Here is a 57,671-nt window from a genome sequence, read left to right on the forward strand (position 1 = left end):
GCCGGCATTTCGCCGAGCAGATCGCCCAGGCTTTCCCCTTTGCGGTGCTGGATGCGCCGACAGAGCTCGGGCAGATGACGTTCTACATGCTCTGGCACGATTGCAAGCACCATTCGCCGGACCACGCCTGGCTCCGCCAGATGATCAAGTCGGTGGCAGCCGACGTTCGCGCGCTGGATCGCGCGGCAACGACGGAGACATGCCTCGTCCCCCTCTGATGCCCTCTTCGCAAAGCCGCAATAGTGTCTATTGCGATCTGGTTATAGGCGTTCGTGCTCAAAAAACGCACACTTGCTGCAGTGCAAAAGAAACCGGCAAGAGGTGAGACGATGCAGCAGGGACTGACACGACGGGAAATACTGGCGGGCTTTGCTGCGGGAACGGCCGCCGGCATTCTGGGTTCGACGAGTGCTGCGCACGCCGCCGTTTCCGAACTCGTCTGGGCGACGTGGGAATCCAACGGTCATCCGGAATATGTCGCCGCTTTCGAGAAGGAGACCGGCGCCCGGATCAAGCTCTCCTTCCTCTCCAGCGAGGATGCGCAGTTCGCAGCCCTGAAGACGGGCTCGGCGGCGGACTGGGACATGATCAACCCGTCGCTCAACGGCAGCTGGCGCTATATCAAGGCCGGCCTCCTCAAGGAGATCGATCTTTCCAAGCTTCCCAATGCCGCCCGCATGTACGATGTCTTCAAGACGACGCCGAAGGTGCTGGACGACAGCGGCAAGCTCTTCGCCGTCCCCTATCTCTGGGGCCTCAATCCCCTCGTCTATCGCACCGACAAATTCGACAAGGAGCCGGACTACACGACGCTGTTCGACCCGAAATATTCCGGCCAGCTCGCCATGCGCGACTATGCGCTGGAATCCATCGCGATCGCCGGGCTCGTGGCCGGCGTGCCGCGCGACAAGGTGTTCGTGATGGATGCAAAGGAACTGGCGGAAGCCAAGAAGCTTCTCATCGCGCAAAAGCCGCTGCTGCGGACCTACTGGCAGACGATCGGTGACCTCACCAACCTCTTTGCGACCGGCGAGGTGTCCTGCGCCTTCTCCTGGCGCGTGCCTTATGACGAGCTGAAGGGAAAGCTTCCCATGGGGATGGCCAAGCCAAAAGCCGGCATCATGGGGTGGTGCGACTGCTTCGGGATGCCCGCCTCGCTTTCGCCCGAAAAGACCGAGCTGGCTCTGAAGTTCGCCGACTACCTGCTCGGCGCGCAATACGCGACCGAGATCGCCCGGATCGGCAACTACGCGACGACCTCCTCGATCATCCGCGACGATCTGACGAAGGAGCAGCAGGCCGCGATCTTCGTGGATGACATGGAGGTGATGAAGTCCTTCATGTGGCCGGTCGCGCCCGATAACTACTCGGACTGGCTGAAGATCTGGAACGAGGTCAAGGCAAGCTGACCATGCCGGAGCATACGTCCGTCACGCCCGAAGCGGGCCTGATCCTGTCGGCCCGCGGCCTCGTCAAATCCTACGGCAAGGGCCGTGCCGTCGATGGGGTCGATCTCGACATTCCGGAGCGGGCCTTCACCACGCTGCTCGGGCCGTCGGGATGCGGCAAGACGACGATCCTGCGGATGATCGCCGGCTTCGAGACACCGGACGCGGGATCGCTCGTCCTCGACGGACGCCCGCTCAAGGGCGTGCCGCCGGAGCGCCGACCCGTCAACACCGTCTTCCAGAGCTATGCCCTGTTCCCGCACCTGACGGTGTTTCAGAACGTCGCATTCTCGCTCACCTTGCGGCGCGGGTCGGGCGATCCGTCCTCGCGCGTGAAGCGCGCGCTCGATGCCGTTCACATGGGAGATTTCGGCGCACGATATCCTCACCAGCTGTCCGGCGGGCAACAGCAACGCGTGGCCGTGGCCCGCGCCATCATCGGGGAGCCGCACATGCTCCTCCTCGACGAACCGTTGTCCGCCCTCGACCGGAAGATGCGCGGCCATCTTCAGATCGAGCTGAAGGATCTGCAACGCAGGCTCGGCATCGCCTTCGTCTATGTCACGCACGACCAGGACGAGGCCTTCGCCCTGTCCGATATCGTCGTGGTCATGAACAAGGGCCGCATCGTCCAGAAGGCCGATCCGCTGACGCTGTACGCACGGCCGGCGAGCGCCTTCGTCGCCGACTTCATCGGCTCGGCAAGCCTCGTCTCCGGAAAGATCCTCACAACGAGCCGGGATGAAATGCAGGCGAATGCGACGCTCGAAACGCCGCTCGGCATCGTGCAGGCGCCGGCAGTCGAGGGGCTGGAAAGCGGGGCAGACGCGATGCTCGTCATTCGCCCGGAACACCTGCAGGTGTCCACCGCCCCCTCGGCCCTGCGGGCCCGGGTGCAGCACGTGGTGTTCCGGGGCGACCGGTTCCTGATCGAAGCGGAATGCCATGGCTGCCTGCTGCGCGTCATGAGCGACACGGCCCTTGATCCCGGCACCGACATCGGGCTCGAACACGATAGAGCCCGCGCCTTCATCACGCACGCGGAGGGATGAGCATGCCGTTCTCCCGCGTCCATCTCGCTTTCCCCGTGGCGCTTGCCCTCGTGCTCGGCTGCGTCCTGCCGCTCGGTCTGCTTCTCGTCTTCAGCGTTTTCACGGTGGACATGGACGCCTTCGAGATGGTGCCCGACCTCTCCGGCCACAGCTGGGGGCAGATCCTGTCCAATCCGGTCTTCGCCTTCCTGATCGGCAAGGCGGTCGTGTCCGGCCTCGTCACGGCTGGGCTCGCAGCCCTTGTCGGCTATCCCCTGGCGCTGGCCATGGCCCGCCTGCCGGTCGTCTGGAAAGGCGTCGCCAACATCGTCCTTCTCACGCCCCTCTACACCGGCGAGATCGTGCGCATCTACGCCTGGCGGATCGTGCTCGGCTCCGAAGGTCTCGTGAATGCCGTTCTCAAGGGTTTCGGCCTGATCGACGCGCCGCTGAAGGTCCTGCTGTTCTCGCCGTTCACCACGCATCTGGTGCTGCTCTACAACAACCTGCCCTTCATGGTTCTGGCGATCTGGATCTCGGTGGAGCTGGTGGATCACAGGCTGATCGAGGCGGCACGCGATCTTGGCGCCCGACCGGTCGAGGCCTTTACCAAGGTGATCCTTCCCCTGACGACGCCGGGACTTGCCGTCGGGCTCTTCGCCGTCTTCGCTCTTGCCGCCGGCGACATGCTGACACCGAGCCTGCTTGGCGGCACCTCCGGCGCAACCCCCATGGCGATGATCGACAATCTGTTCGGCACGGCCTTCGACTGGCCGCTCGCCTCGGCTCTCGCGCTCAGCCTTCTCATCGTGCTCTTCGGCTGCGCCACCATGATGACGGGCTTGCTCCTGCGCATGCGGGGTGCGCGGGCCGTCTTTGCGGGGCGCCTGCCATGAGCCGAACCGTCTCCCTCGTGCTCGCGCTCGGCGTCGGCTTCTTCTACCTGCCGATCGTCGTGCTCGCGATCTTCTCGTTCAACGCCTCCAGCCTCATGGCCTTTCCCTTGAGCGGCTTCACGCTCTCCTGGTACGCAGACCTCTTCGGCAACCGGGCCTTTCTCGAAGGGTTCCTGACCAGCTTCCTCATCGCGCAGCCCGTCGGCATCCTTGGCGCGTTCATCGGACTGCTGGCAGCGCTTGCCCTGACGGCACCGGGCCTGCGGTTTCGCGCGGTCTTCGTCGTCCTCGTCATCCTTCCCTTTCTGGTGCCGAAGACCGTGCTCTCCATCGCGCAGGCGATGCTGATGAACTGGGTGGGGCTCGGGCGGGGCGCGACCGCGCTGATTGCGGCGCAGACACTGGTTGCCGTCCCTTTCGCCACCACGATCATCGCCGCGGTCCTCATCCGGCTCGATCCGCGGCTGGAGGAGGCGGCGCGCGATCTCGGCGCCACGCCATGGCAGAGCTTCCGCCGCGTGCTCCTGCCGCAGTTGAGCGGCGCGCTCGGGGCCGCCTATTCCATCAGCGTCATCCTCTCGCTCGCCGACCTCACGATCTCGATGTTTCTGGCGGGCCGAACGCAGCCGCTGTCTCTGGTGGTCGCGTCGGAATTTCGGCGGGAACTGAAGCCCGACCTCAACGCCATGCAGGTCTCCGTCCTCGTATTGACAGCCGTCATCGTCGCCCTGACCGAACTGAACCGCCGCCGCCTGCGCCGCCGTGCCTCTCCCATGCGAGACCCCGAATGATCATCTCCCCCATCACCTCCACACCTGCAACCCTCGACGACCTGGAACAGGCCGCGCGCGCCGATCTCGCTGCCCTCGGATATCCGGCGCCCGGCTGGCTCGCGCCCCTCGACGGTCACGCGGCAGGCTCCGTTGCCGACGTCATCATCGTCGGTGGCGGCCAGTCGGGGGTAACCCTGGCCGCCGGACTGAAGTGGGAGGGCCTTGCCGACGTGCGTGTCCTCGACAGCGCGCCCGCCGGCTCGGAGGGGCCGTGGCTGACCTTCGCCCGCATGGAGGAGCTGCGCACGCCGAAAACGCAGGTGGGCAACGAATTCAACGTGCCCAACCTCTCGGTGCGCCGCTGGTTCGAAACGCGGTACGGCGTCGTCGCCTGGGCGGACCTGCCGCGCATTCCGCGAACCGACTGGAAGGCCTATCTCGACTGGTATGCCGGCGTCTTCGACATCACGATCACCAGCGAAACGCAGGTCCTCGACGTCGCGGCGGACGGCGACCTGATAGCGGTGACCAGCCTCTGCCGGGGAACCGTCACCCGGACGCTGGCGCGTGCCGTCGTGCTGGCGACCGGTTTCGACGGCGCCGGCGCCTGGCGGGTTCCGGCCTTCGTCTCCGACAGTCTGGACAAGAGCCGCTACGATCACACCAACGGGCCGGTGGATTTCGTCCGCCTGAAAGGCAAGCGCATCGGCGTGCTAGGCCACGGCGCCTCCGCCTTCGACAATGCCATCAAGGCGCTTTCGGCCGGTGCTGCTTCCGTCGATCTGTGCTTTCGCCGTCCGCGGCTGCCGCGCACCAATCCGCACCGCGCCATCGAGACGCCGGGGATGATGACGCATTATCCCGACCTCTCCGACACGACCCGCTGGCAGATCGCCCGGTTCTTCCGCAAGAACGACCAGCCGCCACCGGTGCGCAGCTTCGAGACCGCGATGGCCCTGCCCGGCTTCCGCCTTCGTCCGGCAACGCCCTGGCTCGACGTTCGGGAAACGCAAGGTTTCATCCGCGTGACGACGCCCGGTGGCGTGCTCGAATTCGATCACCTGCTGCTGGCGACCGGCATGGCGGTCGATCTGCCGGCGCGCGCCGAACTGAAGAGCCTGTCCGCCCGCATCGCACTCTGGGGCGAACGCTACACGCCGCCGGACGACGAGGCGGACGAGCGCCTGGCACGCCTGCCCTATCTCGATGCCTTCTACGGCTTCCTGCCGAAGCACGAAGAGGACGCCTGGGTCGGCCGCGTCTTTGCCTTCAACAGCGCGAGCTTCGTCAGCCAGGGTCCGCATTCCACCTCGATCAGCGGGCATCGCCACGCCGTTCCCCGGCTGGTGCGCGGCGTGCTGCGTCGCCTGCTTCTCGATCAGGAACAGGCGATCCTGCCGGCGCTCGAGTGCTATGCCTCCGTCGATCTCCCGGTGGCAGACGACTTCGAGGCGCGCCTGGCGGCCCTTGAGACGGAGGCGGCGCAATGACCCGTTCGTTTCTCTGGCAGGACCTGACGACGGCGGAGTTCGCCACGCGCGATTTTGCAAATACCGTGGCGATCCTGCCGATCGCGGCGATCGAGCAGCATGGGCCGCATCTTCCCGTCCATGTCGATGCCGCCATCAATGCGGCGATCCTCGACCGCTTCGCAGCCCTTCTAAATGACGACACCGACGTGCTGATCCTCCCGGCCATGACCGTCGGCAAATCGGACGAGCACATCGCCTTTCCCGGAACGCTCGCCATTTCCGGCGAAACGCTGCGACGGGTCTGGCTGGATCTGGCGACGAGCGTGCACCGCGCTGGCGTTCGCCGGATCCTTTTCTTCAATTCGCACGGTGGCCAGATCGCGCTGATGGATATCGCCTGCAGGGACATCCGCCGCGACCTTGGCATGCTGGCGGTCGGATGCTCCTGGTTCCGGATCACCGCCATCGACGACCTGTTCTTGTCCGCCGAAATCGCCCACGGCATCCACGGCGGCGATATCGAGACCAGCATGATGCTGGCGATTGCGCCCGAGCGGGTCGCGATGGACCTGAGCGAAGACTTCGTGCCACTGACGGTGGAGATCGAGCGCTCCGGCAGCCCGCTGACGGCCGAGGGCGCGGTCGGCTTCGGCTGGCAGGCGCAGGACCTGCATACGGCCGGCGTCTGCGGCAATGCGGCCAATGCCACGGCGGCAAAGGGCGAGACCGTGCTACGCCGCGCGGCAGAGGCCCTCGTCGGGCTTGTATCCGCCACCGCGGCGTTCGACCTCGCGCGCCTGACGCTCGACACACGTTTTTCGCAAAAGACCTGAGCGATGCCGCCGATCTTCACCGATAGGCCCACCGAGGCACCGATACCGGAGACAGAACGATGACCCTGCAGGAAACCGCCGGGAACGAGATCGCCGCCCTGATGGCGGAGATGCCGCATTGGGGCTCGGAGTTCGACCGTACCTTCGCCAACCACGCACCCATGGTGCTGGTTGCGCTTGCCCGCATCGGCGGAAAACCGCATCAGTTGCGCCGGTTCTTCTCCTACTATCGCGACACGAAGAAGCTCCTGCCCTTTGCGCAGGCGCGATCGCATCTCACCGTGGGAACATGGACATCCCGTCTCGGCGAGCGGCAGAGAGAGCCGGAACTGCGTCTGTTCTTCTTAGGCGAAGTCTCGCGTCTCGGGATCGATGGCGCTTTGCGGCGCTATCTCCCGCGGCTTGCCCCCGGCATCGCGGCAAGCGCTTTCCACGCGCTGATGCGCACGGCCTATGGCGTTTTGGAACAGGACCCCGATGCCGTCGCCATCGCGCTCGGCTACTGGGCCGCCACATACCTGCCGCTTCCCGCGGCGACCGGGGAGAGACCCCGAACCGACGACCCGGCGGAGGTTCTGGCACTTACGGCGGAGATTGCGCCGCTACACGGTCTGCCGCTGCACGATCTCCTCTGGCAGAACATGCGCGACGCTGCCGCCGTGCCCGCCTTCAGGCCGGTGGTCGACTGGCTGGAGATCGGGCCGGACACGATGCGGCGCATGGCCGCCACAGCGCTGGCACTCTTTGCCGGAACCCAGCATTTCGCAGCGCTGCACGCCCTCACCGGGCTGCACTGGATCCGCCTCGTTTCCCCACATTGCGATGCGGCAACGACGGACACGATGCTGCGCGTCTTCTGGCAGGGCATCGCCGCGCTGATGGGTGAGCTGGGCTTTCCCGTTCTGCCGGAGGCCTCGGCTCTCGACCGCTGGCGCCATCTGCCGGCCCCCGGTTGGGCCGACATCCACGCCGCTGCCGCCGAGAGCTATGACGAACACGATATCAGCCTTGCCTTTTCCGCTTTCGAAGAGATGGCTGCCTATGGCGATCCGCTCTACAGGGTGGTGGCCGCCCGGCGCCTCGGGATGATCGGAGACTATCGATGACCATGCCCGCGAGATCGCCTGTTTCCGACTGCATCATCGAGGCCGGCACCGTGCTGACCGGGCTCGATGCGGACGGCGGAATGCAGATGCGCCACGATGTCGGCATTCGCGTCGATCGCGGCGTGATTGCCCAGATTGGGCCGCTGGAGGCCGTCGGCTACGGCCAGGACCACCTGCCGCGCTACGGCTCCCGCGACATGATCGCCATGCCGGGCCTCGTCAACGCCCATCACCATTTCGGCGTGACGCCGCTGATGCAGGGCATTCCGTTCGCGCCGCTCGAACTCTGGCTGCCGCAATTTCGCGCCATGCGGCCTGTCGATACCCGGCTCGATACGCTTTATTCGGCCATCGAGATGCTGGAAAGCGGCACGACGACCGTGCAGCACATCAACAGCGGCCTTTCCGGCACGCCGGACGGCTGGATGGCAACGGCCGACGCCACGCTGTCCGCCTATGGCGAAATCGGCATGCGGGCCGGTTTCTGCTTCATGATCCGCGACCGCAATATTCTTGGCTATGACGACGATGCCGAGGTGCTGGCCGGGCTTCCCACAGATGTCCGCGACTGGATCGCCCCGAAGCTCGCTGCTGCCGCCATCCCCATTTCCGAGCTCATGGCATTCTACCAAGACCTGCGCGACCGCTGGCTGCCCGCCAACGGCGACCATGTCCGCCTCAACCTGGCACCCGCCAACCTGCACTGGTGCAGCGATCCCTGCCTGCAGGCCATCATGGACACCGCACGCGCGACCGGCGGCAGCGTGCACATGCACCTCTTGGAAACCGAACGTCAGCGGGACTTTGCGTATAAGCGATACGGCCACAGCGCGGTCGAGCACCTCAAGGCGATCGAATGCCTCGGGCCGGAACTGACGCTTGGCCATGGCAACTGGATGAGCCGTGGAGATCTCGACCTGATCGCGGACTGCGGCTGCACCCTGTGCCATAACGCCTCGTCGGGATTGCGGCTCGGCAGCGGCATCGCCCCTGTCAACGAGATGCGCCGCCGCGGCATTCCCGTTTCGCTCGGCATCGACCAGTCGAACATCGCGGATGATCGCGACATGACGCTGGAAATGAAACTGGTCTGGGCGCTGCATCGCGAAACCGGTCTCTTCAACGAACGACCCGATGCCGCCGCCGTGCTCCAGATGGCGACCGAGCACGGCGCCCGGTCCGTCGGCTTTGGCGGCTTCACCGGCCGGCTCGTGCCCGGCCAGCAGGCCGATATCGTGCTGATGGATCGCCGCAAGATCGCCCGGCCTGCGATCCATCCCCGCACGCCGATCGTCGAAGCGCTCCTCCACCGCGGTGGCCGCCATGCCATCCACCAGGTCTTCGTCGGCGGCCGCCTCGTCGTCGATGGCGGCAAGGTCGTCACGATCGATCGCGACGCCGTCCTTACCGAGATCGCCGCCATCCTCGAACGCCAGGACACCCCGGCGGAAGCAACCGCCCGCACCGCCGTGGAGACGATGATGCCCCATCTGGAAGCCCGGCTGCGGGCATCCAGCCTGGGCGAGGGGCAAAAATCCTATCGCTATAATGCGATGGCGGATGGGACATGATGTGCTTTGGGAATCCGGCGCGGTTCGACAATCCGTTCCGAGATGCCGCGTTCTACGACATGCCCTGTTCCGACGGGTACACCAGGACAATCTGACGCCTGACCTCATCCAGCGTCTCCATGATGGCAATGGTTTCCTCAGGTTTCATCACCTTGGAGGCTGAACCGGACCGGACAAGCCGTTCCATCTCGAATGCCTGGAACTGCATTCCACGCCCGGTGACCGTTTCTATGAACTCTTCCAGAATGGCGCCTTCCTGGTCGATGACGCGGAATGAGGTCGGCGAATACCAGACGGATGCAATCTCGATGCGGGCCTTCGAGCCGTAGATGACGGCGGTGTTGGGCCCGGCGCAGTCCAGAGCGGACGTTGTCAAGGAGATCGCGGCGTTAGCATGTTGCATGACCGTCGCCACCTCCGCGTCGACGCCTGTGTCTTTGAACCGCGCCGTCGCTTTGACCTCCGTCGGAAGACCCAGAATGTCGAATGCAAAAGAGATCGGGTAGATTCCGAGGTCGAGCAGAGCACCACCTCCGAGGTCCAGCGCGTTCAGGCGATGGTGCGGATCGGTCGGCAGCGACTGCTTGTGCTCGGCGGTCAAGGAGCGAAGCGTTCCCAGCGTCCCCGCATCGATGACCTCGTGAATCCGTCGCATGTGCGGCAGAAACCGCGTCCACATCGCCTCCAGGACGACGCGGTTTTTCGATGCGGCGCGCTCGACGATCTGCCGGGCTTCCGGAGCATTCAACGTGAACGGCTTCTCGATCAGGATGTGCTTGCCGGCATCGAGTGCCAGCAGGGCTGCAGCGACGTGCTGAGGATGGGGCGTAGCGACATAGATGATATCGACGTCAGGGTCGGCAACCAGATCTTCGTAGCTCCCGTGAGCATTGGATATACCGAAGCGTTGAGCGAAGGCGGCCGCCTTTTCCGGGCTTCGCGAGCCCACTGCGGCAACCGTGAGCCCTGCATCGATCAAGTCCTGCGTGAACAGTTCAGCAATCCATCCCGTCGCCAGAATGCCCCACCCCAGTGCCTTTTCCATATCATCCTCCATGACAGCGTCCATTTCGACCTTTGGAGCACAAGTGGGCGCTCCTCGCCATGGTCGGGAAGCGTTATTTTATATTGCTCGCTTTTGAGCGCATGATGTCCTTTCCGTCTGGTTCGAAACGGCCGTCAGCCCTTCACGGCGCCCGCCATCATCGAGCCTGAGATTTGGCGGTACATGACGAGACCGAGGAGAACCGGTGGCAAGGCGCCGAGGACCATGACGGCGGAGGCTGTTCCCCACTGGACGCCGCCACCGCTGGCAGCGAAGAAGAACGAGGCGCCGACGGTTGCGGGGACGGCGCGGCTGGTGGTCAGCATCAACCCGAAGAGAAACTCGTTCCAGGCTGTGATGAAACCGAAAATGAAGGTCGTCACCAGCGCCGGACGAACGACGGGACGAATGATCCGCGTCATGATCTGCCAGGAACTGGCACCGTCCATCCTTGCCGCCTCGTCAAGCTCGAGCGGAACGTCGGAAATCGCATCGACGAGGATCACGAGCGCCAGCGGTATGTTGACGATGGTGAGGATCAGCCCGAGGCCGAGCTGGGTGTCGAGCAGTCCGAGCCACTGATACATCATGTAGAGCGGGATCGCGAAGATGATCAGCGGCACGGCGCGCAGGTTGATGACGATCGGCAGCAGCGTCCGCCGTCCGACATCGCTCTTGGCAATGGCATAGGCGGCAGGAAACGCGAGCAGGATCGCAAGGCCCGTCCCGATCAGCGCGGCGACGGTGCTGTTCCACAGATAGGCGTAGATGTTGAAACGGTCCGTCTGCGTGAGGATCCGCAGATAGTTCTCGATCGTCGGCTGGCCGATCCAGAGACCCGGATTGACGGACAGCTCGCGCGCACTTTTGAACGACGTGACGAGTGTGACGATGATGGGGAAGTTCATCGCGAGAACGGCGATGACAAAGACGATCCAGCGCAAGGTTTTCATCATGGTCTAGCTCCTGCGCCGCCGGCTGGCCAGCCAGTTCAGCATATAGAGCACGGCAAGCGATGCCAGAAACAGCACCACGGATGCAGCCACGGCCTTGCCGATCGCCCCTTGCTTGAAGAAGGCCTGGTAGATGTAGATCGAAAGCGACATCGTGGAGCCACCGGCGCCGCTGCCGGTCAGGGCGTAGACATTGTCGAACACGCGAAAGCCATCGATGAACCGGATGAAGAAGGCGATGACGAGCGTCGGCAGCATCAGCGGCAGTTCGATAAGCCAGAGCACGTTCCAGCCCGAAGCGCCGTCGAGGGCGGCGGCCTCGCGGATATCGTTGGGTACGGCGACATAGGCCATGTAGAACAGCAGGAAGGCGAACGGCGTCCATTGCAGGATTTCCACGACACTCAGCGTCCAGAAGGCGTTGTTAATGTCGAGAAAGGCCGGACTGTCGCCGAACCATTCGAAGAGATAGTAGGGCACCGGCCCTGCGAACTCGTGCAGCACCAGCCGGTACATCAGGCCGACCATCGCCGGCGCCACCATCAATGGCAACATCAACGGCGCCATCAGCACGGGACGCTTCGTCAGAAGCGGGGCGAGGAACACCGCCAGGAACAGGCCAAGCAGGCATTCTGCAATGGCCGTCAGCAGGCCGAAGCGGAGAGAGAAGGACGTTGCCCGCCAGAAATCCCTGTCTGCAAGCACGGTAAGATAGTTGCCAAAGCCGCTGATCGTCGGCGCGCGCAGCGTCTCGAACGTCACGGTCGAGACGGAATAGACCAGGTTGATGATGGCGGGAAAGCCGAGGAACAGCAGGAGAAAGCCGACCAGCGGCGTCAGAAAGCCAAGTCCCTCGGAGCGTCGTACAATGGTCATGTCGATCCACGGACGGTCCGGGCGTCGCGATGAATGCGCCGCCCGGGGAATGCCGTCACTTCTTGAGGAGGGTCTGCATTCCGGACTTGGTGTTTGCCAAGGCCTCGTCGAGGCTTTGCTGACCGGCCCAGTAGCCGGTGAATTCCTTTGCCTGAAGCTCGTAGATCGAAAGCGCGTTCGCCGACGTCGCGCCGTTCATGACGTAGCCGTATTTGCTGGCGAATTCGCCCAGCTTGACGAGATCGGGGCGTGCCTCGGCAACCTTGGCGACCACCTCCGGCACGAGGGCGGGAGAACCGCCACTGCGGGCATAAGCGAGCGCCGCCTCCTCCGTCGCCAGCCATTTCAGGAACCGGGTGGCGCCCTCCTTGTTCTTGGCATTCTTGTTCAGGCCGAGACCGAGGCCGTGAATATGGTCGGCGCGGCCGTTCGGGCCTGCGGGCGGCGCGACGATGCCGGTAACCCCGGCCACGGCCGGAGAGGTTTCCGGGTTCGTCAGATCGGCCGCGGCAGCGTTCCATTGCAGGGCGGTTGCCGCCTGGCCCGAACTGAAGGCCGCATTGGTTTCGGGATATTCGTAGCTGAGCGAGTCCTTCGGCGATGCGCCAGCGTCGTAGAGCGTCTTGTAAAGTTCGAGCCCGGTCCGGTAGGCATCGCTGTCCACCGTCACGTTCCCGTCCTTGTCCGTCCAGTCGCCCCCATAGGCGCGCGGGAGGGATTGGAACACCATCATGTTGAACAGCAGGTTCTTCATCTGAAGCACCGTGCCGTAGCGCACCGGACTTTCGGAATTGACCTGCTTGGAGAAATAGAGAGAGGTCGCCGCCCAGTCGTCCCAGGTCCAGCTATCGGGGTCTTTCGGTTGCAGCGCCTTGCCGAGAAATTGCTGCGAGATTTCGGCATATTTCTTCTTGCCGGCCTCGTCCTGCATCAGGGCGTCCATCAGGTCCTTGCGGTAGTACATGAAGTGCAGCGACAGATCGGTCGGCACGCCATATTGCTTGCCCTCGAACTGCATCGTCTTCAGCACGGCATCGCCGAAGGTCTTTTCGGCCTCGCTGCCGAGATCGATCGGCTCCATGTAGGGCGCATAGCGCCCAATCGAGTAGGTGGCGACGAGGTTGATGTCGAAAGCGGTCGAGCCCGCCGCCATGTCGGCCTGCAGCTTGTCGTAGAAACCCTCGCGGTTGAAGAACAGCAGATCCACCTTGTCGGCATCCGCAACGCCGGACGTGCCGTTATAGGTTTCGACCGCAGCGCGCAGGGCTGTTTCCTCCGATCCGCCCGGCCAACCGAGCACCGTCACCGTTGCGTTCGAGGTGGCGGGCAGCGAGACGCTCGCGAGAAGCATGGCAAGCGCCGATAGGCATGTCCTGTTCGATGTCATCTACGTTCCCTTTGTTATCGTTGATGGAAGTTACGGTCAGGTCTGTCTCTGGGTCATCTCCGCGGCAAGGCTTGCGACGCCGACGACGCCCGCCCGGCTGCCAAGCAGCGCTGGCACCAGCCGGGGCGTCACGCGGGCATCCATCCCGTCGAAGGTACGGCGCATGCGCTTGATGTAGCCATCGGCAAGCCCGATGCCGCCGCCGATCACGATCACGCCGGGGTCCAGCATCATCTGGATATCGCGGCAGAGCGTCGCGGCGCGGAATGCGGATTGCGCGACGATCTCCTTCGCCCAGGGTGCCCCCTCGCCTGCCCATGTGAAAATCTCTGCCGCCGTTGCCGCATGCCCGAGCCTGGCGGCCTCTGCGGCCATCCATCGGCCTGAGGTCAGGTCTTCCAGCGGCGATCTACCGGCGGACGGGCCGCGGATGAGCCCGAAGTGGCCGGCGAGCCCGTCAAGCGGCCGGCCGTTGATCACGATGCCGCCGCCAATGCCGGTCGAGATCGTGAGAAACACCAGGTTGCCGTGCCTATCGCCCCTGCCGCGCGACGCCGAAGCCCCGGCGCCGAACCTGAACTCCCCCCAGGCCGCCGCATGCGCATCGTTAACGGCAAGAACCGGCACGGCGAACAGGGCCGCCGCTCGGCTCAGCAGCGGATATCGATGAGGAATATTCAGCGTTGCCGCATTCAATGCCGACCAGTGTCCATCCTCGATGAAGCCAGTGACCGCGATACCGACGCGCGTGTAACGTCCCGTCCAGGATCGTGTGGCCTCCGCGATGCCCGCAAGCCAAGCGTCCGGGCCGTCTTCTCTTCGGGTAGGAACCGTGATGTCCTCGACCACCTCGCCTCCGACGACCAGGGTCGCCATGGTTTTCGTGCCGCCGATGTCGATGGCAAGCACCGCATTCTCCTGATCGGTCCTGCTCCCATAGGCCGAAGTGACAGCATCTCGGAACCAGGCCGTGACATGCTCCGTCCGAGTGATGGCGGAACCAACGACGACGGCATAAGCCCCTGCCCGTGCCGCCGCTGCCGCCTGTTCGGTCGTGCGGATGCGCCCCTCGGCGATCACGAAGGGGGTCAGCCTGCGCATGGCCACAATCAAGTCGAGATCGGGATCGACCGGCTCAGGACCGCCGACATAGCCCGACAGTGTGGTGCCGACGAAATCGGCGCCGGCGGCCAGCGCCCGTCTTGCATCCTCGAGGCTCGAGCAGTCCGCCATCGTCAGCTTGCCCCGCGCCTTGACGGCCTGCACGAGTGCCTCCACGGAGGCCGGACGGGGACGGTCGGTGGCGTCGAAAGCGACGATGTCGGCACCTGCCGCCATCAGCGCCTCCGCATCTGCGACAAAGGGCGTGATGCGAACGGCGCTGTCGTCGAGGTCGCGCTTGACGATCCCGATGATCGGAACGGTGACCGCAGCCCGGACGGCCGCGACATAGGCCACGGACTCGATCCGCAAGGCCCGGGCGCCGGCATCGATGGCAGCTTTCGCAAAGCCGACCACAAAGTCGGCCGTGTCCGTCGGGCCATCGGGCACCGGCTGGCAGGAGACGATGAGGCTGTTCTTCAGGTCTTCGGCGAACACACGCGACACTCCGGTTCGGCATCACGATAATCGGAAAATACCAGATGGCAACCAGCCACAAACTGGTATTATCTCTGCAGTTCGAACACGAAGTCGTAGACCTCGCCCTTGTAGCGGGTCTCGCAAAACTCGACGATCTGACCGTCGGCCAGGAAGCACCGGCGCTCCGTCATCAGCAGCGGCGCGCCCACCTCGCAGTGAAGGTGTACGGCATCCTGCGCGGATGCGCCGCGCGAGCGCATGCGTTGAACCGCGCGTTGCGGCAGGAAGCCACGGGCTTCCAGCGTCTCGTACAGCGACGCGCCGACCATGTCGCCCGAGGGAATGAAGCGAACGGGAACCGTCGAGGTCTCCACCGCGATCGCGACGTCGTCAGCCGTCCTGATGCGCTTCATGCGCAGGATCTGGCTGTTGCCCGCAACGCCCAGCGCCATCATCTCGGCGGGAGACGGGCGGCCTATCTCCTTGGAAAGCCATATGCAACCGGGCACCAGTCCCCGCGCAACGATATCCTCCGAGAAGCTGGTCAAGGTGGAGAGAGATTTCTCGACGCGTGACCCGATCTCCGTCCGGAAGCCGTGCCGGCGATTGAGCAACCGTTCCTCCTCCAGAAGCGCGAGCGCCTTGCGGACCGTGACGCGGGAAAGCGACAGGGCGTCCGCGAGCGTTCGCTCGCCCGGCAGGACAGCGCCGGCCCTGACCGTATTCGAGCGGATGACGGTCTCGATCGCCGTCTTCAGCCGCTTGTAGAGCGGCTGTCCCTGAGGCGCAGCCTTCAGCTCCCTCCCGATCGATGCGAGCAGATCCTCCCCCATCCTGTTCCCTCACCTGTGAACGTGGCCGATACCTAGCCTCAAGAAAATTTCTCGGATCTATACTGGTATTAGATTTGCGCGACAATATACCCTTGAGGATTCCCTCTGCGCGCAAGCCAAGCCCTCCGCAAAATTTTTCGAGTGGCTCCCATAGCGCCTCACACACCCCTGCCATCGCTCGCACATCCAAGAAAAAGCGCCTCGTTAATTTGAAATTGCAAATAATGAAAAATCAAATTAATATTCTTGCTATGCCCCTGTCGGAGATATCCCATTCCATGACTCTGATACGACCAACTATCGAGCAGCTCGGCGAAGCCGCCAAGTCCTTCGGTTTGCACTTCTCGACCGCTGAGATCGCCAACTATCGCCAGGAGATGCAGTCGAGTCTCGATGCTTATGATCTGGTCGACAGGCTTGCGGAAGAAGCAGAACCCGTACGCTATCACCGGACACCGGGCTACCGGCCGGCCGGAGATGAAAACCGGCTCGGGGCCTGGGCCTGCAAGAGCCATGTCAAAGGCGCTGAAACAGGCATATTGTCTGGCAAGACCGTCGTCTTGAAAGACAATGTCTTCCTTGCGGGCGTGCCGATGGTCAATGGCTCTTCAACCCTTGGAAACTTCGTGCCCTCGACCGACGCGACGGTGGTGACACGCATTCTCGATGCTGGCGGCACCATTCTCGGAAAGGCGACCTGCGAAAGCTTCTGCATGTCCGGCGGCAGCCACACATCCGAACCCGGGCCCGTACACAATCCGTGGCGCCACGGCTTCTCGGCAGGCGGCTCATCGTCCGGTAGCGCAGTCCTCGTTGCTGCGGGCGAAGCCGATATGGCGATCGGCGGAGACCAGGGCGGTTCGATCCGCATTCCGGCCTCCTATTGCGGTGTCTATGGCATGAAGCCGACATGGGGCCTCGTGCCTTACACTGGCATTATGCCGATCGAGGCAACGATCGATCACACCGGGCCGATGACGGCGACCGTTGCCGACAATGCCCTGCTCCTGAACGTCATCGCGGGGGAAGACGGTCTCGATCCGCGCCAGCGCCCTCATGCCCGTGAAGACTATGGCCGCCTGCTGGGGCAGGGCCTTGATGGATTGCGGATCGGCCTTCTTGCGGAGGGGTTTTCTGCCGACGGAATGCAGTCCGCCGTCGCGGAGAAAGTACGCAGCGCCGCCGGGCGGCTGGCGTCCATGGGCGCATCGACGCAGGAGATGTGCATTCCCGAGCATGTCACCGCGGCATCCCTCTGGCTGGTGGTCGGCGTCGAGGGCCTGACGGCGCAAATGATGACAGGCAACGGCATGGGCTTCAACTGGAAGGGACGCTACGATGTCGGCCTCATCGACGAACATGCATCCTGGCGCAAGAATGCCGATGCCCTTTCAGCGCCTTTGAAGCTCGCGATGCTGACAGGGCACTGGGGAATGACGCAGCATCGCGGACGCTACTATGCCAAGGCGCAGAATCTCGCCCGTACGATCAAGGCAGCCTATGATCGCGCCTTCGAAACGGTCGATCTGATCCTGCTGCCAACGCTTCCGCGTGTCGCCTCCCCACTGCCGGCCGTCGATGCGCCGCTATCGGAAATCATGACGCGGGCGGCAGAGCTGAACGTCAACACCTGCCCCTTCGATCTGACCGGCCACCCGGCGATGTCGATCCCTTGTGGCTTGGTAGATGGTCTACCGGTGGGAATGATGCTGGTCGGCAGGGATTATGCCGAAGCGACAATCTACCGAGCTGCCGCTGCCTTCGAAGCCGCCGGCGACTGGCGCCAATTCTGAAGCCGAAGCACCCTCCTCCCTCCATGAAGATCTCGCCATGACATTGAAACGGCACTCCGTGTTGCCACGCACCCGGCCTGCGTGGAAACAGGCCGCGCGTCCATGACGCTGCGCGACGGGATGATCATGGCTGGGATCTGCTTCATTTGGGCGGTCAATGCCGTTCTCAGCCGCTATGTCATCGCCATGGCAGGCATTCCGCCCCTTTTTCTGTCTGCAAGCCGGTTCATGCTCGCAGCCCTGGTCCTTTTGCCCTTTCTGCGCCCAATGCCGGCGCAGATCGGATCGGTCCTTCTGGTGGGCCTGTTGATGGGAGCCGGCCATTTCGGTCTGCTTTTGAGCGGCTACGGCCTGGTGGACGCGTCTCTGGCAGCGATTCTCCTGCAAGTCGGCATACCGCTGACGGCGCTCCTTTCCGCACTTCTGATCGGCGAGAGAGTGGGACGTCTGCGAAGTACAGGGATTGCCATCGCGCTTTGCGGCGTTGGCATCGTGTTATGGCGTCCCGGACAGGCAACCCTGGGAACCGGAGCGATTCTCGTGCTTCTGTCGGCCATGTCCTTGGCGCTCGGTTCGGTTCTGCTGAAGCGGCTGAAGGACATCACGCCATTGCGCATGCAGGCCTGGACAGGGCTGATATCCATCCTGCCCTTGAGCCTCTCGTCTTTCCTGCTGGAAACGCATCAGGTGGAGAGTGCCGCACGCAGCGCGACCGCCTTCGCAAGTCTGCTGGTCTTTTCCGCGCTCGTCGTCACGGTCGTTAGCCATACCGCCTACTACCGGCTCCTCAGGCGCTACGACGCGAGTGTTGTCGCACCTTTAACGCTGATGTTTCCTCTCATGACCGTGGGGCTCGGAATGGCGACGCTCGGCGAACGACCGGGACCGGCATTCTTCGTCGGAACGGCCATTGCGCTCATCGGTATTGCAGTGGTGATGATACCGCCGAAAGCAGGCGGTCAGCCTCCTGCGTGAGATAGGATCTACGCTTCACCCAGCATGTTCCGCAGCAGGGAACGCAATTGGCTTGCTTCATGGCGGTCGAGCCGGTTGACGATTCCGCTCTGCGAGCCCTTGACGATAGCCCGCAGGCTCAAGAGGGTTTGTGCACCCTTGTCCGACCGGAAGACCAGAACCTTGCGGCGATCATTCGGATCCGGCGCCCGATACACGTCCGCGTTTGCAATCATGCGATCGATGATCTTGGTCAGCGTGGGTGAATCGACGAAAACCTCGACAGCCAGTTCGCCCATGGATTGGCCATCATGGCGATCGAGGGCTTCCAGCACCCGGTATTGCTCGATCGGCAGACCACTCGGCTTCAGTCGCGCCTCAATGGTCTGTTCGAACTGGCGGTTAACGCCCGAGATCAGCTTCAGCAATTCCCCGGATTCGCCATCGGAAAGCGTGCTCACGCGATATCCTCGTTTTCAACTATTCATATTTCTACATTCTCCGTCATCATCCTTCAAGGCATTCTGGTCGCCCTTCGCCTCTTTTAGCCCGAGCCCAAGAAAGAGGCGATAAAACACATTTGCATGAAAAATCGGCACGGCAATGCCGCAGTGACGCTGGAAAGCGCTTAAAATCTGGCACGAAATATGCGTCCGTCATCGTTGGCATCACGCTGCGATTTGGTCACGTGGGATGCGCAGGAGTGCAGACAATGGCAGCCATAAAAATCGGCCTGTTGGTTTCCGAAACCGGTCCTGCAGGGCTTTGGGCACCCTCGGCCTGGGCATGCGCCAATCTGGCGGCAAGCGAGATCAATGCCGGTGCAGGCATGCTCGGCCGTAGCGTCGAATTGCTGACCATCGATGCCGGCCCGACGGGCAGCACAGCCGCCCTTGCCGCGCGCCAGGCCATCGACATCGACGGCGTCGATGCCATCATCGGCATGTTCCCGAGTTACGCACGCCACCCCGTGCTGAATGCCATCGCCGACGCGGTGCCTTTGATCTACACGCCGCAATTCGAGGGCCTGGAAAGCAACCCCAACATCGTCACCACAGGGGAAACGTCGAGCGAACTTCTTGGGCCCGCCATCGCGTGGCTAATGCAAACGAAAAACGTGTCGCGCTTCTTCCTCTGCGGCAGCGATTACATCTGGCCTCGCTCTTCATTCGCGACCGCCAAGCGGATCATTCGCGATGCCGGCGGTATCGTGACGGGTGAGAGCTACCTGCCGCTCGATCATCACGACTACGAAGCGTCGTTCGCGGCGATCAGGGCGACCAGGACGGATGTCGTCCTGCCACATTTCCTTGGGCTCGACGCCGTCCACTTCCATCGTGCTTTTGCGGCAGCCGGCCTTGCCTCACAGGCGCTGCGGCTGGCATCGGCCGTAGACGAGACAGTCATCTACGGCCTCGACGAAGACGAGACGGAGAACATGTTCGTCACATCGGCATACTTCTCCGCCATCCGATCTCGCAACAACGGAGCGTTTCTGGAGCGCTACCACGGCTTTTACGGCGACAATCCGCCACCCGCCAATGCCTACGGGCAGTCCTGCTACGAAGGATTGTATTGTCTGGCGGCCCTGGCCGACGCCGCCGGCACTTTGAAATCCAGAAACCTGCGCGCAGCACTCGGTCGCGCACGGCAGCTGAAATCGGCGCGGGGAACCGAGATGGCTCCGATCGCCGGTGGGCGACATCCCATCCATATCGCGCGGGTCGATGGCTTCGACATCAGCGTTATGAAGGCCATGTGAGCCCTCCAAAGGCATATTGCGGCTTTCCAAAAAAACTAGTTGATTTTTCAACTATTGTAACTTCTAATAAAAACCAGAACGCGCTTTGGAACTCCGTGCGGTCCCCAGAGGGATGGAGGTTCAGGTGCGGGATCGGCGGTCACGCAGATCCCGCACGAGCCGTCAGCCTGCAATAGCGCCGGATACCCGCCAGTACAGGCGGCGAAAGGAAGATTATGGGGCATGCCCTGGAAGCGATCGACATATCGAAATCATATGCTTCATCCGGCGGCGATGTCACGATCATCAAGAAGCTGAGATTTCATGCCGACAGAAACGAATTCGTCTCCTTCGTCGGCCCTTCGGGATGCGGCAAGTCGACCCTGTTCAATATCATCACCGGCCTTCTGGCTCCCGACGAGGGCAGCATCATCGTCGAGAACCAGGAAACCACCGGCCAAACCTCTTCGAAGATCGGCTATGTTCTGCAGAAAGATCTTCTGTTCCCGTGGCGCACAGTCCGCGACAACGTCATTCTCGGCCTCGAAATTCGCGGCGTATCGAAGAGAGACGCCCGCGAGCGTGCCAAGGCCATGCTGCATATCTATCGCATGGATGGTTACGAGGACAAGTTTCCCTCCCAATTGTCCGGCGGTATGCGCCAGCGGGTGGCACTGATGCGCACGATGATCACCGATCCTCAGATCATCCTGATGGACGAGTCCTACAAGGCACTGGACTACCCCTTGAAGATCGCACTGGAAAGCGAACTGCTTGACGTCGTGAGAAAGGAGAAGAAGACCGTCATCTTCATCACCCATGACATCGAGGAAGCCGTTACCCTGTCTGACCGAGTCTACGTCATGAAGGCGCGGCCCGGTGAAATCATCAATGAAATCAAGATCGATCTCGAGACGGACAGCCCGTTTATACCGGAGCGCCGCATGTCGCCTCGTTTCAACGACTATTACGAGATGATCTGGCGAAATATCGGAATTTCACCGGTTCTCGTCTAAGCGCCAGAGGGGCATCCATGAAAACCATTGTCGATCGGACGCAGCCGTCCGCAGCGCCCGCACGCGTCGTTCGCGGTGAAGGCGGCATTTTTCGCAACGCCCGGACCAGGCGGGCCGTGCTGATCGCACTGCAACTTGCCATCGTTTTCGGAGGCCTGCTGTACTGGGAGATCGGCGCCCGCACGGGCTTCATCAGCCGCTTCCTGTTTGCCAGCCCCAGCATGGTTCTGGAGGTGCTGGTGCAGCGGCTGCAATCGGGCGAACTGTTGAACGACATCTGGGTGACCACGATGGAAACCACGATCGGCTTCGCCGTTGGCGCCATCGGCGGTTCCATTCTTGGCCTGATGCTCTGGTACTCGAAGTTCATATCGGATCTTGCCGCGCCATTCATCGCCGCTATCGGCTCGATCCCGGTGTTGGCCATCGCGCCGATCACCATCATATGGTTCGGCACCGAACTGCTGTCGAAGATCATGATCGTCGCCTTTTCCTGCGTGGTCGTGTCCCTGACCACCTCCTACAGGGGTGCGCAGCGCACAGATCCGGACCTCATCAACCTGATGCGTTCGTTCAACGCCTCGAGAACCGCAATCTTCACGAAGCTGGTCATCCCCTCTGCAATGACCTGGGTCGTGTCGGGACTGAAACTGAACGTCGGCTTTGCGCTCATCGGCGCCATCGTCGCCGAGTACATCTCTTCGGAAGCCGGCGTCGGTCACATGATTTTGCTCGGCAGCTCGAATTTCGGCATGAACATCGTGCTCGCCGGCGTCTCGCTGGTGATGCTCATGATGCTGGTTTTCAACGCTCTCATTACCCTCCTCGAACGCTTCATTCTCTCCTGGGAAAGGAAATAGACATGACTATCGCATCCATCCTGAAGGGCTTTACCGTCAGTGCGGCTCTGACTGCCACGCTTCTGGGCTCGACCGTCCTCGCGGTCCAGGCCGAAGACAAGGACGTCCGCATCAACCAGGCCTTCCAGTCGCTGCTGTACCTTCCGCTCTATGTCGCGCAGGAAAAGGGCTTCTTTGCCGAACAGGGACTGAAGGTTACGATCGCGACCGGCGGCGGCGGCGCGCAATCCTGGGCGGCCGTGATCGGTGGTTCGGCGGACTTTTCCATTCAAGATCCGATCTTCGTGCCCAAGTCGCGTGAAAACGGCGGCGACGGCGTCGTCGTAGCAGGCATCCAGGACGCACCGACCGTGTTCGTGATCGGCAAGGATGCCAAATCCATTCAGGACGATTTGACCTATCTGGCCGGCAAAAGGGTCATCACCAGCCCTGAGCCGGACACCACATGGGCATTCATGAGCTACCTGATCAAGCAGCAGAAGCTTGACAAGGTGAAACTCGTCAACGTCGCGATCGGCAATGAAATTCCTGCTATCGTCAGCGACCGCGCCGATTACGCACTCGCCGTTGAACCGCAGGTGACCCAGAGTATCCGCCAGAATGGCCTGAGTTCGGTCTACTCCTTCTCGGCGAACAAGGACTGGTACCCCTTCGCCTTCTCCAGCCTGACGACGACGAAGGAATACATTGCCGAGAATCCGGAAGCAGCCCAGGGCGTCGTTACCGCCTTCGAAATGGCGTCGCGTTTCATCTACAAGAATTTCGAGGAAACGGTGGATGTCGCGACGAAATACTTCCCGAACCTGCCCCGCGAGATCGTCAGCGAAGCCGTCAAGCGCGAGATCGATGCCAAGGGCTATCCGGAGAACGTTCTGGTGAGCAAAAAGGCCTGGGACAACAATCTCAACATCGCCCTCTATGCCAAGAACGTGAAGGCCTACCCGTCCGAAGCCACGTCCTACGAAAACAACGTCAACGTCGAACTGGCCACCAAGGCCAAGGCTGCCGCAGACGAGAAGATGAAGTAGCTGGGATTGCCGGGTGCGATGCAGCGTCGCGTCGCACCCCGTTCCCGATGACCTGCAAGGAGAATTCATGTCTCTCTCACTCGCCGCGCGCATGGAAATGATGGGCCCGCTCACGGAAGAGCACGTGGAATCCGTTCGGCCCACGGTCGCTGCCTGGGCCGAGCGCGCCGTCAACGTCACACGCTTCCACGACCGCTTTCTCTCGGCCGGTATGTCGCCGATTACGGCTTTCGTCGCTTCTGAAATGAAATGGCGGACACCGGCGTGATGCGGCTGCCGGTCAGAAGGCATTCTGCCGCCCGATCCCCCAAAGAGACATCATGATGACGGATATTCTTGAGCTTTCCATCGCCGAGGCGGGCGACAAAGTGCGCGCAGGCGAGATCAGCTTTCCGGATCTGGTTACGGCGTGCCTCGTCCGGGAAGAAACGACCCGCGATCTGAACGCATTCAGTGACCTCTATGCCGATGAGGCCGTGGCGCTTGCCGAGGCGCACCAGGCCTTGTTGACGAACGGCTGCGACCTTGGTCCGCTCCACGGCATTCCCGTTGCCCTCAAAGCGAATATCGCGATCCGCAATCGCCGGATGACGGCGGGGAGCGCCATTCTTGCAGACCATATCGCCGCAGAAGACGCCGATGTGACGCAGCGCCTGAAACGGGCCGGCGCGATTATCATCGGCGCTACCAATATGCACGAATTCGCCTGGGGTGGCACCACGGCCAATCCGCATTTCGGGCAATGCCGCAACCCCTGGGACAAAGCCCGCATTCCAGCGGGATCGAGCGGTGGCTCGGGCGCCGCCGTTGCGGCACGAAGTGCCTATGCCACGCTTGGCACCGACACCGGCGGCTCCGTGCGCCTCCCTGCCTCCATGAACGGCGTTACAGGCCTGCGTCCCGGTGTCGGACGCGTCAGCACCAAGGGTGTGTTCCCCCTTGCCTGGAGCATGGACACCGTCGGCCCGCTCGCGCCGAGTGCAAGGGACTGCGCAACTCTCTTTTCCATTCTGTCGGGCAGCGGCGACACGCTGAAAAGCCTGGAACGATCCTTGGCGGGCCTGCGAATCGGCGTGATTGATCCCTACAGCTTTCAAAGCCTCCAACCGGATATCGACCGGTCGTTTCGGCAAGCCATCACGCTTTTCGAGGATATGGGCGTTGTGTTCCGGCCGATCACGATTCACGGTCTCGATGTCGCCGTCGACGCACAGGTGATCGTGGACGCGGCAGAGCCAAGCGCCGTTCACGCCGACTGGATCGAAAAGCGGCCGAATGACTATGGCGAAGATGTCCGCATCCTTCTCCAGGCTGGAAAAACCTTTACGGCGATCGAATATCTGCAGGCGCAACGCTACCGAACCTACCTGCGCGAACAATTCGATACCGTGTTCGGCGAGCTTGACCTGGTTCTCACACCAACACTCCCCTTCACCGCTCCGCTGATCGGACAGGAGACGATCATGATCGGCGACGACGAGGAAAGCACACTGACCGGCAACATGCGCTTCACCTGCATCCCGAGCCTGACCGCGCTTCCGGCCATCAGTTTCCCGATCGGCTTCGACAGCCTTAGCCTGCCGATCGGCGCACAACTCATGGCCGGCGAAGATAAGGAAATGTTGCTTTTGCGCGCTGTACACCAGTTTCAATGCAACAGCGTGTTTCATAAGGCCCGGCCAGTATCGGCCAGACCTAAGGATTCATAGACTTAGCGCGCCCACGAGATCGAGAAAATCCCCTCAAATCAATAGAAGAATTCGCTCGCCCTCCGATATCGAAGATTATCATCTTAGAAAGACGGGGTCGGCGAGGCCGCTTTGAAGTGCTCTCGCAGGGTCTCCGTTTCATAGGCATGGCGGTAGAGGCCGCGTTTGCGCAGGATCGGTACGAGTTCGTCGACGATGACCGGCAGCCCATCGATCAGGCGATCCGGCTGCAGGTTGAAGCCGTCGATGGCGCCTGCGTGAAACCAGTCCTCGATGTGATCGGCGAGCTGTTCCGGCGTCCCGACAAACCCGGCATGACCCGAACCGGTATAGCGGGTCTGCTTCAGGTATTCGCGCACCGTCGGGTTGGTCTTGCGGATCTGCGTGATGATGGATTCCCTGAAACCGATACTGCCGAGGAACGTCTGGCTGTCCTTGACGGGGCCAAGAACCTCTTCCGGAAACGGCTCGTCAAGCGCGAATGTCGATGCATCATAGCCGATCGCTTGCGACAGCCAGGCGATCGAGTAGGACGGCGGGCCTGCATCGTGGATTTCGTCGCTGCGGCGACGCGCTTCCTCTTCGCTGCTGCCCAGGCTCAGGAGCAGCCCGGGAAGGATCTTGATGTCATCGGGCGAGCGGCCGTTGCCGCGCGCGAAATTCTTCACCAGACGGTAGTGCTCTATCGCCTGCTGTTTCGTCAACTCTGCGGCGAACACACCCTCGGCCACGCGTCCCGCCAGCGCCCGCCCTTGCGGCGAGCCGCCGGCCTGAAAGATGATCGGTTGCCCCTGTTTCGAGGGCGGCACCCGCAAACGCCCCTTGATATCGAAGAATTCGCCATGAAAATCGATATCCCGGCCCGTTGCCGCCGAACCCCACAAAGCCCGCACGACATCCACGAACTCCCGTGCGCGATCGTAGCGGTCGTCGCGAAAGGGAATATCCGGCATGCCGAAATTCCGCGCCGCGTTTACGCCGCGGGTCGTCACAACATTCCATGCCGCACGTCCACCCGTCTGGTGGTCCCATGAGAGCAGCCGTTCGGCGAGTTCGAACGGATCGTTGAACGTCGATGAGGCGGTCGAGACCAGACCGACGCGGGACGTCGTGGTGGCGACCTGTCCCCAGTTTACGGTCGGTTCGAGGCGGATCGGATTGGCGTCATAGGCCGGGTCGCCGAGGAGAGGGCCATCTGCCAGGAAGAGGGCATCGAGCGTACCGCGTTCCGCCGTCCTGCCGATGTTCGCCCAGTAATCCGGGTCGATGAAGGCATCCTTTGCCAGAAGCGGCGTCTTCCACGCCGCGGGCAGGTAGCCCAGCACGAGGACGTTGATCCCCAGGATGACATGGCCGGATCGCTTGTTCGTCATGATGAAAGGCTCCGTTGCCGTCTATAGGGAGACATGGGGTTTCGGCGCCGGAAAAGCGGCACGCAACGTCGGCGCCAATGGCGGCGGCTCCGTGAGGTCGAGCGCATTGCGCAAGGTCCCTCCAGGTGGAATGGACGCGAAGCCATCGCCAAGCCATCGCTCGGCGACATCCAGCAGTTCACCGACCGACTGCTCCAGGCTCGGGCGCAGGAGGATGCCCGCAAACCGTCCGGCAGGAGGTTCCGCGCCGAGCGCGACCACCGGCACCGATCCGGCATTGCCGAGGATGAGGTCGATCGGGCCGTCCGCATTGCCCGGCGGCAGATCGGCGACGGTCGCTGCATGCCAGGCAATCACCGAGGCACCCGTTGCCGGCGCGGGTGCGTTCAAAGGGCCGGCGATGGAGAAGGTGTTGTCGAGATCGACATGCACGATGCGGTTCGACTCGACCAGAATGCCGGTTTCCCGGTTGCCGATGATCGAGTCGTAGGGCCATCCCTGCTCCAGCGCCCGCACCGCGAAGGCTGCGTCATAGGCGGTTTGGGCGTTCAGCGGCGCACCGCCGCCAAGCCCTGCGCCACCCCAGGCGGGTGCGTCGCGCGGGCCTTCGGGGGCATAGACATCGCGGACCCCGATCAGAAGCCCGCTTCGACCACGGGAAAGATGGGCGAGGGAAACGACACGGCGGGCGATATTGTAGGGATGGTCCCGCTGCGGTGCCGCCGCGATGAGGAAACGACCGTTTTTCGTTGCCCCCGCAAGGGTCGCGCCTGCGGCGCTGCTTGCAAGTGTGACCGATGCCGGCAAGCTTCCGTCGATACGGTCGATGCCCAGCACGCTGAACGCGACGGGCAATGCATCCCATCGCGACAACAAAGCGCTGCTTTCGGTCAGCTCCACCAGATGCGGTCCCGCAAGACCGAGGGCCAGATACGGTTTGGTCATCCGGGCTTCTCCTCAGTTGCCTTGCCCGCCGCGGCCGAGCCGGGCGATGCTGGACAGGGGCGACGTGTCGTTGACGAGGTAATCCCCCAGAATGCGCGCCTTGTAGGCAACCGGATTATGGGAGGCCAGCGTGCGTGCGTTGCGCCAATGGCGATCGAGCGCGGTTTCCTCGGAGGTCGCAGATGCGCCGAGTGCGCCAAAGACATGCGTGGCAGCGTGCAGAACACCCTCGACGATCACGAGTTGTGCTTGGGCGACAGCCACTTCGCCAGCCGTGGCGCGTTTGTCGCGCAGGTCCAGATCGCCCGCCGCATGGGCCGCGGCAATGAGGTCCAACGAGCTGGCGGCGCGTCGCAAAGCCGATTCCGTCGAGAAGACGCGTGCCGAGACTTCGCCGATGACCTGCAGCAGCTGCGGATCGAGCGCCGGCACCGGATTGAGACCCTGCGGATAATTGCGCCCCCGCGCCTTCAACGCCACGATCCCATCGCGCAGGATCGCACGGGTAATGCCCGTCAGAACCGCCAGCAGGGCCGTCTGGTAGAAATGCCCCTGATAGACGACACGCTCGCTGGCCGGAAAGACATCACCTTCATGCGCGATCGCATCCTGATAGGTGGCGCTGCCGCTGGCCGTGGTGCGCTGGCCGAACCCCGGCCAATCATCGGCGAGCACGACGCCCGGCTGGTGGCGGCTGACCAGAGCGGTGATCAGCGAGCCGTCCTCGCCCTTGCCGATGACGTCGAGCCAATCGGCGTAGAGACTGCCGGTCGCATAGAATTTCGCGCCGGTGACCTTGTGGTGGTCGTCCTCGCGCGTCACTGTCGTGCTGATCATGGCGTAGGTGCCGTTATTGGCTTCCGTCCAGCCGCCACCGACGAATTCGCGGTCACGGAAACGCTGGAACCAGCGCTCGTTGGCCGGCGAAGGCCTGGCATTCAGGCGATCTTCGATAAATGCAAGGTGATTGCGCCAGACATGCGCGACATTCGCATCCGCCTCGGCCAGCAGAGCGAGAAGATAATATGTCTGTTCCAGCGAAGCCCCCCATCCGCCGAGCTCTTCCGGTACGCGGACGAGCGCGAAATTCGCGTCCTTGAGCCATTGTACCTGCTCGACCGGAAAGGTGCGGTTGCGCTCGCGCTCGACATTGCCCTCGGCAATGCGGTCGAAGATCGGCTGGAAGCGCGCCATAAGACCCTCTTCGTTCGCCGTGGCGGGGCGCAGGTAGGTAAGCGAAGCTTGAGCATCCACTGCGGTCATGTTTGTTGTCTCCTTAGAAGTGGTGCTGGATCAGGAAATAGGTGAGCGACATGGTGCATCGTGTTCAGCTTTGCCTTGCCGGGTCGCGCCATTGCACCATCAGATCGACCGTCAGGGTGCTGAGGACGAAGACGGAAGACGCAAAAATCGTGGTGCCGATCACCAACGGGAAATCGCCATCCAAGGCGGCGTTGATGGCCATCCGGCCAACCCCGTCGAGCCCGAATATCGTCTCAGTGACGATCGCGCCGCCCATGATGACGGCGAGCTCAAGGCCGCCGAGCGTGATGATCGGGTTGAGCGCCGATTTCAGGGCATGAGACAGGTAGATGCGGGTTTCCGAAAGTCCCTTGGCGCGCGCGGTGCGAATATAGTCCTGCCCGAGCACGTCCAGCATGCCGGCCCGCACGATCCGCTGGAAAATCCCGATTTCCGCAATCGCCAGCGTCGCACAGGGCAACAGCAGATGTCGCGCCCATTCCACCACGTTTTCCGTCAGCGGCACGTAGCCGCTGCTTGGGAACCAGGCAAAGCCATGGCTGGTCAGCTGGAAGAACAGAAAATAGGAGATCAGGATGCCGCTCAGGAATGTCGGGACGGACAGGCCGACATAGGCGAAAAACGCCAGCACATGATCCACGAGGCGCCCCTGCCAGCGTGATGCGGCAACCCCGGCGATGATGCCGATCGTCATCCAGATGACGAGAGCACCGAGCGCCAGCGAGATCGTGACGGGCGCTTTTGCAAGGATCAGATCGGTGACCGGCGCCTGCTTGCGGAACGAGAACCCGAGCGCCGGCGGCCAATGAAACAGCCCCATCGGCGCGCCCTGAATGTCGGGTCCGCGATAGAGATAATACCAGAGTTGCAGATACCAGGGCTCATCGAGACGCAAGGCCCGCGCGACACCGTCGATCACGTCCTGCGTGGCGTTGCGGGGCGCCAGCATCGCGGCAGGGTTCCGATAGGCGACGCGGGTGACGAAGAAGGACAGGATGAGGACGATGACCAGCGTCGTGGTCGAGCGAACGAGGGTGGAGAGGGAATTCTTCATCATGGATCACGCGGACCTTTGGTGAGGATCGAGCACGGTCCTCAGGCCCGAGCTCAGCGTGTTGAACCCAACGACGGTGAGAAACAGCGCGAGACCAGGGCCTGCGAGGAACCAAGGCTGGTCCTGATAGAGCGATGTTCTCTGGGCTTCCGCGATCATATTGCCCCAGCTCGGCAGCGGCGCCTGAATACCCACGCCGAGAAAGGACAGAGTGGCCTCGGCAACGATATTCGCCGGCAGCTGCACGGCCCAGTAGACGAGCACCGTCGGCAGGATGTTCGGGAGGATGTCGAGCAGGATGATGCGCGTCTTCGACGCTCCGATCGTCACCGATGCCTCCACCATCGGACTCGTCCGCAGTTGTAGAACGAGGCCACGCGTCAGACGCGCGAAATAGGTCCAGGAGAACAGGGAAATAACGAGAATGACGACGAGCAGGGGTGGAATGATGGGCTGCCCCGTTCCGCCGCGGTTGAGCGACAGAAGGCTGAGCGCCGTGACCACGAAGGGAAAGGACAGAGCGACATCGATTCCCTGGCTGACGACACGATCGATCCGGCCGGCGAAAAAGCCACTGACGGTTCCGACGAGCGTGCCGATGAGCATCGCGATCGTCGTCGCGGGAATGCCGACCAGCAGGGAGACCTGCGCCCCGTAGAGGGTCCGGACAAGCACATCGCGCCCATTGCCATCGGCGCCGAGCGGAAAGGCTGCCGACGGCCCGACCGGGAGGCCCATCTCGTCCAGTGCCGTCTCCTGAAACTGGTCCGTCGGCCCATGCCCGAGGGCGAGCGAAACGAGCGGCGCCGACAGTGCCGCAAGCAGGACAAGAAAGACGATGCCTGCCCCGATCCGCACGCTGCGCTCCCGCCATAGGATCTGCAGAAGGGTCGGTGAGGACACGGTGTCTTTCCGTCGCCCCGAAATGGCTGCAACACTTTCAGCCAGCATAGGACACCGCCTTCTGCGAACGATCCGCGGGCTGCCGTTTGCGGCCCGGCACTGCCGCCAGAAGCCGCTTCGTATAGTCATGTTCCGGATATTCGAAGATGCGCCGCGTCGGACCGGTCTCGACGATATAGCCCTTTTCGAGCACGGCGACGCGGTCACAGAGTTCTCCGACGACACCGAGATCGTGCGAGATGAAGAGAAACGAGATGCCGAGGCGATCGCGAAGATCGCCAAGCAATGCGACGATCTTTGCCTGGGTGGTGATGTCGAGGGCCGATACCGCCTCGTCGGCCACGATCAGCGACGGCCGCAACGCGATGGACCGGGCGATCGCGATACGCTGGCGCTGACCGCCTGAAAGCTGCGACGGCAGGCGTCCGAGTATGTCCTCCGGCAATTCGACATCCGACACGAGCTGCCTGACCCGGTCGGCGATCTTTGCCCTGTCGCGCTCGCCAGCGATGATGAAGGGATCGGCGAGGATCGCCTCCACGGTCCGTCGCGGGTTGAGGCTCGCATAGGGATCCTGGAAGATGACCTGAATCGCCCTGCGGATATCCGCCTTCAGGCCAGCGGTTCCCGGCTTTGCATACTCCTCTCCGCCGAGAGTGACCGTTCCTGCGTCGGGTCTGTCGAGACCGGCGATGATGCGGCCGATGGTCGACTTGCCCGAGCCGGATTCTCCGACAAGACCGAGGATTTCGCCTTTCCCCACAACAAAGGAAACATCCTTCAGCACTGGCCACGATGTCTCGAAGGATCGCCCGAGAGAACGGACCTGAAGGAGCGGGCTGCGCGGTTCGGCGCCGGCGGGTTTTGCATATGCCCGCGGCCCTGCAAGGCGCGCAGCGCCCAGCAATTGTCTGGTGTAGGCGTGCTTCGGACTGTCGTAGATGCGGCCGGCCGGCGCTTTCTCGACCACAAGGCCGTTCTGCATCACCACGACATGGTCCGCGATATCGGACACGACGGCGAGATCGTGACTGACGAAGATGAGCGCCGTTCCGTGTTTCTCCTGCAAACGCTTGAGCAGGTCGAGAATCGACGCCTGAACCGTGACGTCGAGCGCTGTCGTCGGCTCGTCGGCGATGATCAGATGCGGGTCGAGCGCAATCGCCATGGCGATCATCACCCGCTGCCGCATGCCGCCCGAAAGATGGCGCGGATAATGGTTCAGCCGCGCGACGGGATCGTCGATCCCGACATCGTCGAGAAGCGCGAGCACGCGTTCGCGCCTTTCGCTGCGGCCGATCCTGCGATGCGCGGACATCGCCTCGCCGATCTGCTCCCCAATCATCTTCAGGGGATGAAGATTGCTCAGCGGATCCTGGAAGACGAAGCCGATCTCCGCCCCACGGATTTTCCGCAGTGTCTTCGGCGACGCCCCGAGGATTTCCTGCCCCCGATGCAGGACACTGCCCTGCACCGACGCCGATGTCGGCAGAAGACCGGTTGCCGCGAGAAGCCCCGCGCTCTTGCCCGAGCCGGACTCCCCGACGATGGCCAGCGTCCTGCCCGCATCGACGTCGAACGTGATACCTCTCACGGCTTCGACGCGACCGAAACGGACCTTCAGGTCGCTAACGGAAAACACACGCATGCCAGGCTCAGTTCTTGACCGCGATATTGGTGATGTCGGCCTGAACAGCGAGCGACGACCATGCCCAGTGGGTAATCCGCTCCGAGGTCAGAGCGATCTTTCGCTTTTCGAACAGCGGGATCCAGGGCAGATCGGCGGAGACGATCTTGTCTGCCTTGGCCCAGATCGGTCCCGGATTGTCGGACGGGAAGGCTTCGGCCGCGAGCGTGTTCAGCTCCGCGTTGCTGTAGCAGATGGAGCTGACATTGCCGGTGCCGCACGGCGACGCATCCGAATTCAGCCAGCCGCCCAGCAGCATGCGGGTGCTTGGCCCCTGCCAATCGGGCGCGAACTGCGAACCGAGCGAGATGTCCCAACGGCTCTTGGCGTCCTGAATGAAGGCATACCACTGGGTCGGCGGGATCGGGATGAGGTTGAGGTCGATGCCGGCCGCCGCCACATCTTCCTTGACGGCGACGGCAATGGCTTCGAACTGCGCCGTGGTGCGATAGATGGCGTCAATTTTCAGGCCCTTGGGATAACCCGCCTTCGCGAGCAGCTCCTTTGCCTTGGCCGGGTCGCCCTTGCTACCTTCGGTCGGATAGGGATCGAACGGTTCGTGGCCGAGGATCGTCGACGTGATGATCTGCGACAGCGGCACGGAGGAAATCGGCCCACCCTGGATCTGGACCAGATGTGCGCGGTTGACCGCGTAGCTGAGTGCCTGACGGACCTCCAGCTTGCGCAGCGCATCCGCACCTTCGCTCTTGGCTTCGGGCCGGGCGTTGAAGGTGATGAAATTGGCAGCACCGCTGTTGGACGCATGCAGCTGCGCCTGTTTCTGTGTTTGAAAACGGCGGATGGCGCTGCGCGGCGGAACGTCGAGATAAAGCGAAAGATCGGCCTCGCCGGCTTCGATCTTCTGAACGATGCTGTCTTCGCTGTTGGCGGTGAAATCAACGACGATCTCGTCGACATAGGCCTTGCGGGCCTGATCGCTTTCCGCCTTGAAATTCTTTGCCTTCTTCAGGATCAGCTTCTGTCCGTCCTGATAGGATTCGACGAAGTAGGGACCGCTGGAGGGGAAGTTCTTGCGGAACTCGGCCGAGTCCGGAAAATATTTGGAGGCGATTTCCGGCGGCAGCGGCGAGACGAAGTTCATCGAGAGGATATTGAGGACATCATAGTTCTTGGTGTCGGACTTGATGACCAGCGTCTTTTCGTCAGGCGCGGAGACACCAGCGATATCGTGGCCGTCGATAAAGGCCTTGGATGCCGCCAGATCGCCGGTCGCGACCTTGGAGAAGTCCTCGCAATAGGCCTTGAAGCCGGAAATCGCCAGGTTGAAGTAGTTGATTGCCGCGACCTGCTTGTTCGGGTCGCAGAAACGCTTGATGCCGTAGACGAAATCAGATGCGACGATCTTGCGCTCGGTCGGCCCGGAGAAGAAGACGTCATCCTTCAGATGGAAGGTATAGGTCTTGCCGTCGGCGCTGACATCCCAGGATGTCGCCAGATCGGGAACCAGTTGCGTATCGTCCTTGATGTCTGTGGGAGAGCCCGGATAGGTGACCAGCTGACGGGTGACAGCGCGCAGGATTTCCCAGGAATCGGTGCTGTAGCCGGTCAGGGGGTCGAAGGCATCGAGATCGGCCTGCAGCGAGGCGATCCTCAGCGTGCCGCCGAATTTCTGCTCCTCGGCCTTGGCCGGCAGAGCGAAGGTTGACAGGATTGAAAGGGCAGAGATCGCGATCCGCTGGGAGGATCGGCGAGTGGAATGCGTCATTGGGGTCTCCCGTACACTTAATTCTATAGTTTTTATAGTCTTTTGAGAAAACCAAAACGCGCGAAACTACTCGATGTGAGCGCTTGGAGAAAAATTAGAGGCGGAATTGCCCTGATTATTGAAATAAATGTGCATCTGAGGTCATGCCCCCGAGACATGCGCAAACGGGTCGTCAGTCGGAAAACACCGATGCGCGACATCGGCGAACGCGAATCTTCGAAATTTCGATATCGGCGATAGAGGATTTCCCCGGACGCTCGACATTTTAGAATGGATGCACCGCGTCTCGCCGTCCATTCTGTAGCATACCTATTAAATCCATAGAGTAAGGGTTGATAGATGCTGTCCGGACGGATTCTGAAATCGAACATGTTGCGTTTCGCCGGCATGCTGATCGCTGCGATGCTGACGTCCGGGCCGGCATTGTCCGCCGAAAAGGGCGGCACGCTCCATCTTATCGTCCAGCCGGAGCCGATATCGCTGAACCCCGGCATCAACCGCCTCGGCCCGGCCACCTTCGTCGGCAACAAGATCTACGACTCGCTCCTCGGCTATTCCGCCACTGATATCGCGCCCATTCCGCGGCTCGCGGAAAGCTGGACTACTTCCCCTGACGGCAAGACCTATACGTTCAAGCTGCGCCATGGCGTCACCTGGCACGACGGGGAGCCGTTCACGTCGAAGGACGTGGCCTTCAGCATCGGCGATTTCCTGCCGGTGCAGCATGCGCGTTCCAAGGATGTGCGCGCCGAGATCGCAGGAATCGAGACACCGGATGCGTTCACCGTTGTCTTTACCCTGAAAGCACCCTACCCGGCCTTCCTGCACACGCTGAACGTCGCGATCGTTCCGGCCCATAAATATGTCGGCGTCACGGACTTCCGCAGCGCGCCGGCCAATGGCGAATTCATCGGCACCGGCCCCTTCAAGTTTAAGGAGTGGAAGAAGGGCAGCACCATTCGCCTCGTGCGCAACGAAACATACTGGGATGCCGGCAAGCCCTATCTCGACGAGATCGACTTCCAGGTCGTTCCCGATGCCAATTCCCGCGCCATCGCCTTTGAGACCGGACAGGTCGATGTGCTGCGTTCGGGCGATGTCGAGAATTTCGACATACCGCGCCTTGCCGCTCTCGACAGCGTCAAGATCAGCGAAGCGGGATGGGAATTCCTGCAGCCGATCGGCTACGTCCACATCAACAATCGCAATCCGATCCTCGCCAATCAGAAGGTTCGCCAAGCCATCGTTCAGTCCATCGACCGCGATTTCATCATCAACACCATCTTCGCTGGCTATGGAAAACCGAGCAACGGCCCGTTCTCGCGGCTGTCGTCCTACAAGGATACCAGCGTCGAGACCGTCTATCCGTTCGATCCCAAAAAGGCGGCCACCCTGCTGGACGAGGCCGGATACAAGGCCGACGCGGACGGCACGCGCTTCACCCTCAGGCTGGTGCCTCTGCCCTACGGCGAACTGTGGTCGCGCCAGGCCGAGTATCTGCGCGAAGCGCTCGGTGCCGTCGGCATCAAGGTGGAGATCGCCTCCGTCGACGTGGCCGGATGGTTCAAGCGGCTGACCACGTTCGATTACGATATCGCCCAGAATTTCGTCTACACGACCGCCGATCCGGGCATCGGCATTCTCTATGGCTACAGGACCGTTCAGGGCGACAATGCCGGCAGCACGGGCGGCAATGTCAACGGCTATTCCAATCCGGAAATCGATGCGCTGCTCGAACAGGGCGCGCATGAAGCCGACGATGCGAAACGCCGGCAAATCTACTCCAAGGTCCAACAGATCCTGTCGCGCGACGTGCCGATGGTCTGGACACATGACATCGTCTTCCCGACCCTCTATCACGACAAGGTCCAGGACCTGATCACGACGGCGCTCGGCACCGACGACAACTTCGCCGCGGTCTGGCTGAAGAAATGACGCAGGTGGCACGCCCGCAGCGGTATCAGATACAGGGGATCGCGGCGGCCTATGGCAGGGCCTTCGGACTGCGGCTTGCCAAGGCAGGGCTCACCTTGTTCGCCGTCATCGTGCTGAGCTTCCTGCTGGTACGGATGGCGCCCGGCGATCCCGCCCTGATCCTTGCCGGAGACCAGGGCGGCAGCGATCGGGCCTTCGTCGATGAATTGCGCCACCATCTCGGCCTCGACGGTCCGCTTCTCTTTCAGCTCTGGCGCTATCTCCAGAACATCGCCAGCTTCGATTTCGGCATCTCCTATCGCGATCAGCGCCCTGTCCTCGACATCGTGCTGGAGAAGGTCCCCGCGACGCTGCTTCTGACCGGCAGCGCCTTCGTGTTCTCCATCGTTCTCGGGGTCACGCTCGGGGCGCTTTCCGCACGCCGGCCGGGATCGGCTGTCGATGTCGTCATCACGACGATCTCGGTCGCCTTCTTCGCCATGCCGATGTTCTGGGTCGGCCTCGTCTTCATCATCGTCTTTGCGGTGAAACTCGGCTGGCTGCCATCCTACGGCATGGAAACCGCCGCCGTCTCGGCACGCGGCGGCTGGGCCGCCCTTGGCGACCGGCTGTCCCATATGGTTCTGCCCGTGCTGACGCTCGGCTTCTTCTACATGTCGGTCCACGCACGCGTCAGCCGCACGGCCCTCCTGCAGATTTCCGCAATGGATTTCATTCGCACCGCCCGCGCCAAGGGCCTGTCGCCCTGGCGGATCTGGCGCGACCATCTGCTGCGCAACGCGCTTTTGCCGACGATCACGGTCGCATCCCTGCAGGCCGGGCAGTTGATCGGCGGCTCCATCCTTGTCGAAACCGTCTTTGCCTGGCCTGGCATCGGCCGACTGGCCTTCAATGCCCTTTCGGGCCGCGACTACAATGTGCTTCTCGCGGTGTTCATCCTGTCCTCCCTTGGCGTCATCATCGCCAACCTGATCGCCGACGCGGCTTACCGGCTGATCGATCCGCGTCTGGAACGGGAGGGGAAAACATGAAACACCGCTTAAGCCGCCCCTTCCTGACACTGCCCGTCCTTTTCGGCCTGATCGTCCTCGCCCTGCTCGTCTTTTGCGTCATCTTCGCCGATGTCCTCTACCCGGGAAATCCATGGCGCATGGTGGCACGGCCCAACCTGCCGCCGCTGTCTCCCGGATTTCCGGCTGGCACCGACATGCTCGGCCGCGATCTTGCTGCCGGCCTCGTACATGGAAGCCGCGCAACGCTCGTGGTCGCCTTCACCGTCGTTGCTTTCGCGGTCGCTTCGGGCAGCGCCATCGGGCTGGCCGCCGGGTATCTCGGCGAAGCAATCGACGAAGGGCTCATGCGCTTTACCGAATTCTTCCAGACCATTCCCGGGTTCCTCCTGACGATCATGATCGTCGCGATCTTCTCTCCCACACGCTGGACGGTCATTCTTGCGATCGCCTTGATGGCTTGGCCGCCCATCGTCCGCGTCGTGCGCGCAGAGGTGCTTTCGCTTCGCCGACTGGACTGGGTGCGGGCCGCGCGGGTGAGCGGTTTGTCCCACATTCGCATCGCGCTCCTGCATGTCCTGCCCAATGTCCTGCCGCAGATCGTGGTCCAGTCGTCGCTTCTTCTGGCCAGCGCCATCATGATCGAGTCCGGCATCAGTTTCCTCGGACTCGGCAGTCGCGACGCCGTGTCCTGGGGCTTCCTGCTGGGGTCCGGACGCACGGCCTTCAGCGTCAACTGGTGGCTGTCGACGCTTCCCGGCCTTGCCATTTTCCTCACCGTGCTCGCCTTCAATCTAGTGGGCGACGGACTGGAACGCTGGCTCGATCCGAAGCGGAGCCGGAGAGCCGGCCCGTGACCCAGACCCAGCCTCGTCCCTCCCCTCTGGTTTCCATCGAAAATATCGACATCGCATTGCCAGCCGGCAGCGACCGAAAATTCGCGGTTTCCGGTGCAACGATCTCGATCGACCGAGGCGAAGTGCTCTGCATCGTCGGCGAAAGCGGGTCCGGGAAATCCGTGCTGGCCTCCGCCATTGCCGGGCTTCTGCCGGGCGATGGCTTGCAGGTGACGAAGGGCCGGCTGCTTTTCGACGGACAGGATGTCTTGTCGCTCAACGAGCCGCAGCTTCGCAGACTGCGCGGCGCAAGGATCGGCTTTATTTTCCAGGAACCGATGACGGCGCTCAATCCGCTCCTGACCGTTGGGCGTCAGCTTGCAGAGGCGCTGGAAGCGCATGGCCATCCCGCCTCGCCGGCAAGGATCGGCGAATTGTTTTCCGCCATGCAACTGCCCGAACCCGAGACGATCGGCCGGCGTTATCCCCACGAACTTTCCGGCGGGCAGAGGCAGCGCGTGGCGATCGCCATGGCCATGGCCTGCGGTCCGGACCTCCTGATCGCAGACGAACCGACGACAGCGCTCGACGTGACGACGCAGGCGGAAATCCTGAAGCTGATCCTGGCACTCCGCGCCAGCCATAAGCTGGCGGTCTTGTTCATCACCCATGATTTCGGCGTCGTGCGCGAGATCGCAGATCGGGTCGCCGTCATGCAGAACGGCGAGATCATCGAGGTGGGCAACGCAAGGTCCGTGCTCGATACCCCGCAACAGCCTTATACACGTCGCCTCCTTGCCGCCGTGCCGACCCTCGATACCACGAGGCGGCCGTCCCTCACGAATCGCGTCGCCCTTCTCGAACTCGACGGCATCGAAAAGACCCATGCCGCCAGACGTGGATTCTTTGCAGCGAAAGGCCGATCGGTCATCGCACTTGACGGCGTAGACCTCGAACTGCGCGAAGGGGAGACGCTTGCGCTCGTCGGTGAAAGCGGCTCGGGGAAGTCGACGCTCGGACAGGTGATCACCGGTCTGATCGAACGGGACGCCGGACATTTCCGGCTGTTCGGCGACGACATCGCACGAGCCGGCGATCTTTTCACATCGCAGCGGCGGCCGGCGGTCCAGATGGTTTTCCAGGACCCTCAATCCTCGCTCAATCCGCGCCACGACGTCCGCCGCATTCTGACCGAACCGGTTCTGCGGGCAGGCCTGAGCAAGGCCGAGGCGCATGCGCGTATGGCAATGCTCCTTGCGCGCGTCGGCCTCGATGCGTCCGTGGCAGATCGCAAGCCGCATGCGTTTTCAGGTGGCCAGCGCCAGCGCATCGGTCTTGCGCGCGCATTGATGCACCAGCCGAGACTGCTCGTCGCCGACGAGCCGGTCTCGGCGCTCGACGTGTCGGTCCAGGCGCAGGTTCTGGACCTCCTTGCGGAACTGCAGCGCGACCTCGGGCTCGCCATGCTGTTCATCACCCACGATCTGCGGGTTGCCGCAAAGGTTGCCGATCGTATCGCCGTGATGCAGCAGGGGCGGATCGTCGAGACGGCGGCAACCGACGACCTCCTGCACAGGCCACAATCCGCCTACGCCCGCGCGCTGCTTGCCGCCATACCGGGACGGGCGCATGAGGCCGACTTCCCTCACCTCGAACGTCTTCAACGGGATACGGCATGACCGGAAACATTCACCTTCACTGGTACCTGCCGACGAATGGCGACAGCCGGGGTCTGACAGGCTCCGGGAACGATAGCCATATCGTCGAATTTTCCGGCGGCTTCCGCCCACCGACGCTTGCCTATCTCGGCGACGTCGCCCGCGCCGCGGAGGCGCAACAGTTCCATGCCGTGCTGACACCGACCGGCACATGGTGCGAGGATGCCTGGATCGCGACCGCCGCGCTTTCGCGTGAAACGACGCGTCTCAAGTTTCTGGTGGCCTTCCGGCCGGGCCTGATATCGCCCACGCTGGTTGCCCATCAGGCGGCGACGTTCCAGAGAATAACCGACGGTCGTCTGCTTCTGAACGTCGTCACCGGCGGCGATCGCTTCGAACAGGCGCGTTTCGGCGATCATCTGGACCATGACGCCCGCTATGAGCGGACGGCGGAATTCCTGTCCGTGGTCCGCGGCGTGACTTCGGCACCCGCGGACCGTCCCTTTTCCTTCAAGGGCAAGCACTACGATGTCCGCGAAGCCAGTATCGACACCGGTTCCCATGGTCTGCCGCCCGTCTTCTTCGGAGGCGCCAGCCCCGCAGCGCAGGATGTGGCGGTGGCGCATGCCGACGTCTATCTGGTCTGGGGCCGCCCGCCGGCGGTCGAGGCCGAAACGATCCGCACGCTCAAGGCGCGCGCCGCCGCCGGTGGGCGTTCGCTGCGCTTCGGCGTGCGGCTGCACGTCATTTCCCGCGATACCGAAGATGAGGCCTGGGCCGTGGCGGACAAGCTGCTCGGCTGGCTCTCGCCGGAACGGGTGCGAAAGGCGCAGGAACTGCTCGCCAAATCGGAGTCCATCGGCCAGAGCCAGATGTCGGCCTTGAACGCGGGGCGCGAAGGCCTGCCGACCTCGGCGCGCGCGCTGGAAATCCACCCCGGTCTCTGGGCCGGCTACGGCCTGGTGCGCGGCGGGGCGGGCACGGCTCTGGTCGGAAGCCATGCGCAGGTCGCCGACCTTATCGAAACCTATCATCATGCCGGCTTCGACCACTTCATCCTTTCCGGCCAGCCCCATCTCGAAGAGGCCTGGCATTTTGGCGAAGGCGCCGCAGCCATTCTCAGAGCGCGCGGTCTCCTCGCGCCGATATCGTCGTAACAACGCGACAAGCCCTGCCGCACGTCGTGGCGGCCCCCCGTCTTCAAGACCAACAGAATGAACTCTGGAAGCTCTCGCATGGATATACGATCGATCACCGACGAAGCCGGCCGGCGGCAGGCCTTTGCGCTCTTCCGGGAAGCCATGCTGGGCATCGGCGATCTGGGACGCAGCAGCCCCGAAGCGGAAGTCCGCTTTCTCCGCGACGGCAAGCCGTTCGGCGGCTACGAGGGCGATCTTCTGCGCGGCGTCGTCAATGGCTATGATTCATCGGTGATCCTGCCGGGCGGTGAGCGCGTCAGCCATCTCTCCGTGACGCATGTCGGCGTTTCTCCCGAGGCGAGCCGTCGCGGGATCGCTCGCCGGCTTCTTGTCGACCAGCTTCATCGTGCCCGGGCCGATGGCTATGTGGTCGCGGGCCTCAGAGCATCCGATCCCCGCATCTACGGTCGCTACGGCTACGGCGTTGCGTCCTGTTCGGTCCGCCAGGACATCGATCTCACCCGCACCCGGCTGGCCGCCGGCACATCACGTGCCGGCCTGTCACTTGAAGGAATTCGCATCGTCGATGCCCGTGAGAGTTTCGAGCTGTTTCGAAAGATCGCCGATACCGACCCGAAACCCCGCGCTGCGACCTTGTCCCGATGGGACGGGTGGTGGTCGATGCAGGAATACCGCACCGCGCATGGCACAACGCCCCATCACGCCGTGGTGTTTGGCCAGCAGGGTCGTGAACGCGGTTTTCTACGCTTCCATGTCGAGCCTTCGGAGAACTGGTTCACGTCATCGCGTCGCACGGTGATCGTCGATGATCTCGTTGCCCATGACGGTGAAGCCTGGCGCGCGCTGAACGGCCATCTCTTCGGCCAGGACATCCTGCATCGGGTGGTCTTTCCATCGCGGCCGGTCGATGATCCATTGCCGTTGCTTCTGGACAATCCGCGCGCCTTGGAAATATCCGACCAACGTGATGAAAGCTGGATACGGCCCCTCGATCTCAAAGCCCTGCTTTCGGCGCGTCGTCCTGGCGGCACACGCGACGTCAGGATTGCGGTCGAGGACGACCTCTTTCCCGACAATGCCGGCATATGGTCTGTCGGTCCTGCGGGCGCGGTCAAAAGCCAGGGAAAACCGGAGGCATCCCTCACCATCTCGGACCTTGCCACACTCCTGTTCGGGGCACAAAGTGCTGCCCATCTCGCCGCATCCGGGCGCCTCGTCACGGATTGCGAGGGAGCCGTGGAAGACCTCGACCGCATGTTCGCGACCAGCCGCAAACCGCATTCCGGGATTTCTTTTTAGGGATCGCCGCGCTCGCCACCGATACGATCATGCTTCTTGGCAGCGGCAATCAGCCCATTCCGGCGATGGTGCCTGGCCGGTGAGAGCGACGTCTGCATGACGTGTCAGCCATGCATGACCCAGTGGACGACTGCATGACTATAAAGCGCGCGCTAAAAGACAGTTCTCGCCAAGTTTAGTTCAGACTCCGGTTGTAAATTCATTCATATTTTATGAGTTTCGTCCATCGTAACTTACATTGCTCAAGTTGCCGAGGATCTCGTGGCTCATTCCGTCGTAAAACGTCCGCTTTGGATCAAAATCACTGCCTACGGTTTTGCAGCCGTGCTCTTTTCCGCTGTTGCGATCGGCGGCAGCGCGTCGTACCGGCAATCGGCCTCGACAGCCGATACGCTGGCACACGAGGCAAGTGCGGACCGTGCTCTCGTCGAGATGGATATGGCAGCGCAGCGGAAGACGGCTTCGGCGATCGCCCTTGCCCTTGCCGGCGAGCCGGAGATGGCGGGGCTGATTGCATCCAACGCGCGGGAAGCGATCATCGCGCGCTACGCCGGTGCCATGTCTTCCATCGTCAAGGAGGGCGGAATTACGCTCCTCACGGTGACCAATGCAAACGGTGAAGCCGTTGCCCGCATTCACACGCCGGACAAATTCGGCGACGACATGAAGGGACGCCGCAAGACCATCGTCCAGGCGCTGCAGTCTGGCAATCTGGTTGCAGGTATCGAACCCGGACGGACAGCCGTCAGCATGTTTGCATCGGCTCCGATCAAGAAGGACGGCGTCGTCGTCGGTGTCGTCGATGCGGGCACGAGCCTGACGAACGACTATTTCTCGTCCGTCGCTCAGCGTATCGGTGGTGAGATCGCCGTCTACGTCCAAGCCGATGGCAAGTTGGTCAAGCAGGCGTCGACCTTCGAAGGCGACCTGTTGCCGGAGGCAAGCCTCACGTCCGTGCTGGCCGGAGAGACGATGCAAGCCAACGTCACCATCGCCGACAGGCACTATATCGTCGAGGCCCGACCGCTGACCAATTTCTCAGGCGCGACAATCGGCGTTCTCCAGATCGCATCGGACGTCACCACGGTGGTGGATGAGGCCTCGGAAGCCTTATGGATGACGATCATCGGCACGGTGGTCGTTTCAATCCTGTCGCTGCTCGGTTTCCTGATCTTTGCCCGCTCGCTTGCCTCGGTCATCGGCAGGATTACGACGACCATGACGCGTCTTGCCAAGGGTGACCTGGACGCCGCCATCGACGGCGGAGAGCGGCCCGACGAGGTTGGTGCCATGGCGCGCGCCGTCCAGGTGTTCAAGGACAACGCCATCAAGACACGGGATCTCGAAGAACAGGCAGACCGCCAGCGCAGCCAGTCCGAGGACGAGCGGCGCCGCGCCACCGAGACGGAGAGCGCCCGCGCCGCAGCCATGACCCAGGCGACGAGGGGACTTGCCGACGGCCTCAAGCATCTGGCCGAGGGAGACCTGAGCTTTCACATTTCCGAAACCTTCCACCATGACTTCGAGAGCCTGCGAACCGACTTCAACCAGGCCGTCGAACAGCTCCGCACGACCCTTTCCTCCGTGTCGGAAGCAACCGCATCCATCGACAGCGGATCACGCGAAATCAGCCAGAGCGCCGACGACCTTTCGCGGCGGACGGAACAACAGGCAGCGTCGCTGGAGGAAACGGCCGCGGCGCTCGATGAAATCACGGTCAATGTCTCGAATTCCTCAAAGCGCGCCGAGGAAGCGCGTGCGGTTGCCGTCCAGGCCAATGAAAGCGCACGCCGCTCCGGCACGGTGGTGGGCGATGCCGTCAATGCCATGAGCAAGATCGAACAGTCCTCCAGCCAGATCTCGAACATCATCGGCGTCATCGACGAAATCGCGTTCCAGACCAATCTTCTGGCCTTGAATGCGGGCGTTGAGGCGGCACGCGCCGGCGAGGCCGGCCGCGGGTTCGCCGTCGTGGCGCAGGAAGTGCGCGAACTGGCACAGCGTTCCGCAAAGGCCGCAAAGGAGATCAAGGATCTCATCCGGAACTCCTCCGGCGAGGTCCAGAGCGGGGTTCACCTCGTCCAGCAGACCGGAGATGCGTTGCGGACGATCGAGGCCTACATCGTCACGATCAACCAGCACATGGATTCCATCGCAACCTCTTCGCGGGAGCAGTCCGGGGGCCTCGCGGAGGTCAACACCGCCGTCAATCAGATGGATCAGGTCACGCAGCAGAACGCCGCCATGGTCGAGGAAGCCAATGCCGCCGGCGCGACGCTGGCGATGGAAGCTGCAAGGCTCAAGGAGCTGGTCGGACGGTTCCAGTTCGCTTCGGCGAGCGGGGCGTCGATGCGGCCCCGACAGGCACCCGTTGAAAGAGCACCGTCCTCTCCTCCGGCATCTCCACCGCGCGCGATGATCAAGACGATCAGCAAGGCCTTTTCAGGACGGTCCTCGGCGGCCGTGGCGCTTCAACCCTCCACAGACAGCTGGGAAGAGTTCTGAGATCCGTAGACGTCGCGAATCGTTGCCGGCGTCTGTGCGCGCTCAAGTGAACGCGCACAGGTCGCTCTAAATGGCGACGAGGTGCCCCTCGGAAACGACGCGGAATTCCCGCTGCACCGGCACGTAATCTGCCGGGCGGATCTGGCTCCTCAGTTCCTCGGCAGCGGCCATCGGCGTTTCACGCCGGCGGTCGGGATCCGGGACCGGCACGGCGGACATCAGTTTTTTCGTATAGGCATGCTGAGGATTGCCGAAGACGGCGCTTCGCGGCCCGATCTCCACGATCTCTCCCAGATACATGACGGCGACACGATGGCTGACGCGCTCGACGACGGCCATGTCATGGCTGATGAACAGAAAGGCAAGGTTGAGGCTCTGCTGCAGGTCGAGCATCAGGTTGATGACCTGCGCCTTGATCGAGACATCGAGTGCCGAAACGCTCTCATCCGCCACGATGATCTTGGGAGAGAGGGCGAGCGCACGCGCGATCGAGATCCGCTGGCGCTGACCGCCGGAGAACGCGTGCGGATAACGCGACGCCATGTCCGGGGTAAGGCCGACCTTCTCCAAGAGATCGGCGACCATCGTTTTTGCCTCCTTCGAACTGCCCAACCGGTGCTCGAGATACGGTTCGGCAATCGCGGCTCCCACCGTCATGCGCGGATTGAGCGAGGCGAACGGATCTTGAAAGATCATCTGCACGGATTTGCGCATCTCCCGCAGGTCGCGCCTCGGAAGGGTCAGAACCTCGCGGCCCTCGACGAGAACCGAACCGCTGCTTGGCTCGATCAGGCGGAGAATGGCACGTCCCGTCGTAGACTTGCCGCATCCGGATTCGCCGACCAGCGACAGGGTTTCACCGGCGCGCAGGTCGAAGGAGACATTTTCGACCGCATGTACACGCCCGCTCACCTTGCCGAGAAGACCGGTATGGATGTCGAAGCGCTTGGTGAGATTGCGGACCTGCAGGATCGGCTCGCCTGAGGCAATGACGGTATCAGCGACTTCGACCGGGACGTCGGACAGTCCGGTCGCCGGATCGACCATTGGAAAACGCAAGGGCCGGCGATAGGCCTGCATGGCACCGAGCACGGGCACAGCGGACAGAAGCGCGCGGGTGTAGGGATGCTGGCCTCGGTGAAAGATGTCGGTCGTGCGTCCCGTTTCCACCTGCTCGCCGCGATACATGACGACGGTCCGGTCGGCAATCTCGGCGACCACGCCCATGTCATGCGTGATGAACAGGACGGAGGTGCCCTCCTCGTCCTGCAACATCCGGATGAGATCGAGGATCTGACCCTGGATCGTCACGTCGAGCGCCGTCGTCGGCTCATCGGCGATCAGCAGCTTCGGCTTGGTCGCGAGCGCCATTGCGATCATCACGCGCTGCCGCATGCCGCCGGAGAAGCGGTGCGGATATTCGTCGAAGCGCGAGGCTGCCGAGGGAATACGAACCTTTTCAAGGATGCGCACGGTTTCGGCGCGCGCGTCCGCTTTGCTCATCGCCGTGTGGCAAAGGATCGCCTCCGAGATCTGGTCGCCGATCGTGAACAGCGGATTGAGGCTGGTCATCGGCTCCTGGAAAATCATCGCGACATCGTTGCCGCGCACCTTGCGCATCTCCGGCTCGGGCAAGGACAGGAGATCGCGGCCCCCCAGCATGACCCGCCCCTCGATGCGGCTCGTATCGGGCTGTAGAAGCCGCATGATCGACAGCGACGTGACGCTCTTGCCGGACCCGGACTCGCCGACGATCGCCACGGTCTCAGCGGGCGCGATGGTGAAGGAGATATCGCGGACGACAGGTTTCCACGCGCCATCGACACGGAACGACGTTCGCAGCGCCTCCACGGAGAGCACCGGTTGCGCCTCTGCCGGCGTGGTCTGACGGGTGTGGGCCTGTTGCGTCGTCATGATCATTCCCATCGTTTCTGTCTTCCACGTGTCGCGCTGATGCTCTAGTCCGGCCAACGCAGCATACCGTCGAAGCGGTGACGGCTAAGGTCTTCGATCGGGGTTGCGATTATCTCGTTGGAGGCACGCGCCTTGTCGAGTTCCTCGGCGAGACGGGTGGCGACGATATGCTCCTGACCCGGATGCAGATTGCATGGATCGAGGTAGAAATAGCGGCGCTCGACCTCGTGATCCCGGACGATGATCGGCTGGTCGCCCGATCGGAGCGCTGCCGCAAGATCCCAGGCCGTAATATGCGCCTCCTGTGGATCGATGATCACACGCATGCGGTCGAGCGGGTTGTCCGTCGGATCGGGTTCGATCAGCGCGGTGACGCCGGGGCGACCGTCGAGTGTTTCCTTCCAGAGCACGAGAGCGCCTGTTTCCCGAGCCCGGATACCCGCGTGATCGCGCGTCTCCCATGCCTCCAGCGCCGCCATTGCGCCGTAGATGCTCTCCTTACCGACCTTCATGCCGCGCCCGATGCCCATGTTCTGCAAAAAGGCGTTGCGGACCAGGTCTTTTCGACCGGCAACGATGCCGGAGGTGGGGCCCCCAAGGAATTTGTGACCCGAGTAGAGCGCGATATCGGCTCCTTGCGCGAGGAAGATTTTCAGATCGTATTCGGATGCCGCATCCACGATCACCGGCACGCCTCTCGCATGGGCGATCTCGACGAATTCCTTCAGGTTCAGCAGACCATAATCGACGACATGATGCGACACGACGTAGACGGCCGCTGCGGTCCTCTCGGTGATGGCATTTTGCATGTGATAGCGATGCGTCGATGTCGCCTGGCCGATCATGACGACCTTGCCACCCGCTATGCGGATGGCCTGATCGACCGGAGCGCCGTAGCTGACGACATGCCCCATCTGCAGGAGCACCTCGTTTCTCTCGGTATTTGTTTCCGGCAGCCGCTCGATCGCAAGGAGATCAGGCCCCGTAATGGTTCCGGCGACGGCAAGGCTTACGCCTGCGGAGCACGACGCCGTAATGAAGCCCGCCTCCCCGCCGGTCATGCGAGCGATCACGGCGCTTGCCTGACGTTGCAGCGCGTTGATCTCCACGAAATGCGGCAGGATCGCCGCCATGGCGGCGATGGCTTCCGGCACGACGATCGACGCGCCAAGGCTCGTCATCGTTCCCGACACGTTGATCACGGGGCGAAGGCCGAGGGTCGTTCGGATATCAGCGGACATGGTTGTTCTCCAGGCTGCGCGACGTCGTGACGGCGCGGGCATCTCTTGCTCTTTCAGAGCCTATGCCATAATACTGCAATAGACAGGACGGATGTGCGGGACGATTGTTGTGAACAGGCAAGCCTCGGAACCGGTTTCCGAAACTACGGAAAAAAGCGTGCGCCGCTCGCGCGTCAGCGGGATCGACCGGGCTCTTCAGGTCATCGATCATCTCTACGAGACGGGTGCCCCGGCCGGCGCCTATGCCATTGCCAAGGCTGTCGGCGCGCCGCTCTCCACGGTCTATGTCATCATCGACGACCTTGTGGAAAAGAACATGCTTGCTCGGAATGGCGACGGCACGTTGTGGCTGGGGTCCAGGCTCTACCACTACGGCCTTGCCTATGCCCGTTCGCTGGATTTCATGAGCGTCGCCACGCAGGAAATGCACGACCTCTGCCGGGACGCCGGCGAGACTGTGCAGGTCTGCGGTCGCGATGCAGAGCACATGCTGGTGCTCGCCATGGCTGACGGGCCGAGCCATTTCCAGGTCGCATCGCGGGTCGGCACCCGTGTGCCGCTCAACTGGACGGCCTCCGGCCGGCTGCTGGTCGGGCATATGCCGGAAGCCGAGCGCGTCGAACTCTTCCGGCGTGGTGCCCGCATGTCGCCGACCGGCCGGGCCGCGGTCGATGCCGAGACCCTGTCGGACGCTGCGCGAACGGCGTTCGAAGAGAGGCTCTCCATCCAGGCCGGCGAATCCGACTATGCAGTCGCGTGCATTGCGTCGCCCATCGTCGATCGCAACGGCAATTGTGTTGCGACCATCTCCATCGTCCTTCCCGAACAGAAGGCCTTTGCCGACAAGGCCGGCTATGCCGACCGTGTGAAGGCTTCGGCGGCGCGGATCGAGGCACTGATGGGCTGGCGGCAGCACGGAGCGTCTCCCCACGGCATCAATCCTTAAGCGCCACGATGGCTTCGATTTCCACCGTGATGTTGCCGGGAAGCGAGCCGAAGCCGACGGCCGACCGGGCATGCCGACCGGCCTCCCCGAAGACAGCGTTGATGAGGTCCGAGCAGCCGTTGATAACCTTCGGGTGATCCCGGAACTCCGGTGCGGCGTTGACCATTCCGAGCAGCTTCACCACCTGCTTCACGCGAGACAGGTCGCCAAGCGCCTCGTGCATCACGGCAATGAGGTTGATGCCGACCAGACGCGCATCGTCATAGGCAGCCTCGGTGCTGATCTCGGCGCCGACCTTGCCGGTGCGCATGCGCCCGTCCGCCTCGCGGGTCCCCTGCCCCGAGAGATAGAGCATGTTTCCCTCGATCACATGGGTCAGAAAATTGGCGATGGGCGGCGGTGCGGGCGGAAGCTCGATGCCGAGGTCGGCCAGCCGCTGATAGGGCGTGGTCGTCTTCGGATCGGCGAAGGTGGAAAGATGTGTCACGAGAACTCCTGTGTCATGCAGTTTGTCGGCCTCAGCGATACGCGTAACCGTGGCTGTGGCGCACGAGCCTGCGGGCTCTCGGAATGTATCGGCTGGCCGTGATCGCCTCGGCACCGATGACGGCGAAACGCGGCTCGAACAGGCGGGTGAGGCGCGAGACGTCGCCATTGCTGTCGGTTGCCTCGAGGTCGGCATCGACGAGGTCGAAGATCGTGAAATCCGCCCGCGCGCCGACGGCAAGCCTGTCGTCCATAGAAAGCTTGATGACGTCGGCCGGCGCATGCGTGACGGCATTCACCACCTTGTCGAACGGCATGCCGACGGAGAGCAGCTTCGACATGGTGGTTGCGAGATCCCAGACGGGGAAGTTGAGCGAATGGCCGTGAAGGTCGGTCGAGATCGAATGCGGCAGCAACCCGCGCGCGATCGCCGCTTCCGCCACCTTGAAGGAGAAGGACGCCCCACCGTGGCCGATGTCGAGCCGCACGCCTTCGGAAGCGCAGCGCTCGGCGAGATCGAACAGGTCTTCGTCCTCCATGATGCTCGAGCCGGCCTTGCCGTTGAAGCAGTGCGTGACCACGTCGCCCGGGCCGAGGATTTCGAGCACCTCGTCGTAGAGAGCCGGCGGTTCGCCGACATGCACCATCATCGGGATCTTCAGGATCTTGGCGATCTTCTTACCGAGCTTGACCGGAGTTACGCCCCACGACCCGGTGATGACGTGGCTTGCGCGCACCTTGATGCCGACGATGTGCTCGCTGTTTTCGGCGTAGCACTCGATGATCCGGTCGAGGTCGATATCCCTGATATCGCGGAGTTCGGCGACGCGGTTGCAGGCAACGAGCCCGATCGAACCCAGATTGAGAAACGCCTTGATGCGTTCTTTCGAGGGCTCGATGATATATTCCCGGAAGCCATGGAAGTTCGCTTCACCGGCAGATCCCGCATCCACCAGCGTGGTCACGCCGCGCTCGGCGCCGCACTCGGACGGACGGAGCGAGATGTCGGTGCCCCCGTGCCAGATATGAACGTGAAGATCGATCCAGCCGGGGGACATCCACGCGCCTTTTCCATCGACGCGCTCAGTGCCGCCCGGCACCGCGAGCCCCTGGCCGATGGCCGCGATGCGTCCGTCTTCACCGATGAGAATGTCGGTCGTTTCATCGGCTCCAAGGTTGCCGGCAAGGCCGGATTTAGGCTGGCCGAAGGCCATCGGCCTGACATTGGAAAGGAGGAGCGGCTTTTGGGTTTCGCCGGTCATGTCACAAGTCCTTCTGAAGTCTGGGGTCGAGCATGTCCCGCAATCCGTCGCCCACCATCTGCAGCGACAGGACGGAAAGAATGATGGCAAAGCCGGGGAAGTAGGTCATCCAGCCGGCCTGCCCGATATACTGGCGCCCGGCGGCAATCATCGTGCCCCAGGTCGCGACATCGGGGCTGACGCCGAGCCCGAGGAACGACAGGCCGGCTTCGGCGAGCATGGCGCTGGCGAAGAGGAACGTTCCCTGTACCAGGATGGGCGACAGGAGATTGCGCAGCACGTGCCGCGTCATGATGTGGAAGGTGGAGATGCCGAGCGCTTGCGCCGCCTCGACATACGGCAGTTCGCGGATGACGAGCGTCGAGGCACGGACGATGCGGGCGAGCCGTGGCGCGTACACAATCGACAGCGCCACGATCACCGTCGTCAACGAGGGTCCGAGCGCCGCGACCAATGCGATCGCCAGCAGGATGTCCGGAAAGGCCATCATCGCATCGATCAGGCGAGCGATCGGCGTGTCCAGGCGCTGAAAGAACCCGGCGAGCAGCCCGAGCGTGATGCCGATGACCGCCGACAGAACCACGACGGCCGCGCCGACGAGAAGCGAAAGCCGTGCCGCATAGACCGTGCGGGAGAAGACGTCGCGGCCGAACTCGTCCGTGCCGAACCAGAACATCTCGCTCGGCGGCTTCAGCCGGTTGACGATCGACAGCTTCGAGGGCGAATACGGCGCGATCCATGGTGCGAGCGCCCCCAGAAGGACGAAGAGAACGAGGATGCCAAGCCCGACGACGACCGTCTTGCGCCGCAGAAAGCGGCGGATGAACCTCGCAGCGTCGCTGGCAGGTGGCTTTGTCGTGAGAGATACATCTGTCATCAGTAGCGTACCCTCGGATCGATCAGCAGGTAAAGCATGTCGATGGCAAAGTTGATGAGGACGTAGAGTCCGGCGATCACCAGCAGCGCACCTTGGATAACCGGGTAGTCCCGCCGCAGCACGGCGGAGACGACGAGGCTTCCGACGCCGGGCAGGCCGAACACGGTTTCGGTGACGACCGCGCCGGAGATGAGAACCGCGGCGGTCAGGCCGATCACGGTGAGGATCGGGATCAGCGCGTTCTTCAACGCATGCTTCAGTACGACCTTCCGCTCGATCAGGCCCTTTGCGCGCGCCGTGCGGATATAGTCGTCGCCAAGCACGTCGAGCATCGAGGCGCGCGTGAAGCGCAGGATCAGCGCCGAGGAAACGAGCCCAAGCGCAAAGGCCGGCAGAGTCAGGTGATACATGCGGTCGAGAAAGGTCGAGCCAGGCCCGCCATAGCCGGAAACGGGAAACATGTTCAGATTGACAGCGAAGACCTGCATCAGGATGAGGCCAAGCCAGAAGCTCGGAATACTCGCCGCCAGCATCGCGACGGTCGTTGCCGCCTGATCGACGAGGGACCCTCGCCGATAGGCGGCATAGATGCCGATCGGCAGCGCGATGACGCAGGCGATCGCCAGCGAAAACAGCGTCAGGAAGAATGTGGGCTCGGCGCGGTCGAGGAGGGCCGACGTCACGGGCATGTTCAGGAAGATCGACTGGCCGAGGTCCCCTTTGATCATCTGCCCGAGATAGAAAACATATTGCACGAGAAGCGACTGGTCGAGGCCGAGCCGCGTGCGCAGATCGGCGATATCCTGTGCCGAGGCATCGGGCCCGAGCATCACCGCAGCCGGGTCTCCCGGCGTGACGCGGACGATGACGAACACGATGGTCACGACCAGGAACATGACGACGATCATGCCGGCCAGTCGCTGGAGGATGTAACGGATCATGTCTTTGGCTCTCCGGTCCCACGAGGGACACAGGGGTGACGAACGCTTGCTGAGAGAACGCCGCCCCGCGGCGGCGTCCGGGATGCCGGTTCCGGATTACTTCTTGATCGATGCGTTCCAGAAATACGGCCACGGAGCCGGCACGACGCCTTCTACCTTCGTGCTCTTGGCTGCAAGAGCGTTGAAGTCACCGATCTTTATGTAGGGAATCTCCGCGTACATGGCCTTTTGCACATCGGCCCACAAAGCGAGCCTCTTCGTCTCGTCGGCCTCTGCGGAAAACGCCTCGACCGTCTGCTTGCGCAGCGGCGTGTCCCACCAGCCGGGCGAGCTCGGCGACAGGGATCCAATCAGCGCAGGCTCGGGAAGAAAAGGGCTGTGCGTGATGTAGATGTCCCAGAGGCCCTTGTCGGCCCGCCGCTGGGTGAGCGTCGCCCAGTCCACGACCTGCAGATCGACGGTGAACCCCGCGAGCTTCAGATACTCGGCGGCAACCTGCGCCATCTTATAGTGGAATTCGTACTGGCGGCTCGTCAGGATGCGGATTGGCTTGCCGTCATAGCCAGCGGCCTTGGCGGCTTCTGCCGATCCTTCGGGATCGGCAAGATTGTAATGGCCCTCGACGCCGGCATCCGTGTTCCAGACGAAGCTCTTGGGATAGATATCGCCGTCGAGCGCATAGAAATCGGTGCTGCCGAAGGCGGCGGCCAGCATGTCTTCCATGCTCAGAGCCTGGCGGATGGCCTTGCGGATGGCGACGTCCTTGGCAACACCCTCTGCCGTGTTGAAAACGAAGACCGGATAGCCGAACGGCTTCAAGACAAGCGGTTCCGATGCCGTCGAGCCCTTCAGCCTGTCGAAGGATTCGACGGGAAGGCTGTCGATATAGTCGTACTGGCCGGAGATCGCCGCCTCGACGCGCGTGTTTGCATCGGGAACCGGCACGAAGCGGATTTCATCCAGATACTGGTGACGCGCGCCGCCGTAGCCATCGGCCTCGCCGGACCGCGGCGTATAGCCGTCGAAGCGGGTGAGCTGGATGTACTGGTCGGCCTTGCGCTCCTTCAGCATATAGGGGCCCGTCCCGACGAAGTCCTTCATGGGCTCAGCCTGTTTCTCGCTCGGCAGGACGATCGCGGCGGAATTGTTGAAAGCGAGCAGCGAGACGAGCGGCGCGTAGGGTTGCTTCAACGTGATCGTTACCGTCAGCGGATCGGTGGCCGTGATCTTGTCCAGGAATGCGGCTGCCTGCTTGCCGCGCGAGGCAACCTTGACCCAGCGCTCGAGCGAAGCGACGACGTCGTCCGATGCCATGTCCGAGCCATCGTGGAACGTGATGCCGCTGCGCAACCTGATCGTATAGGTTTTGCCATCCGCGCTGATCTCGGGCAGGCTCTCGGCCAGAAGCGGCGTCGGCTTCCAAGCCTTGTCGAACGTGTAGAGGGTCTCGAACATATGCTGGGAAACGATACCCACGAGATCGGCCGTGGAGGCCATGGGGTCGAGTGTCGGCGGCTCGCCGATCGTCGCGACATTGATGACGCCGCCCTTTTCCTGGGCCGCAACAAAGGATGGAATAGCGACGAGCGCGCTTGCAAGGAAGAACGCAGTTTTCAGGCGCATCATGAAGTCCTCCAGTTTTGTTCCATTATTATGTTATTACGACTTTTATAACAGAATAGCGGAGAAGGAGGTGCTGTCAATGGGCTAGAGCTTGCGGTGCCGTCGCGACCGAACCGGCTCACATCCCTGCCCGCCGCATGCTTGACGCCCGGCGTTTCCATGGGTCACATAGCGACGGAATCTGCAGCCCAAACTGTACGAGATCGTTATGACGCAGGGATATCGAAACGACAGGCGACAGCGGATGACGATCCTCGGGGCGCCGGGCGCCGTGTCGCTCCTTTCCTGGATCCGTCGTCATGCCGACGGTTCGGGCTATCCCAGGCGGTTTCAACAGGACGAGGTCTGACATGGGTGGCACTCTCCTCAAAAACTGCGCGGCCGTCATCACCGACGAGGGCAAAGGCCCGGTCGTGCGACGCAATGTCGATCTCTTGACCGAGGGGCCGTCGATCCGTGCCATCGGCGAACATCTCAAGGGCGAGGCTTTGCCTGAGGGCACGAGCGTGATGGATGCCGCCGGCTGGTTCGTCTATCCCGGCCTCGTCAACACGCATCACCATTTCTTCCAGTGCTTCGTGCGCAACCGCGCCGATCTCGACTGGACGAAGCTCTCGGTGATCGAATGGCTCGACCGCATCTACCCTGTCTTCTCGCAGCTAAACGAAGCCTGCTTCTACCATTCCTCTGTTACCGCCATGGCGGAGCTGATCAAGCATGGCTGCACCACGGCCTTCGACCACCAGTATAATTTTCCCCGCCACGCCGGAAAGCGGCTGATCGACCGCCAGTTCGAGGCCGCGGATCTGTTGGGCATGCGGTTTCACGCCGGTCGCGGCGGCAACACCCTGCCGAAATCGGAGGGGTCGACGATCCCCGACGAAATGCTGGAAACGACGGACGAATTCATTTCCGATTGCGCCCGCCTGATCGACACCTATCACGATGCAGGGCCGTTCAGCATGCGCCAGGTCGTCGTCGCGCCCTGCCAGCCCGTCAACGCCTACCGCGAAACCTTCGTGGAATCGGTGGCGCTGGCACGCGACCGTGGCGTCATGCTGCACACGCATGTCGGCGAAGGGGAGAGCCCCGTGATGCAGGCGCGCCATGGCCTGCGCACCGTCGATTATCTGGAATCCATCGGCTTTTCCGGGCCGGATACGTTCTACGCCCATTGCTGGGAGCTGACCCATGACGAACTGCGGACGATGGCCGCAAGCGGCACCGGCGTCTCCCACTGCCCGGAACCCGTCTATCTCGTCGGCGCCGAGGTCACCGACATCCCCGCCATGGCGGCCTTCGGCCTGCGCATCGGGCTCGGCTGCGATGGTGCGGCCTCCAACGACAATTCCAACCTGATGCATTGCCTGCACTCGGCCTACATGCTGCAGTGCCTCGCATCCTCCACCCGCGCGCACCCCGTGCCGCCGCCGGTGGATTTCCTGCGCTACGGCACGAGCGGCGGCGCGAGCCTGCTCGGGCGCAGCGATATCGGCCGCCTTGCGCCCGGAATGGCCGCAGACCTCTTCGCCATCGACACCCGCCGCATGGATTATGTCGGCACGCGGCACGATCCGCTGAGCCTCATTCCCCGCGTCGGCATCGGCATGGCGACGGATATGACTATGATCAACGGCCGGGTCGTGTGGGCGAACGGCGCATTTCCCGGCCTCGACGAGGCAAAGCTTGCCGCGGACGCCGAGGCGGCCCTTGCAACCATCAATGTCTGAAGCTCGACGGCGTCGCTTCGCTCGGCGAACCGTTCGAGTGGTAGGGGCGCGAGAAGATCAGCCGGTCACGTCGAATTCGGGATCGACGGGAATGCCGAGCGCCGTGACGAGGCGGTTGGTTTCCGACGCCATGCCGATCACGGCAAGGAGATCGCCATATTGCGCGTCCGTCAGGCCCTTGGCGCGCGCCGCTGCCGTATGGGAATGGATGCAATAGCTGCAACCGCTGGCGACCGAGACGGCGATATAGATGAGCTCCTTCGTCAGCGGATCGAGCGCCGACGGTGCGACCATCACCTCCTTCAGGCTGTTCCATGTCCGCTCCAGCGTTGCCGGATCGTTGGCCAGGCCGCGCCAGAAATTGTTGATGAAATCCGAGCCGCGCACGGCGCGGATATCCGCAAACACCGCCTGCACCCGCGGCGCTGCTTCGGCCTCGGCATCCGTCCAGAGTCTTACCGTCGCCATACCAACCTCCTGATGTAAACGTCGGGAAACGAAGCCGCCGCCCGCCTCGATTGAAATTGCATAAAAAAAAGGGCCGCAGGGTGACCCACGGCCTCAAGTCATGAAGGTTAAACCTCCAGAGGGGAACGGCTGGCTGCGATCGATCCGGGAGGGGGATGAGAGGGCAGCCAACCAAGGTCAGAATGACCTGTAATACCAGCGGATTCAAAGACGGGAGACGCTGTCGGAACGGGTGGATGTGATATTTCCATCTAACCCGCGCCCCTTCGGCGCTATTTCGTTCCAGCCGGCATGCTCAGCTCCCTTGCGCCCGAAAGCGCTGGAGATGCTCGACCACGAAATCGTGGTCTTCAACATCGGAAAGGCCGCTGATCGTCGCCGTTCCGATGAGATTGCCATCCGTTTGAAAGATCGGGACGGCGCCGCCGAAGGCCGCAAAGAGATCGGGCGACAGGCCGTAGCGGTGGTGGAAGTCGTAGCCCTCCTCCTGCGCGAGAAGCCGCATGTAGAGAGAACTGTGGTGGAACCGCTCGACCACGCGCCGCTTGCGCTCCGCCCAGTGCCGGTTGTCCTCGGTAGCGTTCGCAAGGCGCGTGAAGAACACCGGTTCGCGCGCGATCGTGATCTCGATCGCCACGGCCAGGCGGCCGGCCATGGCCGATTGCCGCATCAGGCTGCCAAGCGTCCAGGCATCGTCGGTCGTGAACCGGGTGACGACCCCCTCGCGCTCGGCCAAAAGGAGGTCTGCGCATGTCCTGTTATCCGGCTGAGACATGAAGGGCATCCTTGAAGGGTTGAGATTGCGCGGTGTCCCGAGAAACGGGCGTTGCGCGCCTACAGCAGCAGAAACGCCCTGAAGTCGTTGACATTCGTGCCGGTCGGCCCCGTCTCGAACAGGTCGCCCGCAAGCGCGAAGGCGGACCATGCGTCGTGTCGCGCGAGGTGGGCGCGCGGCTCCCCGCCCGCTGCCCGGATGCGGGACGCGGTTTTGCCGTCGCAGAAGGCGCCGGCATTGTCTTCGGAACCATCGATTCCGTCGGTATCGGCCGCAAGGGCGGTGATGCCGGTGGCCCCGTCGAGATCGATGGCGACGGCCAGCAGCAGTTCCGTGTTTCGCCCGCCTTTCTTTGCACCCTCGGGACCGATTGTGACGGTGGTTTCCCCGCCCGAGAGGAGAACCATCGGGCCTTGCCTCTCTCGATGGCGCTCCTGAAATTCCATCGCCAGCGCCGCATGCATGCGCCCGATATCGCGCGCTTCTCCCTCGATCCTGTCGGAGAGGATCAACGGCGTTACGCCGGTCTCGCCGCTCAGACGCGCGGCCGCCTGCAGCGAGACACGGGCGGAGGCGATGACATGCGCCGCGTGGCCGGCAAAAGCCGGGTCGTCGGGGCGCGGGGTCTCCACTGTCGCGATATGATCAAGAATGTTTGAGGGAATGTTCATCCGGTAGTCCCGGATCGCCCGCAGTGCATCCTCGCGGCCGGCGGCATCGGGAATGGTCGGGCCGGAGGCGACGAAGGCCGGGTTGTCGCCGGGAACGTCGGAGACGACGAGGCTGACGACACGGGCCGGAGAAGCAAGCGCGGCAAGCCGCCCGCCTTTGATCATCGAGACGTGCTTGCGCACCACGTTCATCGCGGAAATCGGCGCGCCGGAGGCGAGCAGCGCCTCGTTCAGGGCCACCTCGTCGGCAAGGGCAAAGCCCGGCGGCGGCGATGGCAGGAGGGCAGACCCGCCGCCCGAGATCAGCGCAATCACGAGATCGTCCGTCGTCAGCCCGCGCACCGCCTCCATCAGCGCGCGTCCGCCGACGATCCCCGCCTGGTCGGGAACCGGATGGGCGGATTGCAGCACCCTAATGCGTGCGCAGGCGGCAACCGGGCCGTGGCGCGCGACGACCACGCCCTCCAGCGGACCATC

The 57,671-nt window shown here is 62.8% G+C and carries 50 protein-coding genes (2 of these 50 running past the window's edge); 26 read left to right on the forward strand and 24 right to left on the reverse strand.

Annotated features, from left to right (window positions below):
- The 9 genes from C8J33_RS13195 to C8J33_RS13235 form a co-directional block, all read left to right on the forward strand.
- Positions 1-218, forward strand: partial view of a LysR family transcriptional regulator gene (locus tag C8J33_RS13195; RefSeq protein WP_110802169.1) — the 3' portion only. The gene continues 757 nt to the left of window position 1, outside the view; only the last 218 of its 975 coding nucleotides appear in the window; the start codon falls outside the window, past its left edge; it ends in the stop codon at positions 216-218.
- Between the two features lie 111 nt (positions 219-329).
- Positions 330-1,409 carry an ABC transporter substrate-binding protein gene (locus C8J33_RS13200; protein WP_245423284.1) on the forward strand — a complete coding sequence of 360 codons (1,080 nt, stop codon included), beginning with the start codon at positions 330-332 and terminating at the stop codon, positions 1,407-1,409.
- A gap of 2 nt (positions 1,410-1,411) precedes the next feature.
- The gene (locus C8J33_RS13205) at positions 1,412-2,500 is read left to right on the forward strand and encodes an ABC transporter ATP-binding protein (RefSeq protein ID WP_110807859.1); all 1,089 of its coding nucleotides are present in this window, start codon (positions 1,412-1,414) and stop codon (positions 2,498-2,500) included.
- Positions 2,501-2,502: 2 nt separating this feature from the next.
- Positions 2,503-3,375 carry an ABC transporter permease gene (locus C8J33_RS13210; protein ID WP_245423283.1) on the forward strand — a complete coding sequence of 291 codons (873 nt, stop codon included), beginning with the start codon at positions 2,503-2,505 and terminating at the stop codon, positions 3,373-3,375.
- Positions 3,372-4,166, forward strand: a complete 795-nt coding sequence (locus C8J33_RS13215) for an ABC transporter permease (protein WP_110807857.1) — start codon at positions 3,372-3,374, stop codon at positions 4,164-4,166. Before C8J33_RS13210 ends, C8J33_RS13215 begins: the two co-directional genes overlap by 4 nt.
- Positions 4,163-5,638: an NAD(P)-binding domain-containing protein gene (locus tag C8J33_RS13220; protein ID WP_110807856.1), complete on the forward strand. Its 1,476-nt coding sequence runs from the start codon at positions 4,163-4,165 to the stop codon at positions 5,636-5,638. The genes C8J33_RS13215 and C8J33_RS13220 overlap by 4 nt, the downstream gene beginning before the upstream one ends.
- A complete protein-coding gene (locus tag C8J33_RS13225) occupies positions 5,635-6,453 on the forward strand; it encodes a creatininase family protein (protein WP_110807855.1) in 819 nt (272 codons plus the stop codon). Before C8J33_RS13220 ends, C8J33_RS13225 begins: the two co-directional genes overlap by 4 nt.
- 59 nt (positions 6,454-6,512) lie before the next feature.
- Positions 6,513-7,559: a questin oxidase family protein gene (locus C8J33_RS13230; RefSeq protein ID WP_110807854.1), complete on the forward strand. Its 1,047-nt coding sequence runs from the start codon at positions 6,513-6,515 to the stop codon at positions 7,557-7,559.
- Positions 7,556-9,130 carry an amidohydrolase family protein gene (locus C8J33_RS13235; RefSeq protein ID WP_245423282.1) on the forward strand — a complete coding sequence of 525 codons (1,575 nt, stop codon included), beginning with the start codon at positions 7,556-7,558 and terminating at the stop codon, positions 9,128-9,130. Before C8J33_RS13230 ends, C8J33_RS13235 begins: the two co-directional genes overlap by 4 nt.
- A gap of 52 nt (positions 9,131-9,182) precedes the next feature.
- On the opposite strand, the gene C8J33_RS13240 is transcribed toward C8J33_RS13235, so the two are convergent.
- From C8J33_RS13240 to C8J33_RS13265, 6 genes are all read right to left on the reverse strand, one after another.
- Complete coding sequence (locus tag C8J33_RS13240) at positions 9,183-10,175, reverse strand: Gfo/Idh/MocA family protein (RefSeq protein WP_110807889.1); 993 nt, start codon at positions 10,173-10,175, stop codon at positions 9,183-9,185.
- A 134-nt stretch (positions 10,176-10,309) separates the two neighbouring features.
- On the reverse strand, positions 10,310-11,131 hold the full coding sequence (locus C8J33_RS13245; protein ID WP_110729160.1) for a carbohydrate ABC transporter permease: 822 nt from the start codon (positions 11,129-11,131) through the stop codon (positions 10,310-10,312).
- A gap of 3 nt (positions 11,132-11,134) precedes the next feature.
- Positions 11,135-12,004 carry a carbohydrate ABC transporter permease gene (locus tag C8J33_RS13250; RefSeq protein ID WP_110807853.1) on the reverse strand — a complete coding sequence of 290 codons (870 nt, stop codon included), beginning with the start codon at positions 12,002-12,004 and terminating at the stop codon, positions 11,135-11,137.
- 55 nt (positions 12,005-12,059) lie between these two features.
- Positions 12,060-13,391 (reverse strand): extracellular solute-binding protein, encoded by a 1,332-nt coding sequence (locus C8J33_RS13255; RefSeq protein ID WP_110807852.1) that lies wholly within the window; start codon positions 13,389-13,391, stop codon positions 12,060-12,062.
- A 36-nt stretch (positions 13,392-13,427) separates the two neighbouring features.
- On the reverse strand, positions 13,428-14,990 hold the full coding sequence (locus tag C8J33_RS13260; protein ID WP_132664630.1) for a putative N-acetylmannosamine-6-phosphate 2-epimerase: 1,563 nt from the start codon (positions 14,988-14,990) through the stop codon (positions 13,428-13,430).
- 68 nt (positions 14,991-15,058) lie between these two features.
- Positions 15,059-15,805 (reverse strand): GntR family transcriptional regulator, encoded by a 747-nt coding sequence (locus tag C8J33_RS13265; RefSeq protein ID WP_110736566.1) that lies wholly within the window; start codon positions 15,803-15,805, stop codon positions 15,059-15,061.
- Between the two features lie 278 nt (positions 15,806-16,083).
- On the opposite strand from C8J33_RS13265, the gene C8J33_RS13270 reads away from it, so the two are divergent.
- Together C8J33_RS13270 and C8J33_RS13275 are read left to right on the forward strand one after the other, a co-directional pair.
- A complete protein-coding gene (locus tag C8J33_RS13270) occupies positions 16,084-17,598 on the forward strand; it encodes an amidase (protein ID WP_110807850.1) in 1,515 nt (504 codons plus the stop codon).
- A gap of 102 nt (positions 17,599-17,700) precedes the next feature.
- Positions 17,701-18,573, forward strand: coding sequence for a DMT family transporter (locus C8J33_RS13275; protein WP_110807849.1), 873 nt, complete (start codon positions 17,701-17,703; stop codon positions 18,571-18,573).
- A gap of 8 nt (positions 18,574-18,581) precedes the next feature.
- Here C8J33_RS13275 and C8J33_RS13280 read toward each other — a convergent pair whose 3' ends face one another.
- Positions 18,582-19,013 (reverse strand): MarR family winged helix-turn-helix transcriptional regulator, encoded by a 432-nt coding sequence (locus C8J33_RS13280; protein WP_110802146.1) that lies wholly within the window; start codon positions 19,011-19,013, stop codon positions 18,582-18,584.
- 251 nt (positions 19,014-19,264) lie between these two features.
- Between C8J33_RS13280 and C8J33_RS13285 the strand changes: the two genes are divergently transcribed.
- From C8J33_RS13285 to C8J33_RS13310, 6 genes are all read left to right on the forward strand, one after another.
- The gene (locus C8J33_RS13285; protein ID WP_110807848.1) at positions 19,265-20,314 is read left to right on the forward strand and encodes a substrate-binding domain-containing protein; all 1,050 of its coding nucleotides are present in this window, start codon (positions 19,265-19,267) and stop codon (positions 20,312-20,314) included.
- 215 nt (positions 20,315-20,529) lie between these two features.
- The gene (locus C8J33_RS13290) at positions 20,530-21,309 is read left to right on the forward strand and encodes an ABC transporter ATP-binding protein (RefSeq protein WP_110807847.1); all 780 of its coding nucleotides are present in this window, start codon (positions 20,530-20,532) and stop codon (positions 21,307-21,309) included.
- Positions 21,310-21,326: 17 nt separating this feature from the next.
- Entirely contained in the window at positions 21,327-22,169 is an 843-nt protein-coding gene (locus C8J33_RS13295; RefSeq protein WP_110802140.1) for an ABC transporter permease, read from the forward strand.
- Between the two features lie 2 nt (positions 22,170-22,171).
- Positions 22,172-23,197, forward strand: a complete 1,026-nt coding sequence (locus tag C8J33_RS13300) for an ABC transporter substrate-binding protein (protein ID WP_110807846.1) — start codon at positions 22,172-22,174, stop codon at positions 23,195-23,197.
- A 67-nt stretch (positions 23,198-23,264) separates the two neighbouring features.
- Positions 23,265-23,465 (forward strand): hypothetical protein, encoded by a 201-nt coding sequence (locus C8J33_RS13305; RefSeq protein WP_110807845.1) that lies wholly within the window; start codon positions 23,265-23,267, stop codon positions 23,463-23,465.
- Between the two features lie 52 nt (positions 23,466-23,517).
- Positions 23,518-24,906 (forward strand): amidase, encoded by a 1,389-nt coding sequence (locus C8J33_RS13310; RefSeq protein WP_245507176.1) that lies wholly within the window; start codon positions 23,518-23,520, stop codon positions 24,904-24,906.
- An 83-nt stretch (positions 24,907-24,989) separates the two neighbouring features.
- Here the strand turns inward: C8J33_RS13310 and C8J33_RS13315 are convergent, their stop codons facing one another.
- The 7 genes from C8J33_RS13315 to C8J33_RS13345 form a co-directional block, all read right to left on the reverse strand.
- Entirely contained in the window at positions 24,990-26,279 is a 1,290-nt protein-coding gene (locus C8J33_RS13315; RefSeq protein ID WP_110807844.1) for an NtaA/DmoA family FMN-dependent monooxygenase, read from the reverse strand.
- Positions 26,280-26,300: 21 nt separating this feature from the next.
- Positions 26,301-27,224 carry an LLM class flavin-dependent oxidoreductase gene (locus tag C8J33_RS13320; RefSeq protein ID WP_110807843.1) on the reverse strand — a complete coding sequence of 308 codons (924 nt, stop codon included), beginning with the start codon at positions 27,222-27,224 and terminating at the stop codon, positions 26,301-26,303.
- A 12-nt stretch (positions 27,225-27,236) separates the two neighbouring features.
- Positions 27,237-28,487 carry an acyl-CoA dehydrogenase gene (locus tag C8J33_RS13325; RefSeq protein ID WP_110807842.1) on the reverse strand — a complete coding sequence of 417 codons (1,251 nt, stop codon included), beginning with the start codon at positions 28,485-28,487 and terminating at the stop codon, positions 27,237-27,239.
- 64 nt (positions 28,488-28,551) lie between these two features.
- On the reverse strand, positions 28,552-29,544 hold the full coding sequence (locus C8J33_RS13330) for an ABC transporter permease (RefSeq protein WP_110807841.1): 993 nt from the start codon (positions 29,542-29,544) through the stop codon (positions 28,552-28,554).
- Between the two features lie 3 nt (positions 29,545-29,547).
- Positions 29,548-30,444, reverse strand: coding sequence for an ABC transporter permease (locus tag C8J33_RS13335; RefSeq protein WP_245507177.1), 897 nt, complete (start codon positions 30,442-30,444; stop codon positions 29,548-29,550).
- Positions 30,445-30,481: 37 nt separating this feature from the next.
- Positions 30,482-32,092: an ABC transporter ATP-binding protein gene (locus tag C8J33_RS13340; protein WP_132664632.1), complete on the reverse strand. Its 1,611-nt coding sequence runs from the start codon at positions 32,090-32,092 to the stop codon at positions 30,482-30,484.
- Between the two features lie 7 nt (positions 32,093-32,099).
- Positions 32,100-33,857, reverse strand: a complete 1,758-nt coding sequence (locus C8J33_RS13345) for an ABC transporter substrate-binding protein (protein WP_110807838.1) — start codon at positions 33,855-33,857, stop codon at positions 32,100-32,102.
- A gap of 369 nt (positions 33,858-34,226) precedes the next feature.
- On the opposite strand from C8J33_RS13345, the gene C8J33_RS13350 reads away from it, so the two are divergent.
- From C8J33_RS13350 to C8J33_RS13380, 7 genes are all read left to right on the forward strand, one after another.
- A complete protein-coding gene (locus C8J33_RS13350) occupies positions 34,227-35,792 on the forward strand; it encodes an ABC transporter substrate-binding protein (protein ID WP_245423280.1) in 1,566 nt (521 codons plus the stop codon).
- Positions 35,789-36,823: an ABC transporter permease gene (locus C8J33_RS13355; RefSeq protein ID WP_165929805.1), complete on the forward strand. Its 1,035-nt coding sequence runs from the start codon at positions 35,789-35,791 to the stop codon at positions 36,821-36,823. Before C8J33_RS13350 ends, C8J33_RS13355 begins: the two co-directional genes overlap by 4 nt.
- Entirely contained in the window at positions 36,820-37,659 is an 840-nt protein-coding gene (locus C8J33_RS13360) for an ABC transporter permease (protein WP_110807835.1), read from the forward strand. The genes C8J33_RS13355 and C8J33_RS13360 overlap by 4 nt, the downstream gene beginning before the upstream one ends.
- Entirely contained in the window at positions 37,656-39,317 is a 1,662-nt protein-coding gene (locus C8J33_RS13365) for an ABC transporter ATP-binding protein (RefSeq protein ID WP_110807834.1), read from the forward strand. Before C8J33_RS13360 ends, C8J33_RS13365 begins: the two co-directional genes overlap by 4 nt.
- Entirely contained in the window at positions 39,314-40,453 is a 1,140-nt protein-coding gene (locus tag C8J33_RS13370; RefSeq protein ID WP_110807833.1) for an LLM class flavin-dependent oxidoreductase, read from the forward strand. Before C8J33_RS13365 ends, C8J33_RS13370 begins: the two co-directional genes overlap by 4 nt.
- 78 nt (positions 40,454-40,531) lie before the next feature.
- Positions 40,532-41,755, forward strand: coding sequence for a GNAT family N-acetyltransferase (locus C8J33_RS13375; protein ID WP_245423279.1), 1,224 nt, complete (start codon positions 40,532-40,534; stop codon positions 41,753-41,755).
- 261 nt (positions 41,756-42,016) lie between these two features.
- Positions 42,017-44,260, forward strand: coding sequence for a methyl-accepting chemotaxis protein (locus C8J33_RS13380; protein ID WP_245423278.1), 2,244 nt, complete (start codon positions 42,017-42,019; stop codon positions 44,258-44,260).
- Positions 44,261-44,326: 66 nt separating this feature from the next.
- Here the strand turns inward: C8J33_RS13380 and C8J33_RS13385 are convergent, their stop codons facing one another.
- A complete protein-coding gene (locus tag C8J33_RS13385; RefSeq protein ID WP_110807886.1) occupies positions 44,327-46,174 on the reverse strand; it encodes an ABC transporter ATP-binding protein in 1,848 nt (615 codons plus the stop codon).
- 44 nt (positions 46,175-46,218) lie between these two features.
- On the reverse strand, positions 46,219-47,415 hold the full coding sequence (locus C8J33_RS13390) for an aminotransferase class V-fold PLP-dependent enzyme (RefSeq protein WP_110807831.1): 1,197 nt from the start codon (positions 47,413-47,415) through the stop codon (positions 46,219-46,221).
- A gap of 91 nt (positions 47,416-47,506) precedes the next feature.
- Between C8J33_RS13390 and C8J33_RS13395 the strand changes: the two genes are divergently transcribed.
- On the forward strand, positions 47,507-48,361 hold the full coding sequence (locus C8J33_RS13395; RefSeq protein ID WP_110807830.1) for an IclR family transcriptional regulator: 855 nt from the start codon (positions 47,507-47,509) through the stop codon (positions 48,359-48,361).
- Here the strand turns inward: C8J33_RS13395 and C8J33_RS13400 are convergent.
- The 5 genes from C8J33_RS13400 to C8J33_RS13420 form a co-directional block, all read right to left on the reverse strand.
- A complete protein-coding gene (locus C8J33_RS13400) occupies positions 48,351-48,848 on the reverse strand; it encodes a RidA family protein (RefSeq protein ID WP_110736571.1) in 498 nt (165 codons plus the stop codon). The genes C8J33_RS13395 and C8J33_RS13400 overlap by 11 nt on opposite strands.
- 31 nt (positions 48,849-48,879) lie before the next feature.
- Entirely contained in the window at positions 48,880-50,109 is a 1,230-nt protein-coding gene (locus C8J33_RS13405; protein WP_110807829.1) for an amidohydrolase/deacetylase family metallohydrolase, read from the reverse strand.
- Position 50,110: 1 nt separating this feature from the next.
- A complete protein-coding gene (locus C8J33_RS13410) occupies positions 50,111-50,986 on the reverse strand; it encodes an ABC transporter permease (RefSeq protein ID WP_132664633.1) in 876 nt (291 codons plus the stop codon).
- Positions 50,986-51,927, reverse strand: coding sequence for an ABC transporter permease (locus tag C8J33_RS13415; RefSeq protein WP_165929806.1), 942 nt, complete (start codon positions 51,925-51,927; stop codon positions 50,986-50,988). Before C8J33_RS13415 ends, C8J33_RS13410 begins: the two co-directional genes overlap by 1 nt.
- Before the next feature lie 96 nt (positions 51,928-52,023).
- Positions 52,024-53,550, reverse strand: a complete 1,527-nt coding sequence (locus tag C8J33_RS13420) for an ABC transporter substrate-binding protein (RefSeq protein WP_110807884.1) — start codon at positions 53,548-53,550, stop codon at positions 52,024-52,026.
- 350 nt (positions 53,551-53,900) lie between these two features.
- Between C8J33_RS13420 and C8J33_RS13425 the strand changes: the two genes are divergently transcribed.
- Positions 53,901-55,280 carry an amidohydrolase gene (locus C8J33_RS13425; protein ID WP_110807827.1) on the forward strand — a complete coding sequence of 460 codons (1,380 nt, stop codon included), beginning with the start codon at positions 53,901-53,903 and terminating at the stop codon, positions 55,278-55,280.
- Positions 55,281-55,337: 57 nt separating this feature from the next.
- Here C8J33_RS13425 and C8J33_RS13430 read toward each other — a convergent pair whose 3' ends face one another.
- The 3 genes from C8J33_RS13430 to C8J33_RS13440 all read right to left on the reverse strand — a co-directional run.
- A complete protein-coding gene (locus tag C8J33_RS13430) occupies positions 55,338-55,748 on the reverse strand; it encodes a carboxymuconolactone decarboxylase family protein (protein ID WP_110807826.1) in 411 nt (136 codons plus the stop codon).
- A 295-nt stretch (positions 55,749-56,043) separates the two neighbouring features.
- Entirely contained in the window at positions 56,044-56,523 is a 480-nt protein-coding gene (locus tag C8J33_RS13435) for a heme-degrading domain-containing protein (protein WP_165929807.1), read from the reverse strand.
- 59 nt (positions 56,524-56,582) lie between these two features.
- Positions 56,583-57,671 carry the 3' portion of a glycerate kinase type-2 family protein gene (locus C8J33_RS13440; protein WP_110807824.1) on the reverse strand. The gene runs 177 nt beyond the window's last position, so the window shows 1,089 of its 1,266 coding nt (coding positions 178-1,266); its start codon lies off the right edge, out of view; the stop codon is at positions 56,583-56,585.

The sequence above is a fragment of the Rhizobium sp. PP-CC-3G-465 genome (assembly GCF_004343445.1).
Taxonomy (GTDB): Bacteria; Pseudomonadota; Alphaproteobacteria; order Rhizobiales; family Rhizobiaceae; genus Ferranicluibacter; species Ferranicluibacter rubi.

Coding starts and splice junctions, on each gene's coding strand:
- C8J33_RS13200 (WP_245423284.1), top strand. CDS start 330: ATGCAGCAGGGACTGACACGACGGGAAATACTGGCGGGCTTTGCTGCG.
- C8J33_RS13205 (WP_110807859.1), top strand. CDS start 1,412: ATGCCGGAGCATACGTCCGTCACGCCCGAAGCGGGCCTGATCCTGTCG.
- C8J33_RS13210 (WP_245423283.1), top strand. CDS start 2,503: ATGCCGTTCTCCCGCGTCCATCTCGCTTTCCCCGTGGCGCTTGCCCTC.
- C8J33_RS13215 (WP_110807857.1), top strand. CDS start 3,372: ATGAGCCGAACCGTCTCCCTCGTGCTCGCGCTCGGCGTCGGCTTCTTC.
- C8J33_RS13220 (WP_110807856.1), top strand. CDS start 4,163: ATGATCATCTCCCCCATCACCTCCACACCTGCAACCCTCGACGACCTG.
- C8J33_RS13225 (WP_110807855.1), top strand. CDS start 5,635: ATGACCCGTTCGTTTCTCTGGCAGGACCTGACGACGGCGGAGTTCGCC.
- C8J33_RS13230 (WP_110807854.1), top strand. CDS start 6,513: ATGACCCTGCAGGAAACCGCCGGGAACGAGATCGCCGCCCTGATGGCG.
- C8J33_RS13235 (WP_245423282.1), top strand. CDS start 7,556: ATGACCATGCCCGCGAGATCGCCTGTTTCCGACTGCATCATCGAGGCC.
- C8J33_RS13240 (WP_110807889.1), bottom strand. CDS start 10,175: ATGGAAAAGGCACTGGGGTGGGGCATTCTGGCGACGGGATGGATTGCT.
- C8J33_RS13245 (WP_110729160.1), bottom strand. CDS start 11,131: ATGATGAAAACCTTGCGCTGGATCGTCTTTGTCATCGCCGTTCTCGCG.
- C8J33_RS13250 (WP_110807853.1), bottom strand. CDS start 12,004: ATGACCATTGTACGACGCTCCGAGGGACTTGGCTTTCTGACGCCGCTG.
- C8J33_RS13255 (WP_110807852.1), bottom strand. CDS start 13,391: ATGACATCGAACAGGACATGCCTATCGGCGCTTGCCATGCTTCTCGCG.
- C8J33_RS13265 (WP_110736566.1), bottom strand. CDS start 15,805: ATGGGGGAGGATCTGCTCGCATCGATCGGGAGGGAGCTGAAGGCTGCG.
- C8J33_RS13270 (WP_110807850.1), top strand. CDS start 16,084: ATGACTCTGATACGACCAACTATCGAGCAGCTCGGCGAAGCCGCCAAG.
- C8J33_RS13275 (WP_110807849.1), top strand. CDS start 17,701: ATGACGCTGCGCGACGGGATGATCATGGCTGGGATCTGCTTCATTTGG.
- C8J33_RS13285 (WP_110807848.1), top strand. CDS start 19,265: ATGGCAGCCATAAAAATCGGCCTGTTGGTTTCCGAAACCGGTCCTGCA.
- C8J33_RS13290 (WP_110807847.1), top strand. CDS start 20,530: ATGGGGCATGCCCTGGAAGCGATCGACATATCGAAATCATATGCTTCA.
- C8J33_RS13295 (WP_110802140.1), top strand. CDS start 21,327: ATGAAAACCATTGTCGATCGGACGCAGCCGTCCGCAGCGCCCGCACGC.
- C8J33_RS13300 (WP_110807846.1), top strand. CDS start 22,172: ATGACTATCGCATCCATCCTGAAGGGCTTTACCGTCAGTGCGGCTCTG.
- C8J33_RS13305 (WP_110807845.1), top strand. CDS start 23,265: ATGTCTCTCTCACTCGCCGCGCGCATGGAAATGATGGGCCCGCTCACG.
- C8J33_RS13310 (WP_245507176.1), top strand. CDS start 23,518: ATGATGACGGATATTCTTGAGCTTTCCATCGCCGAGGCGGGCGACAAA.
- C8J33_RS13315 (WP_110807844.1), bottom strand. CDS start 26,279: ATGACGAACAAGCGATCCGGCCATGTCATCCTGGGGATCAACGTCCTC.
- C8J33_RS13320 (WP_110807843.1), bottom strand. CDS start 27,224: ATGACCAAACCGTATCTGGCCCTCGGTCTTGCGGGACCGCATCTGGTG.
- C8J33_RS13325 (WP_110807842.1), bottom strand. CDS start 28,487: ATGACCGCAGTGGATGCTCAAGCTTCGCTTACCTACCTGCGCCCCGCC.
- C8J33_RS13330 (WP_110807841.1), bottom strand. CDS start 29,544: ATGATGAAGAATTCCCTCTCCACCCTCGTTCGCTCGACCACGACGCTG.
- C8J33_RS13340 (WP_132664632.1), bottom strand. CDS start 32,092: ATGCGTGTGTTTTCCGTTAGCGACCTGAAGGTCCGTTTCGGTCGCGTC.
- C8J33_RS13345 (WP_110807838.1), bottom strand. CDS start 33,857: ATGACGCATTCCACTCGCCGATCCTCCCAGCGGATCGCGATCTCTGCC.
- C8J33_RS13350 (WP_245423280.1), top strand. CDS start 34,227: ATGTTGCGTTTCGCCGGCATGCTGATCGCTGCGATGCTGACGTCCGGG.
- C8J33_RS13355 (WP_165929805.1), top strand. CDS start 35,789: ATGACGCAGGTGGCACGCCCGCAGCGGTATCAGATACAGGGGATCGCG.
- C8J33_RS13360 (WP_110807835.1), top strand. CDS start 36,820: ATGAAACACCGCTTAAGCCGCCCCTTCCTGACACTGCCCGTCCTTTTC.
- C8J33_RS13370 (WP_110807833.1), top strand. CDS start 39,314: ATGACCGGAAACATTCACCTTCACTGGTACCTGCCGACGAATGGCGAC.
- C8J33_RS13375 (WP_245423279.1), top strand. CDS start 40,532: ATGGATATACGATCGATCACCGACGAAGCCGGCCGGCGGCAGGCCTTT.
- C8J33_RS13385 (WP_110807886.1), bottom strand. CDS start 46,174: ATGACGACGCAACAGGCCCACACCCGTCAGACCACGCCGGCAGAGGCG.
- C8J33_RS13390 (WP_110807831.1), bottom strand. CDS start 47,415: ATGTCCGCTGATATCCGAACGACCCTCGGCCTTCGCCCCGTGATCAAC.
- C8J33_RS13395 (WP_110807830.1), top strand. CDS start 47,507: ATGTGCGGGACGATTGTTGTGAACAGGCAAGCCTCGGAACCGGTTTCC.
- C8J33_RS13405 (WP_110807829.1), bottom strand. CDS start 50,109: ATGACCGGCGAAACCCAAAAGCCGCTCCTCCTTTCCAATGTCAGGCCG.
- C8J33_RS13410 (WP_132664633.1), bottom strand. CDS start 50,986: ATGACAGATGTATCTCTCACGACAAAGCCACCTGCCAGCGACGCTGCG.
- C8J33_RS13415 (WP_165929806.1), bottom strand. CDS start 51,927: ATGATCCGTTACATCCTCCAGCGACTGGCCGGCATGATCGTCGTCATG.
- C8J33_RS13420 (WP_110807884.1), bottom strand. CDS start 53,550: ATGCGCCTGAAAACTGCGTTCTTCCTTGCAAGCGCGCTCGTCGCTATT.
- C8J33_RS13425 (WP_110807827.1), top strand. CDS start 53,901: ATGGGTGGCACTCTCCTCAAAAACTGCGCGGCCGTCATCACCGACGAG.
- C8J33_RS13430 (WP_110807826.1), bottom strand. CDS start 55,748: ATGGCGACGGTAAGACTCTGGACGGATGCCGAGGCCGAAGCAGCGCCG.
- C8J33_RS13435 (WP_165929807.1), bottom strand. CDS start 56,523: ATGTCTCAGCCGGATAACAGGACATGCGCAGACCTCCTTTTGGCCGAG.